We start from the raw sequence: 57541 nt of genomic DNA, 5'->3' as shown, positions 1-57541 counted from the left end.
CACTGACGTCCATAATAAATTGCGGGATTTGTACAGTCAGCGTCAAACACTGTTAGACCAGAAAAAAGAACCCGATGCTGATCAGGCTGTGCTCGATGGGTTGTTGCGTGAGAATGCGATGGCCATTGCTGAACGTCAGGCGCAGTTTAAAGGCACCTTCCAATTCGACTCCACCGCCACAGAGCCAGAACCTGAAACCGCAGCACCGGACGCTACCCCCGATGAATCTATTCTCAGGCTCGGTACCGACAACGCCCTGTACATGAACCCCACAAGCCCCGGTCAAACCGGTAGCACGTTTGCCGGCGCAGGGTTTGAGCAGCAGACACAAGCCCCGCCAATTTATCAGCCTGACGCACAGTTTTCAGAAGAAACCCTACCCCCCCTCGGTTTACCTCACCTGGCACAGCCTGAAGCGCCGACCCTGTACGCCGATAATCAGGGCAACGTGGGAACCGATGCCGGACAAATCCATACTGAGAGCGTCCGCCGTGAGCACAGCGCTTATCCCCGGTATACCGGCAATGAAGATCAAGACCGGCAAACCTACGCCGGGCGAATGACTGGCCTGAATAAAGTGTTGAGCGAGTTTAACTGGAAACCCAGCGATAAAGCCCGCCGTCGTCATTTCAATGCCGTGATCAAAGAGCGCCGTGAGCTGGAAAAGAGCGCTCGCCAACAGGCGATGACACAAAAGCAGTCGGCGTACACCCCGGTAAATATCGTCGATAAAATCAAGGCGATGAAGCAGGCATACCACGATGACCAGTTGGCGGCCTTTGACCGTGCCATGGCTGACATTCAGGCAGAAAACCAGCGTGAACGTGAGCGGATGCTCAGGGATGAGTACCCACTGAACGACCAGGGCCAGGACAGCCGGTTACAGAACCGTGAACTTTCCCAGCAAGAAGAAGTAACTCATCCCCAGTGGTTTAAACCCTTTGCCGAATCCGTCAACCTCCCCGACCCGGATCTGCTTGCTGAAGACATCATTGAGCGTAAAGCCTATGCCGAAGACAATGGCAAGGTACCCACGTATACGGTTAAACGACCTTTGGGTGGTGGGCGCTCACGCTTTGAAGTCTATAACCTGCAAGGCAAGAAAGTTGCCACCAGTATTCATTCACATAGGGCAAGTAAAGCGGCCATTAAAAAGAATGCCTTTGAAATCGCCAACTATATATTTGATGTTACCGCGAGCTGGCAAGCCCCCGCGCTGATTGATCCAGTCTCATCGAAGGACGCCGATACTTTGAGGGAAAGCGCCGATAATTCGCCCTCAAATCAGGGTGAGAAAATAGACCCTCACTCTTCAGACAACTTTTCAGACGAACCTTCAGACGCCCAAAAAGAAGCCGGAAACTACAAAAAAACGCACATCAAACTGCAAGGGCTGGATCTGAGTCTTGAAAACCTCAAAGGCTCCACCCGATCCGGTACTGACCCCCATGGCAAACCGTGGTCAGTGAAGATGCGGCATGACTACGGTTATATCAAAGGCACCGAAGGGGCCGACGGCGACCATGTGGATGTCTTTGTTGGTGATAACCCGGACAGTGAAAAAGTCTTTGTGGTGGATCAGGTCAACAAGGACGGCTCGTTTGATGAACACAAAGTCATGCTTGGTTTTGATGACCGCCAATCCGCCGTTGATGGCTATAAAGCCAACTACGAAAAAGGCTGGACGGTGGGTGACGTTACCGAGTTAAGCACAGATGCTTTCAAGCAGTGGCTAAAAGAAGGGAATACCCGCGAACCATTGGCCGGGCAAACGCTAGAGGCGCAGAAAAAAACAACGCCGGACACAGAAAACGCCGTTAAAAAAACCGACAAAAAAACCGACAGCCAACCGGCAAAGAAAAAGCAGCCCGACGCAAAGCAATCCTCCGAGAAGTTTGATGACTTTGGTGAACAGCTAGGCGGTGCCCGTAAGGATCAGTCCGGTCGTCGCTTACTGAGTCCTACTAAGAAAAAAGACACCGACAGCAAAGCCACCAAAAAGCCTGGTTATTACCGTCACTATGAGATCAGTGAAAGGATTACCGGAAAGGATAAAGGCAAATGGGTGTTAAGGCGTGACAGCTCTAAACGTAAAAGCCTATGGACATATGTCGGCATGTTCGATACGCGGGAAGAAGCGGAGCAGGTCATACCCGTTTATGAGATGTCCATTAAGCACCGTGTACGGGAAGAACCCAGAGACTCCGGCCAGTGGGAAGTGTATCGCCGGGTTACGGATCGTAAACGCTTCCCGGTCAAGAAAGGCTTTAGCAGCCGCGATGAAGCCATGCGCTGGATGATACAGAATGCCGATGAGGTGATCAGCTTCAAAACGGCCCTCGGTGATGAGATTCGCCCGAATCTGGAAGAGGTTGACCGTCGGGGGACAGCGCACCGAAAAGGCAACGTGAGGCCGGAAGACTTCCAGAACACCTTTGGCTTTTATGCCGGGCAGTTTGGTAACTGGAATACATCGAGTGATCGCCAGGCGGATTTGAATTATGCCTACGACGCATTGATGGATCTGGCGGAAGTGCTGGACGTTCCCCCACAAGCCCTATCCCTCAATGGTGAGCTGGCCATTGCCTTTGGTGCCCGTGGTCATGGGTTAAGTGGCGCGAAAGCCCATTACGAGCGCAACTTCGGCGTCATCAACCTGACCAAGATGAACGGCGCGGGTTCACTGGCCCACGAATGGATGCACGCGCTGGATCATTACCTTGGCCGACAGGATGGTAAGGCCAGTCCTGCCATTGAGAACCCGGGCAAAGAACCACGCTTTAATGCCAGAAAACAGCGTAACGATTATGTGTCCCACGGGTTTGGTTACAAGAGCGACGTCCGTGATGCCCTGCGTAAACAGTGGGACGCGTTAATGGATACCCTGACGCGCACCACGGAAGAGTATCTCGAAGACGGTCAGCAATTTAAAAAGACCCTGGCAAGCCGCAATCAGCAAGTGACCCAAACGCTTGCGGGTATCCGTGAACTACTGGCAGCGGATTACACTGACGCCAGCTACGTCTGGAAAAAGCGCCACAGAAAACCGGCCACCAAAGAGCAACTGGCCGAGTTCGACAAACTGGCAACGACCCTTGAGAAAGCTGTCACCGATAACGAGCGTATCCCTATTGATTGGGTTGAGCGCGCCAATGCCAAAAAGCCCGGATTCACCAACGATACCCTGAACGATATCTCGGTTCTGCTAAAGAAAGTTCGGGGCCGATCCGGCTGGAGCGAGAAAGGCAAACTGACCAAACTGGCCGACCGTATCAACTGGCGTAATGGCTCGCTGGATCTATACCTCTCTATCGAAAAAAAAGCGAAGCGTACCCGCAAGCGGCCAACGGATTTTGTCGGTGAAGCGCACTATCTGGATCAGGGGCGAACCGGTGACTACTGGGGTACCCGTCATGAGCTGTTAGCCAGGGCTTTTGAGTCCTACGTGTTTGACCAGATTCATGATAAAAACCTGGCCAGTGACTATCTGGCCTATGGTGTCACGAACGAACACTATCAGTTTTTAGGGGTTAAACCCTACCCTGAAGGCAACGAGCGTAAGCGCTTTAATGAAGCCTTCAGCAAGGTGTTTAAAACACTCAAACACCGCAAGACTGACAACGGCACGCAGCTTTATAGCCTGCGAACCACACCCGCCAAAGGCTTAAAACGTGGGCCATTGCGACTGAAGCTGGCACCGCTGGAGAAGAAACTGGGGGTACCCGTTACGGTGCTGCAAGCAGAAAGCCAGTTGCCGCGAGACGTGTATCAGGGCATCGTTAACGACAAGGCGCAAGGCCGGGTGCGGGGTGTGTTCAGCAATGGCCATGCCTTTATCGTGGCAGATAATCTGGACTCAACCGGGGAAGCCGTTAAAACGGTGCTGCATGAAGTGGTGGGCCATAAAGGGGTGCGTGCGGTATTAGGCAAACGCCTCGATAAAACCCTCGATCAGATATACCGGGATATGCCCGACAAGCTGATTGACGAACTACGCACGACGTACTCACGACAGCTTGAAAAAAAAGGCACGACAGAAGGCAACCGGATTGTCGCTGAGGAATATCTGGCCCATTTAGCGGAGTCTGATTCGCAAAATACGCTCCTCAAAAAAATCTATGCCCTGTTGCGTAATGCTTTGCGTCAGTTATTCCCACGCATTCAATGGCAACCCAACGACGTGGTGGAACTACTGGCCGCCTCCCGTAAAGCCCTCAAGCAAAGGAGTGGTAGTGGCGCCAACAAGAACACCCAACGCTACCATGATGGTAAGGTGGCAGACACGTTTTACTCGGCAGTGGAGCGCGGTGCCGCCGCGGTGAAATCAGACACCTTACCGGCCCAAAGCTGGCTCAATGCCATCAAAAAGCAGCCCAACGTCACCGACGAAGAAATTCAGTGGTTGGGACTCGATACCTGGCTAACCAGCAAGAAAGGCGAGAAGCTGGAAAAACAGGACGTGCTCGATTATATCCGGGCGAACCGGGTTGAGATTGTGGAAGTAAAATATGGCTCCCCCACAAAAGAAGAATATAACGATCAGGAAGATGTGTATCATGAACAATGGATTGATAGTGTCAGTGAACACTTTGGTTATGGGGAAATTGCTTCATCTGAGTGGCAGGAATTGGTTGGTAATCATCGGGGACTACTACAGGAGAGTAAACAGAAACGCCTTGAGAAAGACCTGCGAGAGGCGCTTAAAACAGGCAGGCATGAAGACCCGGACAGGTTTTTTGATGAGGATGGCAACATTATCGAAGAAGAGATCGAAGAGTATTCGTCAGAGCGAGCCATTGACCATATCAATGACATGTACGATGAAGAGATCTTTTATGAAATTCCTGATAAAGAAAGGCGTGATTTTGCTGAGAGAATGTATGATCGATATGGCCGAGATGGGTTTGAATTGGATTCTCCAACCCAGTATGACAGCTATAGTACCCCAGGCGGAGAGGACTACACTGAACTGTTACTGACTCTGCCTGAAAATGTCATGGCCGCCGATAGGACGGATTATTTTAGTAGCCATCACTGGGATGAGGGGAACGTACTGGCCCATGTGCGTTTCCAAACCTTCCATGACAAGGATAAAAATAAGGTTTTACTGGTTGATGAGGTGCAAAGTGACTGGCACCAAAAAGGCAGGGATAAGGGTTATGTTGACCCTGCGCATAAAAAGTCAATAGAAGCAGAAATTGAACAACTGGAGCAGCAGCAACGGGATATTGTTAAACAGTTATGGCCCGAGATTGAAAAGGACAGAATGGGTTTTTTAATGTCGCATGGCGAGAAAGGCTCTTTGTCCAGAGTATTACGGCCTTGGGTAGCAGGTGAGAATATACTCTCCTATGCAGCGGACTACATTTATAATAAACACCTTGCGATTAAAGAGGTGGCAAACAGCTATGGTATTGATACGCCGCTTAAATCAGTGGAAAATAAAATTGAAGAACTGATTATAGAGCTTCGTAGAACAGATCGTGTCCCCAACGCCCCCCTAAAAGACAACTGGCCAAACCTCGTCATGAAACGCATGATCCGCCACGCCGCCGAGAACGGGTTTGATCAGGTAGCGTGGACAACGGGGGAGCAGCAGGTTCTGCGCTACGGTTTGGGTCGAGAAATAATATCAGTCAAAGCCAAACCAAGGTTTGGTGTCGATCTCGATAATACTATGCGTCTGGATTTCTTTGATGTTGAGGTCAAAGATATCAACGGCCAAACCAGGCGATATGATCAGGATGCCGCATTACTGGAGGATATCGTGGGTAACAACCTGGGCAGGCAAATCAGGTCTCAAGCCAATACCATTAAAGAGCAGCTTGACGGTGAAATACAGAAATGGCGCGTACAACCTGACAAACAGAATGCAGATAAATACCTTGTCACTGACCCGGATGGCAACACGCATTATGACTCGAATGACGATGCTTTTAACTCACAGGACAGCGCTCATGAATTTATCGCCGATTATATAGGCAGTCACAGCAAAGAGACCGTCAATCTGGACAACCTTAATGAGGTGGTCGGCGGTGACGGCATGAATGCCTTCTACGACAACCGCCTTGTCAATTTTATGAAGAAGTACACCAAAAAGTGGGGTGGCAAGGTCGGCAAAATCGAGCTGGAAACCGGCGACGGCAATGAACGGTTCTGGTCGGTACCCGTCACGGAGAAGATGAAAGACTCAGTAATGAAAGACGGGCAGCCGAGGTTTTCATTGAAAGGGGATGGTGAGCAGCGAGGCTTCCAACAGCGTTTGCATAAGATGCTTCATTCAAGAAATGCCAGGGTTCATCACATCAAGGTAATGAACACTCCAAAAGCACTTGAATACTTGGGAGCAAAAAAGCAGCCACTGACCATAGCAAGGCGAATCATAACTAAATCAACGAAAGGTTCTCACTCTGTCTCAATGAGTGTCGTTGAGCAATTGCCAGAGTTGCTGAATGATCCTGAATTAATTTTCACAGGCAGTAAGGAGGGCAGTTACGCCGTGGTCGTTAAAGCTTGGGAAGGGGATAAACCTGTAATGGTCGCCGTGAATATCAGGGGTGGAAGCATTGACAGCATTCATGGCAGAACACCTGATCAGTACAAGCTTTTGTACAAGAATAATCAGCTTAGGTATTACAAAGATAACGAGAGCTTAGGTTTGATGGGGGAAAGTGAGTCGAGCCTCGACTATACGCTATATGCCCCGGTGCAATTCCAGGGAGGTGAGCGCCAGCCTAGAGACTCCAGGGTAAGACTAGTCAACGCTAAAACCCTTGTCAAAACATCTACTGGTCAGAGAGATAGTGATTCTGACAGCGATAACCGCTACTCCCTCAAACAGGACATCCCCAACGACGTGGAAAAGGTCATTAACGACATCCACGGTGGTACCCGCAAAAACCGCAAAGGTTGGGTAGAGCGGGTAAAAGACTGGCTGAAAGAACACCCTGATTTCAGCGCCAGAAAAGCCATAGCGCAAGATACCCTGGACAGCTATAAAGATAGGATAGCGCAGGGTACCCTGGATAGCTTCCATTCCATTGCCGTGATGGAGCGGGGCGAGAACGGCGGCAAGCTGATGGAAGCCGCCAGATCTGCCTGGAAAGCCGCCTTACGCACCACAAACCTTGTCGGGGTAATGACCGCCATTTTAGGCAAGGGGACGCCCAAGCTGGTTGATGGTTCTGTCACCCTTGCCAAGGGCAGCAAAGGCTTCCTTGAACTCTTTGAAGGCATCGCCCAACAAGGCGAGCTTGAACTGTGGGAAGTCTGGGCTGGTAGCAAGCGCGCCATGCGTCTATTGCGGGAAGGCCGTGAAAACCTGTACACCCCTGAGCGCATTAAAACCATTCAGACCTACGTGAAATCCATGCCCGGTATGGAAGCACGCTTTCAGAAAGTCTTTGATGACTATCAGCGATTCAACCGCCAGATCCTCGACTTTGCCCAGGATGCCGGGTTGATTGATGCTAAGACACGCAAACTCTGGGATAAAGGCGACTACATTCCTTTTCATCGTATCAATGAATTGGCTGAAAATGTCGGCGAGCAGATGAAGGTGTTTCGTAAGCGCGGGCTATCGGGGCAGAAATCGGGTATCAAAGAACTCAAAGGTGGCGTAGAAAGAATCAGCCCCATTGAAGCCATGTTCCGCAATACCCAGGCAATGGTGGATGCCAGCTTCAAAAATATCGCCATGCGGCGCATTGCTGATCTGGGTGTGGAAACCGGGGCCATGACCCTCACCAAAGGCGGTGTTCGCCTGACGGCAAGCGACGTAACAGCCAGGCTGAAAGAAATGGGCCTGAGTACCGACGAGCTTACGCCGGAGCAAATGAAGCGCTGGCAATCACTGCTTGGCAAGTTTACTGACCTGGGTGATGGTGTGGTGACTGTCTCGCGCGACGGAAAGACCGAAACCTATCAGGTCAACGACCCGTTGTTGCTGGCGTCCATTGTTGATCTTGGGCCACAAAACGCCACCTGGTTAATGAAATTGCTGTCTTTGCCCAAGCGTTTGTTGACCGCATCCGTTACGGCAGACCCCGCCTTTATGTTGCGTAACCTCATTCGTGACAGCTTATCCACCTGGATGGTGGTTCACCCTGAGATCAACGGCAAGGCATTGAAGGTCAACCCCATGACCGCTGCCCTTCGCACCCTGAATAAAAAGCTCGAAAACGATGACACCCGCTGGAACATTATGATGGCCGGGGGAGGGAGCAGTGAGTTTTACGACCTGACGCCCGATAATGTCAGAACCGAGTTAACCTCGGCGAATAAAAAAGGCTTGACCATTCATACGCCCGGTCAAGCCTGGCGGTGGTGGAAAACGTTTGGTGCCCGGTTTGAAAATGCCAACCGCTTCCATGTGTATGAACAGGTCATCAAGCAAGGGGGGTCGGTGGCAGAGGCCGCGCACCAGGCACAGGATGTACTCAATTTTTCCATGAGGGGCCAGTGGCAAGCAATGCGGTTACTGGTGTCGGCACTGCCGTTTTTTAATGCCCGGTTGCAGGGATTGTACAAGTTATGGCGCGGGGCAAAGGCCGGTGGTAAAAGTGGTTGGGCCGGTATCGCGCCGTCTTTCCTGTTACGCGGCAGTGCCTATGCGGCTGCCAGTGCCGCCCTTATTGCCCTGTACGACGATGACGAGCGATACAAAAAACTGCCTGAGCACGAAAAGGTGAACTACCATCACTTGTGGTTCGACGATCAGCATATTCGTATACCCAAACCCTTTGAAGTGGGAGCGATCTTTGGCACCGTGCCGGAAATCATCACGCAAACCGCCATGGGCAAAGAGGAGTTGAAGTGGGCGAAAAAGATGGCCGCCAATATCATGCTCCAGACCTTGGAATTTGACCCTGTACCCCAGGCATTTCGCCCCATGCTCGATGTGGCCACCAATAAAGACAGCTTTACGCAAGCGCCCATTGTCCCCATGGGGTTGCAATTCGTGAAGCCTGAAGCCCAGTTTGATCCCTGGTCATCGGAAACCGTTAAACAGATGACCCGAATGGTACCGGAGGGTGCCCCGGACTGGATGCGCTCACCGAAAAAACTGCAACACCTCTTGCAAGGGTATTTCGGCACCCTCGGCGCTTATGTTCTGTCTGCCACTGATCTAGTGACCCGCCAGGCTGTTGACGCGCCCGCGCGACCCGATAGACTTATCCAGGATATTCCTGTGGTTGGCTCGTTTGTCCGCGACGGTGAAGGCAGAACCCGCTACCGCAATGAAATGCAGGAAATGCAAAAAGAACTCAACGAACTGATGACGACCATTAACCGATACAAGAACAATGGTCGAACCAAAGACGCCAGGGCCATGATCCAGGAGAACAAACGTCGCCTGCAAGCCCGTCGGCAAATCAACCGCTATGGCGACCGTATCAGCAAACTGAACAAAAAGATTCGCCATATTATGGATAATCGCCTGATGAGCGCTACCACCAAGCGCCAGCGGATCGACGCCATTAGTCAGCAGATCAACCAGCTATCAGCAGAGGCCGTAGCAAAGTACGGGGATCGGTTTTAGCCACTGACTGAATGGGTGGTGACACGCGCCAGCACTTCTTTGTGGACAGTTTCAGCTTCTTCCCAAGAGCAGGCCCGTCTTACCAGGTCATCTTCACCGTTACGGAAAACGATGGTTTCAAACAAGTAAGGGCGGCCATCTGAGTCGGAGCCATAAGTGCTTATACCTAGAAAAACTGTACTGACATATAAGCTCTCATTAACTTGCGTACTGGCAACACGTCGAAGCTTAATATTCTGTTGGAATTCTGCCCACTTTACCATGTCAGCCACCGTGTCAGTATCGAATTTGACCGGTGTTTTATTATCCAGTATGTAAAACATAGGTCAGTATCTCCATAAATTGACTCAGGGTATTATGTCGGGCACATGACTAACGGTTGTATTTAAACACAGCTTTCCTACGATAAACTTCAACATGCTTACCTTCTTTTTCAAAATAAACAATCAGCATCATTTTTTGGTCATGATCTTTCTTCAGAGGCTTTCCGTCGCTGTGCTTAATCGGCGTTAGTAAAGAAAAAGGGGTTGCTGTTCCGTCGTCGAAAGTCGCTGTATACCCAGCGATTTTCTTTCTGCCAAAATCGTACAGCTTAGCGTTATAGGAAACTTCAACACTTTTAGCTTTTTTCATCTTTGACAAAAACTCTGGATAGGTTGGTATTTCCGGCACTAACAGACGACATGCGCCTGCAATAAATGAAAAATAGTTATAGCCTTTTTTGGCATTTTCTGTGTCGAAATAATCTGTATATTTTATTTCCATCCCGTTTTTGCTGTTTTTTATAAGAGGATCAGACCATATTGTATCCATATACTGCATACTGTACCCTGTTGTGTTAAATTTCACTAAGATGGAGCTGGTGATAATACACTGCCTGTCTGTGTTACACCAAGTCGCAGGTTCAGTTACTTGCTCTTGAGCACACTGTCAAACATGCCGTTTCGGTAGTCTTCACTCAACTTGATGACATTTTCAAAGTGATAGTCTTTTAATCTCTGATCAACACGCCCCGTGTGCGTGACTTTTAACGCTTCTAAATCGCTTCTACTGAAGCCGTCATATTCCCCATTTTCAAAAATAATCCCTATGCCGCATGGTTCATCATTATCTTCATCCAAACTATAACGCTCATAGACAGCGCCATAGCTCCCTGAATCAACATTCATGACAGATTCACCTATTTTTACAATACTGCCAACTTCAGGTAAGTTCTCCTGGTCATCTCACACAGGGTTACGCGCTCGTAACGTCGCCAGGCTTCCAGGTGCTCTGGATAGACTTTGCTTAATTTGCTTTGGTTTTGTGGATCGACTTTACGTATGAGACGAAATAGTTCACAGCTAAAGTTAGTCTCCTGGCGGAAGCTGTTAGGAATATCAATACTGAGGTAGTGTTTGATTTCGCTTTCGTTGAATACTTTTTTCATGATCTTATCTCTATCTGCCCGTTGGCGGTCAGTGCAGCACTGCTACATCATGCCAGTCACTGCCAAGCTATCCAACACCTTGACTCCATCTGGCATTCTATTTACCCTGAAATCTTCAACCTCGACTCTGCCTCAGTCTTTATACTGAGCACTCATCCATGTTACAGAGTCGGGGTTTCCTTCTTGCTATTGCTCACCAACGGTTATCGGCACATATCGCGCAGAATCTCCATTGCCCGTTCAGGTTCGACCTTATCTTCGTTGCGGGATTCTGGAATAAGGCCGGATGGTTGACCGTATCTGATACCGTTCACTGAGACAATTTCAGAAGGCAGTGTGAAATGGGGCTGCCCTTTGTCTGACAAAACTTTCATAAGCAATTCCTTGAGGCCCGGTGTTTTAATATCAGTTTCTTCAACTACATATAGCCCATCGAATCCTTTGACTGCTACAACATCGTCCTCTTCAATTTTTCTTTTGAAGGGGGGGCGCTCGGCAATAGCCTGCCAAGTTTCTAATTTTATCAGATGCTTGGCGATTTTTATTATTGGAGCAAGGTTAGTCTTTGGCCTGTCTAAATTAACAGTTTCAATACCCCAACCGGCAAAACTTCCCCAAAAAGTTGGTTTCTCAGAAAAAAAATCAGTAAAATCACCCTCGTCGAGTGTTATAAATTTTACTTCCTGCGGTATAGCATTCCACAGCTTTGGATCAATTATCATTCTACTTTCCTTGTTCAGCTCGCTCTTATACATCAATCTTCGGTAATTCTTTCAAGTGCTCCGCTACTTCTCGCAAATGATAATCCCTGAATTTTTCCCATTCCTTTTGAGCATCTTGTCTTGAGAAATCAGGTGAGTTACCAATTCTTAATCCTACTTTGAAAGCCCTTTCAACCGCATAGCCCAGAATTATTTCAGTCGCCGTTTTTGCTTTTGTCACTTGACTGAGTTCAAGAAATAATTGGTCGATTGCTTCTGTTACTATTTTTTCACCCTCTGGCTTTGAGCGCGTCATTATAATTCACCTTTGTCGTCTGTTCAGGAGCTGTTTGCTTAGATCTCAGTATCTGAAGCTGTTCATACAGACTTTCAAGTTGCCCCGGTGTCAGAACTATCTCACCATCTACCGGGCCATTGTCGAATGAGAGAATCAGGTTGTGCTCTTCATCAAAAGCACCCCACTCACGTGTCGATGGGTTTCAACGGTTCTCATCACTGCCTGCTGTGCTTTTGATGCTTTTTCCATCACCCGACCGTAGACGGCTTTTTTTTCTTCTTCGGAAGCGTTGCGGATGAACTCTGAAAAGGCGGTGTCCTTGCGTTCAGTCATCGTTACTCACCTGGTTCCATATGCAGTCCATTATTTGCTCTTTGACGTATTGTTGAACATAGCGACTTGAGCACCGGTATGGCCAAGGGCACTGTAGGGCAGCACCCATTTACTGTTGTTACTTTGCGCTGCGGCCAGGGACGCCTCGATGCGCTTCAGCTCTAACAGCTCTGGTGAAATGCCCTCGGCAATCGTGCGGTTCTGATCCCGTAACGTTCTCGCCTGCGTCATCTTGATCTTGTAATCTGCTTCCGCTAACTGCTGTTGACCGGCTTTTTTGGTTAGCTCAATTTGTACCTGGGCCTCCTCCTGAGCGATTTGCAACTCGCGCTCTTTTGCCAGCTCTGCCGCGCGGGTAATGGTGGCAGGGTATTTGATGTTGCCAAGAGCGACGTCCGTGATTTTAATAGGCAAAGCGCTCGCTGCTTTGGTAACAGACTGGTATATCTCCCCGGAAATTCGTGCGTAGTTCTTATGAACATCTTCGACGCTATACCGTGATAGCACTTCACGAGACTTGTTCCGCACAATCATTTTGCCGTAAGTCTGGTAAACCTTGTCGAGGGACACCAATCCTTTTGTGGGCACAATGTCATTAAACATGGCATTGAGTACCGGCTTGCTGGTGCTATCGACCCTTGCGCGAAAACGCACGTCAGCGGTCAATGTGAGTTTATCTTGCATAATGATAGTCAGTGGTTCTTTGTATGTTTTCGTCCCTGTTTCGATTAAAACCAGGCTTTCCCGTAAACCGACTCTCACACGAGATGGCGGGTAAATATCTGGCGAGTAGCCTGTCGTAGTTAACAGCTTGCCCACGTGAGCAGGTGGCACTTGTTCATGACCACAGCCCGTGAGTAACATTGCCAATAAAAGAGTCAGCGTGATTGTTATTGTTTTCATAGTATGTCCAGGTTTATGCGTTTTTCTTATCCGCACGCGGGGTAAGGTAGCCAGGCAATGGCTAAAAAGAGCAGGTAGACGATAATGCCAGCGAAAGCAGACACAAGGATTGCCTTAAAGGTTGCCTTAAAGGTTGCCTTAAAGGTTGCCTTCATTGCGACTGCTCTCCCAGATTCTCCTGCTTCACTGCTTCATTCTGCCGCCGGTTTGTTTCAGCGCTTTTGGCCAGTACTTCAGAGAATGACGACGACTTTACCGCTACTTTCTCAGGTAATTCCTGGTGTCGTTCAAATGTCGCGTTGTCTGCCTGTATCGTAGCGGTGTTATCCACAGTCAGGCGGAAAGGGTTGAAAAGCACTATGACAAACCCCAGCACCACGACCGCACCCAAGGTTTTATACATTTTCGCATTGAGCAGGAACCACATCAGTCCGATAAACCCAATGACGATCACAAGAACAGATAGTGACCACCAGACCAGCGTGACGCTCATCGGCTTTCCTCCAGCGCACTCAACACATCGCCAATACACACCGATAAGGTGAGCGCTTCTGTGGCCAGCAAGTTGTAGTACGATGAATCACCCCTATCGCCAGCCATACGTAGTAATTCCTTTTTCTCTTCCAACTGGTCTTGCCAGGTGTAAAGTAGTTTTTTTATCTCATCCGTCACCGCAAAATCCCCTTTTCCTGCATAATAATCACCGCTCTATCCTCCGCTGGATGTATCCAGTCTTCCGCTACGCTCTGGCAATCTATTGACCACCGTCGCTGAGTAGTTTCTGAGCTGTTTGCGCTCAGCAGACCCAATGGGTTCCGTTTTTGCCTTAATTCCCCGTGGCGCAAGTGCCACAACATCAGCAATCGCAACAGTACCGGGTTCTGTCGCAGTCGTTTAACCAGCCGGGTATCGGCCCTGATGGTCGAGCGCACATGCTGCCAGCTCTTCTGGATCTCTGTTGGGTTATCACTGTATCGAAGCAGCAAAACCCGGTAATCACCACTGGCCAGCTTGTCCCTGAGTAATCGGTGACGGGCACCATCGTCACCAATTCGTTCGTCTTTCGTGGGTTTCCATGGTGGGCGACTGACCCTCGCGTCCCCGTACCCTGTTTTAATGTCCCGCTGCCAGGCGGCGCTCTTGTACTGCGATTCAACAGCGCTGAATGTCCGCAACAATAAATATTCCGCGTAAGTCATAATGGCCCTCCATTGCCCACAAACTGGCTACGCCACTGCTCAACCTCTCTACGTGTTTGTTCAATCAATGCCTCTTCGGTGCCGTAACGGGCAACAAAAGCGGTGTAATTTTTATGCACGGCGTCACTGCCGTACAGGTGGTGATCCGGGCACAGGGGCATGGTGTCAAAATGGCTGGCACGCTGGCCTTTGCCAATGCCTTTGCGTTTATGGTGAACCTGAGCCGGTGTTGCCTTGAACAACGTATTTCTACAGCAAATACAACCCAACCGCGCAACAGCGTGCATGTAGTTTTTTTCTTCCTGTGTCGCCATTAACAAAAATTCAATATCTGGTTAACGGTGTCTTCAACGGCTTCACGACTCCACCCATTGCCGAACACTTGTCGCAGCAACACGTCAATGGTTTTTGAATACAGAGCCGCAAAGGTCTGTTCGTCCATCTGTGAAAACTTCATACTCTTTGCCCTCGCCCTGACGCTGCCATCGGGGTAGCCAATCACCTGGTAAAAACCGGCCTTGATGACGCACCACTTCCTGAACTCTTCCCGGTTCTTTTCCGGGGTGATAACGCCGTCACGGGTGTGTACGGATCGCGGTTCATAGTATTCATAAGCCAGATCGAGCAAGGCAAAATACTTGCGATGAAACCGATAGTTTCTGGCTTTACGAAACTCGCACCGGATCACGTCCCCGACTTTCAGCCCTTCAACAAAATCTGTTGTCCCGGCTTCTGCCGGAATGACCAACCCCGAGGGCGTTTTAACAAAAGCCAGTTCTGTCATAAGGCGTTAAGCGCTACCCAGCCAATCAATCCAACGTAAGCCATCCATAAGGCCGCTAGTGCCAAATTAAAAATTACCCCTCTCATACCATTCCTTTGAGTCGTTTACGGGCTTCAGCGCCACTCATGGCCGTATCAATGCCCTGAATGTCCATAATCTTCTTCAGCATGTCATCACCACCGCGCTCCAGATTGCTCGAATTGTCTTCAAGCAGCTTTTGCGGTGACAGATCGAGGCCGTTAAAAACATCCCGTGCCACTCGCCGGTACTCCTCGGCAAACTTTTGCTTTACCTGCCCGACGTTAAACTGATCGCAGTGGGCAATTTCGTACCAGCCAGTGGCCCGCCCTGCCACGCTCACCGACGGATGGCTCCATTCGTGCGACTGTGGGCTAGTACAGCGCAAATTGACCTCTTCCCAGGCATCAGAAATGGCTGGCCAACCCAGGTCTTCCGGTTGTACCTTGCAGTATTCCAGAAACCCCACCACGGACGGTGGCCAATCACTGCCAGACGCTTTCACCCGCACTATGCCAAGCTCGATCTGTTTTGGGCGCAAATCTTTCAGGGCGGTTAGCCACACGCTATTCCTGTCGGAAAACCCCCACTCCCGTGTCCACTTGCTCTGATACCACTGGATCATGGTCGTAAACAGCGCCGCTATGTGGCTCCGCTTCACCGTCTCCCGCGACTTTTGGTTGGAGGTAGCCGCCTTCGATGAGGTCGGCTTCGTTGGCTTTGAGGGCTTGCTGGTAGGGAGTAAGTGACTGACGTGCTTCATGGTTCACCGTCCACGGGTTTGTTATGTTGTCGGGGTTGTTGAGAAAGGTCGTGGCTTGCATCACGTACTGAGTCCCTGTTTTGTCGGTTTCGTTGCAAAACCGCCCATAGCGCATAACGGCCATGAGTAGTTGTTCAGCCGAAAATTCTTTTTGTCGAGTTTTATAACGTTTGAAAGCTGTCTTCCTGTTGCCCTGGCTACCCTCACGTTTGGGATATTGTTGCCACCACTTGTCAAAATTGTTGGAAATTTCTTCATCATCCGACGTGCGCCTGGCAGAGCGCACAAGAGTATTAACTCTCTTACTCTCTATCTCTCTTTCTCTCTTTCTCTCTAGGCGAGATTCTGACGATCTGCCCACGAACTTCCCACGAAGGGCGTTAATTTTGTCTTGAAAATCCTTGCAGCCCTTATAAACACTGGCTTTTTCGTACATAGTGTCTAGCAGCAAAGTAAGGTCTGGCACCTGCTCAGGGAGGGCTTCCAGGTCGTTTAATCGTGCGGTGAATTGTTCCGCATTTGTTGTGTCGTTGTGTCGAATAAACTGATTAATGCACACATAGTCGGAACCATCACAGACAGATATAAACTTGATCGTGGCCAGTTCGTGGAGTGTTCGTGAGACCGTCGCCTCATTCCATTTTAAGTCGCCGATGATATACGCCTTGGGCAAACGGAAGACGCCAAGCATGTTGCCATGGGGACAAGAAAGAAGATAAAGCGCCAGCAGCTTACCCTGGTCGGATAACTTCAAAATATCCTGGCTAATCCAGAACCGGCTTTCCACTTTGCCGAAGGGTTTCATTTGTCATCCTTGTTTTTTCTTTCGGAGGCGAGGCGGAATAACTTACCAATCTCAGCATCGTTGACTTTCAGGTCGGGGCGAAGGGTAAACAGGTCAATGCCGGTGTACTGAGAAACCTTGATGGCCAGATCGCCGCTGATACGGTGCTGTTCCAGCTCGATACAAGACATGGAGGGCTGGGATACCCCCAGAAACGCTGCTAGCTCAGCAATGTTTATACGGTGGACTTTTCTCCACTCTCGAATAATATGCATAGCCTAAAATCCTTAAACACTATTGAATAAATAGTTTTACCTATTTATACGCATATGTTGTCCCGATCCGCAACTCCTCTATGATATGATCCAAAAGAAAAGCCACTGTTACCGGAAGTAGCTGTTGTATGCCTGATTTTATTGACCGCATGACGGAGCTTATGAGGCTTCGGGGATTAGTGCCCAAGGATGTTTTCCAGGGAGTGAATGTTTCGCAACCCACATTCAGTGACTGGGTGACTCGAAAAACCAATGTCAGTGTTGCTAATCGCCTGAAGATCGCCAAATTCTTAAACACGTCTCTGGAGTACATGGAGACAGGAAGGCGTAGGCGTGAGTACCCCACGGCCTTAAAAGTTCAATCCATCGAGAACCTGACAGCGTTTGCTATTGCCCTAGATAAAGCACAAGTTAATCCTGGTCTGAAAACCCTAGCCGCTAATGCGAAAATGACTAAAGAAACGGCCATTGAGCAATTTAATGAGCTGGAAGACTCGCGCTTTGCCAATGTTGACGACCGCACGGCAACGTATGTATGGACACTGGATAACGACACCATGACAGCGCCTACGGGTGAGTCATGGCCTAATGGTGCTCAGATTGCTTTTCACCCGCATAAGAAACCCTTGCAGGGGCATTGCATCATGGTCATTATGGATGGTCGGCTATGTTTTCGCCGCTGGGTAGAAGTTGATGGCGTTCAGATCTTGACCTTGCTAAATCCTGCCTATTCACAAGGTACGGCTATCCACTACAACGGCAACATCTGGGATATTTGGGTTGGCACACCTATCGGCTATACCCAGTTCACAGCCCCGTAACCACTCCTTCTAAAGCGAACAAGTTATTTCATTGCTAGATCTTTTTGAAATAATTGCTTGCACTATTAAATAGCTTAACCTATATATTTTATATGCTAAAAATTAAATAGAAACTAACGTCATGAAAATAAAAAACTGCCCTGTATCCATGGACGAAGGACGACACGCGGCTGAAGCCTGGGATACCGCCGATTTTGAACATATCGCCGAAACCATTGAAAAAGAAGTGGAAGAACTGCTTGAGGCTATTTGTGAAGGCAAGACCATTGTTATAAATGGCAACGCTTTAACCCCTCTGGATCTGCTTAACGAACTGGATACAGACAATCAAACCCCGAAAGAATGGCTCACTACAGTCGTAGCGCTCGAAACACTTGAAGCAGAGTCGAACAACGGCACACCCTATAACCAGTTGAGAGACGCCCTGATTCAAATGGAATTTATCACCGATAAACACGCCGCGTAAAAACATGCGAACCATACGAGGTAGTAAACATGAGTATGAACATGACAAATATGGCTGAGGACGTTTCCCGCACCATCAGTGACTGGAAAGAAGAGGAAGCGCTCAAAATCACCTATCAGGAATTGCGTAAACTTGAGCGGGAAATAATGGGCTGGTTGACTTACTACATCGCCACCATGACCGAGGAAGAAAGGCAGGTTTTTGTTAACGACTGTAAGGAAATTGAGAAAGGGGCGCGCTCATGAGCATCATTTTGAAACCCGGCATTTACGATGACCTGTCTTCTGATGACTACCACAGCGCTAATGGGATTTCCTCAAGCACCCTTAAGGAAATGGCCCGTTCAGCAGCGCACTGCAAAGCCAAACGTGATGGTGATCGAATGGTAAGCACCGCAGCCACGAATATTGGCATTGTGTTGCATACAGCGGTACTGGAGCCTGAGCTGTTCGTGCGACAGTACGCAAAAAAGCCCACTGTCGCCGGTTTCCCCGATGCCCTGGTGTCGCTCGATGATTACAAAGCCTGTGCTAAAAAGCTGAAGCTGCCGGTTTCCGGGACTAAAGATGCCCTGAAGCAACGCATTCAAGAAGCAGATAGCAGCGTGCTGTTTTTCGATGATGTGATAGCCGAACAAACACAAAACAAAACCGTACTGAACGACGGCGACTGGGAACTGTGCGATGGCGTCGTCAAAGCTATCGGAATGCACGAGAAAGCCCGTAAAGCGTTATCAAACGGTGTGGCTGAGCGTTCTGTGGTCTGGGACGATCCCATTACCCAAGAGCTGTGCAAAGCAAGGTTCGACTACTACCGGGAAGACCTCGGCATTATCTTCGACCTGAAAACCTGCATTGATGCCCGGCAGTGGCAGGCTACCCGCGCCATTGAAAAATACAAGTATCACGTATCAGCGGCCATGTACCTCGAAGGCGCAAGGGCGAACGGGCTGAAAGCCAATGGCTTTGCCTGGCTGTTTGTTGAAAAAGAGGCTCCCTATGCCGTGGGCCTGTACATGGCCAGCGCCGCTATGGTGTCCAAAGGCGCTGAGCAATTCAGAACATGGCTAAACCAGTATCACGACTGTCAACAGTCCGGTATCTGGCCCTGCTATCCCAGCGAATTTACCACTATTGAGCTGCCAGAGTGGGCAGCCTGATTGAATAACAGAGGTGTTTATGCTGCCCATACTCCAAAAAAACCAACTCGCCATTGATAAAGCCCTCGATGGCGTCATGCACGTCAATAAGTTTCTACGCATTATCGCCACTGAGTTGCGTAAAAACCCCAGAATCCAAAGCTGCGAGCCAGCTACCGTTCTTGGGTCTGTTATTCAAGCGGCAACCCTGGGCCTGCAAGTGGGTGGCGTATTAGGGCATTGCTACCTGGTGCCTTTTTTCAACAAGCATACCGGGCGTCAGGAATGTCAATTCATGCTTGGCTACCGGGGCATGATCAAGCTCGCTCGTGAAAGTGGCGAGATAGCCAGCATCGAGGCGCGGGTGGTCTATGACAATGAAAAGTTTTCTGTGCAGTACGGCACCCAGTCCTATATCACCCACAGTCCCGCCATTGACGGCAGCGCGGGAAAAATACTGGGCGTCTATGGCATCGCGAAGATGACCAGTGGTGAGGATTACATTGAATGGTTGCATGTCAGCAAGATTGAAGGGTTTCGCACTCGCTCCAAATCGGGAAATGCTGGCCCCTGGCAGACTGATTATGAAGAGATGGCGAAAAAAACCGTCGTTCGCCGCATGTTCAAATTCCTTCCCCTTGGCGAGGTGGCGCAAAAAGCGGCCAAGCAGGACGAGCTGGAGGATTTGAATGTTGTTGAAGGCGAGGCCAGCGAAGTCGTGGATATTAAAACCGGCGAAGTGCTTGAAGCACAACCCACGCACATTATAACCAATGCCGACGATTTGAATAACGCCCTGTGAAACCCTTTGCTCCCGTAGCGGCAAGCTCAGGCAAAAGCTACGAACCCAACCTGACAATAAAAAGGAAAAAATTATGTCAACGGATGTAGGCGAATTTGTTGCCGACCTCGATGGCGGACTGGTGGAAGAGAAATTAAGCCGTATTCTTTCTGACGTCGCCGGGGCAGTCATTGATCACAACGCTGCCGGTGAAGTCATTCTCAAGCTGAACCTGAAGCGGCTGGCACAAAGCTACCAGGTCGTGGTCAACCACACCATTAAATACACCCGACCCACTTCACGGGGCAAGGTGACAGAGGATGAAAGCACCTCCACCCCCATGTATGTGGGTGAAGATGGCAAGCTGAGTTTTATGCAGGAAAACCAGCACGCGCTGCTTAATAAAAAAGGCCAGGTACAGGAGAACGTATAATGGATCGCTCCGCTATTGAAGCTATTGCTGACAAAAACACCCTGATTGAAATAAATGAACATCTTGTCCAATCCGGTATACCTGTCGCGATTTTGCCCGAAAACGCTCGTACCTATAAATATGAGGATTTGGATAGGTTTCGTTCCCGCTTCCGTGGCCTGATGAGCACATCAAGCATCAATGATTTTGGTACTTATGTGGAACTTCATAAAGAAGAACACTCTGCCTGTTTTATTGATATTAAAAATACAAAGGCTGCTGCTGTGCTCAACCTTGGCAACAAGAACATGCCCGGTCACTGTGATCACCGCTCAGAACTGACACTTAAAAAAACGAGCGGGTATGATGCCCTGATGGGATTCCATTGTTACAAGCACTCACAGAAGGAATTTACCGAGTGGCTTGAGGACTGGTCAGACAATATTAAGGTGTTAGACGGTGAAGAAAATCCGTTGGAGTTGAAAAAGGCCATTGGTGCCTTGCGACGTCTGACCATTGACGCCCATTCAGAACAGTCTCATACAGAAGAGAATTTCAAATCTTCCCGCTCCACCCTTGAAAGCGTCGAGGCTAAAAGTAAAGGCAACACGCTCCCCGCCTGGCTGGAATTTACTGTCCAGCCCTTTGCTGATTTTGAACAGCGAACAATACGGCTGAGAGTATCCGTGTTAACCGGCGGCTCAAAGCCCGTGCTGATCGCCAGCATTGTTGGGCTTGAAGTACTTAAGCAATCCCTGGCTGAAGAGTTTCAGCAGAAGGTGGAGGCAAAGCTCGACGGCATCATGCCTACGTATCTGGGCGTGTTCTCAGCCTGAATGACGGGGGGGTTGCCCCCCTTTTTTTAAAACTCAACTGGAGATTTGTATGAGAGGTATCAACAAAGCCATTATCGTTGGCACGCTAGGGGGCGACCCCGATGTGCGTTACACGCCAGACGGCAAGTGCATTAGTACTGTATCCATGGCGACTAATGAAAAGTGGAAGGATAAACAGGGCCAGCCCAAGGAAAAGACTGAATGGCACCGTGTTACCTTATTCGGCAAACTTGGCGAGCTGGCCAGGGACTATCTACGCAAAGGTTCAAAAGCCTATGTGGAGGGTAAGCTCACCACGCAAAAATGGCAAGACGACCACGGCAGCACGCATTACACCACGCAGATTTCAGTGAATGAGATAGGCGGTGTGCTCCAGTTGCTTGATCCGCCGCCTGCCAATAACCATCAACCCGCCGCTCAACCTGCGCAATCTGCACAATCTGCACAGAAGAGTCACCGCCAACAGCCTGCCCATACCCAGAACAGCTACCAGGCACAGTCTCAGGGCACCCAACGGCAGCCAGCTCAGCAGCAACCCCAGCAGCAAAAACAACAACAGGGGTTTGATGATGTTAATGATGAGATTCCGTTTTAGCTCAATGTGAGGAAGTAAAAAATGACACGTTCAGAGATTATTCTGGCCATTCTTGATAAAGCACAAAGCTACGAAGTGATAGCCGAGGAGTTGCCCAGGCACGATTTAACGCTCACCCCGGACGTTTTAGAAGCCCTTGATAACGCCTCTATTTACTCGTTCGGAAAAATTATTTTTGAACTCAACGGAAAGGTGGTGACGTTAATACCGTTGTTCAAGCGGAATCTGATTGAATTGTGCCACGAGATTGAACAAAAAGACGCTGGCAATACCTGGCAAACCTGGCAGTGACCCCATAACAAACTTTGACAAAGGTAGAACACGCATGAAAACACCCACGAAAACATTCGCTGTGACAATAAATCTTTCAGAATACAAGATTCCTGGTTTTGATGATGTGACCCCTGAAGCTATCAAGCAGGCTGAAAAAACCATTGGAGAACTGGCTCATGACCCAGTTCAACTGTTTCAAGCATTCGTCCTGCTTGCCACCCTGTTATCCGTAGAGACAAATTGCAGGGACGAAAATGGGAAACCCGATTTAAGCAAAAAAGACGAAGATCGACTTCGAGGTGCCATTTCCATGGTTATGGCTTCTGCTTTGACATGGTGTAATGAATCCGCAGAAAGTCAAGACGCTCATTAATTCCGTCTGAGTACCAAACCAGGATCACCACAATAATAAAAAGGATGTTAGTATGACCGCCTGCACCCAAACTCCGCCTGCCTTGCCCGTGATCGCTGGCGTTGAAATTACCACCGACGCTGAAGGGCGGTTTAATTTGTATGCGCTTCATTGTGCCTGGTGTCAGGCTAAAGGTATTACCCCTGCAATAGGGCGACACAACGCACCTTATCAATGGTTCAGGTCGCAACAAGCCAAAAATCTTATTGCTGAAATGAATAGCCAGACGGCAAATTCGCAGCCTGCTCTAAAGATAAACAATGGTGGCAAAAATCCCAGCGCTTTTGCCCACGAATTGCTGGCAGTATCTTACGCAAGCTGGATCAGCCCAGGATTCCAATTGCAGGTGACTCAGTGCTTTCTGGACTATAAAGCAGGCCGACTGCAACCCACGACACAGGAAGAACACCTGACCCTCGATGATAAGCTGAGAATCGCCGGTAGCTGTCTCGATCTGGCAACCCGCTACGGCTTTGAAGGCAATCAGGCACGCTTATCTGCGGATAGGGCATCACAATCACTTATTAATTTCTCGCCCCTCAAAGCCATGGGGCAAGAAAAGCTCATTGCTGAAAATAAAGAAAAGGCATTTATTCCTGCAGAATTAGGCAAAATGCGGAACCCAACCATTACAGCACAGGAGGTTAACCAACGATTGAAAAAGGCAGGCTTGCAAGAAAAGCTCGCTGGCGAATGGAATCCAACGGAAAAAGGGAAAGCATTTTGTGAGGTCGTCGATACCACACAGGCGCAAAGCTCAGGCCGACCTGTTAAGCAGATTCTGTGGTACCCGTCAGCGGCAGCGCACTGGAAGCAGGAGCCAGAACCTGAAACAGCCCCCACGCAGCAACCAGAACCGCAGTCTACACAGTCTATTTACACCCAGCGCAAGAAACCAATTAAACGCAAAAGCAGAGGTAGATGGGGTCTGTATGCCCTCGACAACTACTACTCCTTGCGTGAACTTGCCCAAACGCTCGGTATTCTATTTGGTGAAGTCACTAAAAAGCTCCTGGATAAGGGGATTATAGAAGTCAGCGCCCGATACAAAAGCAACAATAAATACATACTCACCAAGGAAGGTTGGAAAGTAGGTGCCATGTACGACCCTTCAGATCAAATGCTTTACACCGAACCTTGTGGAAAGGCATTGATCAGCAATGCAAGGGTAGTGTTTACCGACGACATAATAACATTTTTTTAAGCGCTGGTAGTCAATAAACAGGGCAGCCCGGCTGCCAGAGGGATCGAGTTGTGGATAAACAAACTATAAGAATTGGCGAAATTTGCTCTACTTACAGTATCTCCAGAACAACCTTATGGAAGTTACGACAGGAAAAAGAATTTCCTAAACCGATTGTGCCGCCTAATGGTGGCCAGTTATTCTTTGTTGAGGAAATTAACCAGTATTTTAAATCTATAAGAAAAGATGACGTTAAATAATACCTACCTTGGGCTTCTTATTTATCGTTAATAATAGGGGCGATCAGATCAAGCAGTTTTCTTTGCCCTTCCCTTCTCTTCTGGAAATAATCATCTACATTATAAGTGCCTTCGATACCCGGTATAGCATGGCCCAGGCATCGCTCCGCAACCCACGGCTCTACCCCTATTTTCGACAATAATGTTCTCGACGTTCTTCTTAAGTCATGAACAGTGAAATGTTGTATATGACTAGGGAAGCGCTTATTTTTAAACATGCTTGCGATAGCATGGTTTAAAGTGTTTGTACAAGCATGAGGACTGTTTTTGCTAGTCCTTCTGGTCGGAAACAAATATTCACTTGATCCAGCTCTATACCTCAACTCGTTAATCCACTCTTTTACTTCTGGTTCCAAAGGGATATAAACAGGTCTTTTTTTTGTGGTCTTTTCCATTTGCTTAATTCGCTCATTAGGCAAAATCCACTGGTCATTAACCATATCAAACTCTTCAATTTTCGCAATAATTAACTCCCCCTTTCTGACTGATAATGCTAACAGAAGAGCGCAATAAAGATAGTTATCTCTCGAAAAGTGCACTTGATTATCTCGCAAAGTTTTAAAGACTTCTGGCAACTCTTTTATAGATAATGCTCTAGCTCTTTTTTTTCCAATTCCTCCAGCATCTTTAACAGTAAAACTGCGAGCTGGGTTAGATTCTGCAACACCGAGTCTAATCCCATAATCAAAGATTTCTTTACAAAACTGTAAGGCTGTATTAGCCACTGACATTCGTCCAGGTACGGCAGCTTTCTCTATTAATGACTTTATATTTAGCGGGGTAACATTATTTATTGTTTTTAGACCTATCGCTGGAGATATATCGCGCCTATAAACACGTTCGTTAATAGTCCAAGTTTTTATGTTGTTCTTTTTATGAGCGATCCATTGATACGCCAGATCATCTACGGTACTTATATCATCTTCATCAGAGCACTGAGGGTCTACACCCTTTCTAGCATTTTTTTTAATGTCGTCAGCCTCTAATGAGGCATTCCGAAGGGTCACGTCAGGGTAGCCGCCAATCGTGATTTCTTTTCTTTTTCCATTTATCGTATATCTAACAACCCAAGTTACCGTTTGTTCTTTGCTGATTCTTAGATATAGATTATTTCCAACAGGATGCTTCCCTTCTTTCTTTGTTTTTATTATAGCTTTGATTTGCCTGTCATTTTTCATTAGCTACTCCTGATATGGTGACATTGATTAAAAGTATAGACTCAAGCTCTATCTATGTCACCATATCTGTCACCAAAATAGGTGAACAACCATCAACACACAAAAACACTTACATACCCATAACCCACCTAAACCTCTTGTAATTACTGTATTTTTTACAAATATGAACATGTGTAAACTTCACTGGATGTTCTGGACTTGTTCCCTGGCTTGTTCTATTAGCACTTTAATAGATACAGCGGTTTGCGTTAGCCCGGCATCAATGGATTTTGAGGAAAGCGTGTTAGCTTCGCGGTTCAGCTCTTGCATTAAAAAGTCCAAACGTCGGCCAACGGCATGACTGCTCCCGGAGAAGGTACGTTTAACTTCCCGTATATGGGTATCCAGACGATCGAGTTCTTCTTCCACATCCAGTTTCTGGGCAAGAATGACCATTTCCTGCTCCAGCCTGTCAGCATCAAGGGATTGTTTGACATCGTCGAGGCGGCTTAACAGTCTTTCCCGCTGAGTTTGCAAGATGGTTGGAAGTACTGAGCGTAGCGCCGATACTTGCTCGCTGATATTGTCCATACGAACCAAAATAAATCGTTCCAGCTCAATCCCTTCACGTCGGCGCATGGCGGTGAGCTGTTCTACCGCTGCTTTAAATGCGCTAAGCGCGCTGTTTTTTACGGGTTCAAGGTTGGTTTCTTCTGTAACCTGAACGCCAGGCCAGGACATAATATCCATAGGGTTAATTCCGGTACTGTCAGGAAACACCGTTTCTATCTGAACCAGGGCATCAGCCAGTTTGTCGAGCATGGTTGGGTTAAGGGTAATGGATTGTTCCGACTCTGCCATTTGAAGTTTCAGTCTGCATTCCACCTTTCCCCGTTTGAGGTTTTTTTTGATTGTCTCACGGATAGCCGGCTCAATATCTCGAACCTGCTCAGGCAACCGAAAATGGGGTTCAAGGTAACGGTGATTCACAGAGCGGACTTCCCATACCAGGCTTCCCCATCCTTCCTGTACTTCCGTACAGGAAAATCCTGTCATGCTCGATGTCATAAATAGCTTCCTTCCAGAAAATGTAACCAGACATTCTAACGGGTACGAGGTATAAAGCTACTGGCAAAAAAATAATTGTTCGTTTTCAGGGCTTTTGTTCATGGTTATACTCTGCGATTTATTATCACCGCTATTCAAGGTACCCTGATGCGTCCCAGTCGAAGAACCGCAGATCAACTGCGAGAAGTGTCTATCACCCGTAATTACACTAAACATGCTGAAGGCTCTGTACTCGTGGCGTTTGGTGATACCAAAGTTATTTGCACCGCCACGGTTGAGCGCAATGTGCCGCGCTTTTTGAAAGGCTCCGGGCAAGGCTGGGTGACGGCAGAATATGGCATGTTGCCTCGCTCCACCAATGACCGTATGGGGCGGGAGGCCGCACGGGGTAAACAGGGTGGCCGTACCCTGGAAATTCAACGTCTGATCGGTCGCTCCCTTCGAGCGGCTGTTGACCTCAAACAGCTGGGTGAAAACACGATTACGGTGGACTGTGATGTCATACAGGCTGACGGAGGCACGCGGACAGCCTCTATCACCGGTGCGTGTGTTGCGCTGGTGGATGCCATTGGTCATATGCAGCGACGCAAGATCATCAAAACAGACCCGTTAGCGCAAATGATCGCTTCTGTTTCTGTGGGGATTTACAAAGGCAGCCCGGTACTGGATCTGGATTATCCTGAAGACTCTTCTGCTGAAACAGATATGAACGTAGTCATGACGGAAAAAGGGGGGTTTATTGAAATTCAGGGTACTGCTGAAGGTGCACCGTTTAGCCAGAATGAAATGACAGCAATGTTAGCGCTGGCTCGCCAGGGAATTGAGGAATTAGTGGGCCTTCAGAAGCAGGCGTTGGCTGTTAACGACAAATAAAGAGAGTGTATAGATGAATTAGTCGGAATTGGTCGCGAGAAACCCGGCCCCGGCTTCTTCATCAGAGAATTAAAAGAATTAAGGGTTAAGGAGAGTTAAAGGACACCCACACAGGATTAATACGCGGGTTAAAGGGTTTAAAAGAAGGGGTTAAAGGACACCCACAAATTTATCCTCAAGAATTAAAGGGTGCCCATCAAGTATTTATTCAACGTTTCAAAACACTGCTTACTGAGGAACCTCGTCGCATCGGCTATGCCAAGGCCGCTCTCGAACAAAAGACAAAAAAAAATTCTTCAGTCTCAACGCTAAGGCGCATTGCCAAAAGACTTGATCTTACCTACAAAAAGGTACGTCGATCCTGTCAGCACAAGCGCAATGAAGAGCATTTTGAACGCTGCAAAGCCGCATTAGATGATGCTCAGGAAGCAGAGCGGCAGGGGTTGTCTCTTTTGGCACAGGAGATTCACGTTTAACCCGTCGCTTTTCTGAAATACCTTTAACGGCTATTTGTTGGTTTGACTGAATATTTTTATCAAGATTTTCTCCAAAAGCACTGCTGCTTTTAAGTACATGACCATTTGCTTTTCAAGTTGGCCTGCAGGCCTTGCAAGGCCTGCCAGCAAGAAAATATATGTTTTCATTTGGTCATGTACTTACTACCTTTTTTGTTGAAATAACTCATTAGCATTCTCGATAAACTATAAAAAAATTGACGACTATCATTTTTTTCTTTCTTCTCAATAAGTAAAAAAGCGTCATTAACCTGAGCGCTTTACTCAAACCTCTGCTGATGGAGTATCACATACTTCGCCCCAAAAACAGCGATAATTATCTGGATTCAGCCCTAATTTCCTGAGGTAGTCGATGGTTTTAACCTGAACTTCTTCCGCCGTATAATCCTTGCTGGCTTTGATATCTTCAGGCACAGGCTCCAGGGGGATTTCATCTTTTATGCACTGGTGAATGTAGTGAAACCAGGCTTGTAAAAATTGGTTAATCAGCTTTATTTCCTGTACCGTTTTTGGACAACGGAAAAAACGAAATTCCAGTGTTGACAATTGAGCGACTTTGCTTGCTCCGGTAATATGCAGTAATGACATGGCCATATACTTTTCCATAAAATCATTACTAACTGACCCAAACGCATGTTGTATGGTGGTCATATGAATAAACTGGCTATAAAAATGCGCAAATTGCTCAAGCCTGTCTATTTTTTCCGCATCGGTACCTCCTTTACGGCTTACCATATCAGAATCACTTTCTCTCATTTTTTTATTGTATTGGTCAATCAAAAAATTTAACCGTTTCACGGCAAAGGGTTTTACATCTGGATTATAATCAGCAAATGTTTTATACCATATAGCTTCATTTTTTTCCGTGATAAGTTTGCTATTCCCAAATGCTCTGAGTAAAAAAGGGTTTTTCTGGATCTCAACGTCCATCGCCAAAATTACACCCGTATCACCCAAGGTGGCACTTAACACATCCACATGTTTATGCCCGGAACTATCGGTAATCAACTCGTCTGCGCACATTGAGTCAACCACTTCAATGACTTTCTTCAAACAGATTTCCGCGTGTTGATCATCAGAATGATAAGGCGTGCAATTTATTTCAAACCAGCCTGCGTCATAACCCGGTTTCACAGTGAAGTCTTCAGTTAATCCATAGTCGCCTACACCAAAGTGTGTCATCCCCTTTTCTCTGGCCCGATATTTAAAAATAACAGCACAAGGCTCATCTCTTTTCGTATAATCACGTGCTTTTTTCTCATCAGTGTTATATTCAAGTTCTTCACCAAATTTAAGGTTTAATGGCTCCGGGGGCTCTCCCCCACAGCTTTTCTGAAAATTAACATCTACCGAACCAAGTGAGGAGGGTGTCATCAAAGAATCTGATGTTCCAGCGCTTGCTTCGAGCTTCATTCTTTTTAACGATTCAGACGGACTGTCAGTGGGTACAGGGCAACCATAAAACAGGGTATTGAGAATGGCATCACAACGCTCGAAAAAAATAACATCCATAACCTCTCGATTAAAACACTCCCTCATATTATTATTGTTCATGCGTAAACTACTGGTTAAAAAATTTTTATCTACAATACTCCTGATACCCTTATCAACACTGGCAATACTATCAATCATTTCCTGCCTGAATTTCACGGTAAAATTAAAGATAACGCCTAACTCAGAAAACAGACAACTTCCGGCAAGAAGGTTTTTAACAAATGGAAAGACATTTGCGATTAATTTCTGATACGTAAATTTATAGTCAATAAGAAAACAACGTACAATCCTTGGGGTAACATCATCAAGTACATTTTCTTTTTTGTTGAGATAATCAGTAAGCATTAGTGGTAGATTGTAGCGTAATTGATTGTTATCCTTTCTTTCTTCCTGCTCTGCCCGTTCGGTAAACATAGCATTCAGAAAAGACTTTATCTCTTCAACTCGCGCCTGGCTGATGGTTTTACCCACCACATATTTATCGAGACTGTTTTCAACAGTAAAACACCGGTCATTGACCAAGCCCTCTTGATACAGGATAAAATCAATAAAAATCCCTATCACTTTATTCCTTCGATCAGAAAGACTATTACCTGTTAAGATTTTTTTGTATCCCAATACACTTATAAGATGTTCAATAGTATTTCGACATTGTTCAGCTGCTTCCCGAGGGGTAAAGGTGTCACTCACTTTGCCCTGGACCTCATCTACAGCCTCACCATGGGCAACTTTTCCCTCGAGAACGGGCTGATTGGGCATCTGATGACTGCCACTTGGCATAACACAATCAGGCACTGATGTGGTTTCTTTAGTGACAGGGGATTCAGGTTTAACCCATCGCTTTTCTGAAAAACCTTTAACGGCTATTTGTTGCCCTGATTGAGTATTTTTATCAGGACCTTCTCCAAAAGAACGGCTTTTATATTGCTCGAAAGTATTTGTTGTGGCTCTGATTGTATCCATGGATTTCCCCTCAACAGCTATGTTCATAAGAAATACCAGACACAATACTTGAATAAACCTCATCTCGCGCACTACCTTATTTTTTGAGACAACCAATCAGCATTTTCGATAAACCTAAATTAATCAGTTGAAATCAGCACCTTTGTTAAAGTCCATACGAGCGTAGGTTTATAACCATTTTGCACACTCACCCAAAAGGGGTGTTATAAAAATGCGCAAGCCCAACTGTCACAAGGAATAGAAGGAGTTTACAAAATTCAACTGCGGAATTTAGGATAAACTATAACATAATCGACAGTGATAATTTTTTCCATTCCGTCCATTTGGTAAAAAAATCATTCTCAAAAGACAGTATTCCTTCAATCCGCCCTTAGCTGATGGTTTTACCCGCCACCTATTCAACCCGCAGGCTGTTAACAACAATAAAATACTGATCGCTAGTTAAACTTTATTTTTATAAAATAAAATCGATAAAAATCAAAGAATTAACCCAAGCCCACTCCCAGGAAGCGCCCTATCAAAAAATAACAACGATACCCGTCGAAAAGAGTAAAAAGCTCAAATCGTCAGCAAAATCAAAAAACCAGAAAGGGAAAGCACTGCAAGATTGCCAATATACATCAGTACTTATCCCTCACAAGATGGTTGACAGCAAGGCAAAGGGGGGCGTTTTTTGAAAACCTGTAACAGGATCACTTAAGGATGTTGCCAGTGGCAAACAAAGCCGGGGGAAGGTGCCGAGCAAATACACTCAGCACTCAATCGTTCTCAGAAACAATACAATCCACTCTTTTCTTGCCGGTCCGATTCAGGTATTGCTGAAAGGGTTTTGGCAACCGCCCCGCAGCAGACCCATACCAGAACACACTGTCGCCAGAGAGTGTAATATATTCATAAGTATGCATTTTTCGTGATGCACGTTTATCAGACTCAACGTGACGTTCATTGAGATCATCCAGCGATAAGCCATTTTCTTTTAGCGTATTTTGAATATTTCGAATCATGCTTTGCCGGGCTTTTCTTTCTTTTTGATCAATGACCCTTGCTTGTTTTTTTTCTTCCACAATTTTTTGCATACGTCGTATAATTTTTTCCATATCTTCAATATGGACATCATTAAATAACGCGCGCGTGCGAGTTTTACTGCTTAAACGGTGTAAAATTTCATCAAATATATTCATTGCCTATCCAAGATATTTTAGAAGCAGTCTTAAAAGTCATGTCTGCTGGATATTGAGAATGAACACTGAACAGTTACCGCCTGTGTTTTTCTTGATATCCAGGCACCTATTATTTATTGATTTTCAGAGGCCAGCTTTCAAAGAACCTGACAGCTTGTCTGTTCGACATTCACTCTTCAAGTAGACTGCTTTCCTTCAACAACAGTAATTTACAGGCTTATACTACTCAAACCCCAAAAAAAAATTCCCTGACTCAATGCTAGCCCGGATATTTCATAAACATGCTCTTGGCCTTGCTTGCTCCTTGCGGCTCTAAGGGAGTTTTGCCCAGTCGACCGTACTCCCCGGTACGGTGCTCCTTCGCAAAATCCCTTAGAGCCGCAAGGTTCTGCGCAATTCTCAGGGCAGTTTATGAAATATCCGGGCCAGGAGCCTGTCGGACTTAAGACAATTTCGGCCTAAAATCCAGAAAGTACGAGAGGGTACGAGAAAGTGCGGCCAGAATTTCCGATCAATTTGCTTAAATAGGTCAACTATTCGCACAAATTGGTCGAAAATTCTGACTCGCCCTACTGAATTTTATGCTCGAAAGCATAAGTCCGACAGGCTCCTAAGCACTTTGCTTTGTATGAACTATGTCATAGGTTCGAAATAGCCACTTCCACAGATTTAAATGCCTGCGCCTTGAAGCAATTATTAACAATTATTAAGAATGCTTTTAATATATTGAAAACAAATAGTTCAACAAGAAGAAACTCATTTCCTCCCGCCACATGCATAAAAAAATCATGGAAGATTGCTAGCCTTTCGACCAAAATTAGCAGGCTATTATCAAATCAGCAAGTTCCAGATGCTCTTTTAAGGGACTCGATGCCCAATAAGAGTCAATTGCTTGCGGTTATGATCAGTTACGCCTTGCCGATAATTGTGCTTATGAACTCCCTGACTTTATCTGGGAAAAGAGGGTATTGGACAGGCCAAAAGGTGCATATACAGGATGCTGAACCGATTATTCTTGCCCTCTATTTTTGCTCTGCTCATCTATGGGTTTTGGGTTAGCGCTGAATTCAAAGTAATTGCAGCGGGTGTTGCCGTTTTTCTAATGGGTATGGTCTACCTTGAAAAGGGGTTTAAACTGTATACGGGGGGGCTGCTTGAGAATATCCTGAAGAAAACAACAAGCACCCTTTTCAAAAGTGTCAGTTTTGGTCTTGCCACCACCTCTCTTTTGCAGTCAAGCTCTCTGGTTTCTGTCATTGTTATTTCTTTTTTAAGTGCCGGGCTTATTGGGCTTGAAACCGCTGTGGGCATTATCTTCGGCGCTAATTTAGGCAGTACGGCAGGTGCTTGGCTGCTAGCTGTCTTTGGTCTGAAAATTGATTTATCATCCTATGCCATGCCTATGCTGGTATTTGGTCTGCTGCTCAATACAAGGGCAGCTAAACCCCTTAAGGGAATGGGTTATATATTGATCGGGGTGGCCTTTCTTTTTCTTGGCATTCATTATATGAAAGAAGGTTTTGATAAGTTTCAAAGCAGCATTGATTTATCCGCGTTCCATATTGATGGCATTTACGGCATTTTGGTTTATACCTTTTTGGGGGCAGCCGCAACGGTCATCATGCAGTCCACTAATGCATTGATGGTACTGGTGTTTTCTGCCCTGGCTGTGGGGCAACTGGATTATGTGAATTCCCTGGCCATTGTTATTGGCTCAAACATTGGCACCACAGTGACCACCGTTATTGGAGCAATAGGAGCAAACGCGCAGGGTAAAAGGCTGGCAGCAGCACACCTGCTCTTTAATGTTGTCACTGCCATCGTTGGCGTTGTTGCCCTGAATCCGTTAATGGTAACAGTGGATGAAATAGCAACCCTCTTTGGTATTCATCCCCATGACTACACGCTGAAACTGGCAATTTTTCACAGCCTGTTCAACATTATTGGTATTGCGCTATTTATCCCTTTTATTAAGCTCCTGGTGAAATGGTTGAAGTCGCTGTTTAATGACTCATACAGCAAAGAGCCTTTGAATCTGGCTAAAATTGATGAATCCTCCATGGAACGCGCGATCTATTTGAATCCCGCTGTGCTCAGCTACCCTGATGCCGCTATGAGGGCGCTCACAAAAGAATCCGGGCGGCTCTATCGCAATACACTGGAGCTTATCTGTTATGGCATCTATTTTTCAGGTGAACAGCTGAGGAATACCGATAATCTGTCTGAGCTGGCAGAAAACTGGGAAAAAGAAGAACAACCCTGGTCCATCAAAGGGTTATATATTCGTCATATTAAAGGAATCTACGCAGACATTATCCACTTTGCCGGCGCCCTGGAGGGAAATCTGCCCAGGCAACAGGCTCAGGAGCTATTTGCCCTGAAGGTGGCCTGTCGCAATTTTGTTCAGGCCATCAAGCATGTCAAGCATATCTACAAGAATATGGGCAAGTATATTGAATCAGAAAATGATGAGATCAGGCACCAATACAACCAACTAAGGTTGTGTCTTGCCTCTGTATTAAAACTGGTGGATATTCTCGGGGTTCGCCGGAACTATAACCATATTCAGGAACATGCCGCTCAGCTGAAGCTTGAACTCCATGAGCAGGATCAGCAAACCTACAGCACGCTGAACAAGCTGATTCGCTCTGAGCAAGTGGACTCTTATATGGCCAGCTCACTACTTAATGACAGTGCCCATGTTCATGATGCCTGCACTAACCTGATCGATGGTGCCGTGATTATGATCACTCGGGATCGCGAAGAGTACAGAGAGTACGATCTTGCTGGTTTTACTCCCGCAGCTCAAAAGACATCCAGTTGATAGCCTGTTTTTTCAAGATAATAGCACTCTCTTTCAAAATCAGCCTTGGTCAGAGAATGCGCCTTGAGCCACCCCTTGGGAAACGAAAACGCTATATGCTTGTCGCCCACAACAAGTCGATAATCAATACTGCCTGCAGATACATTGCTGTGGTTGAGCAAAGATGCCAAACGTAATAGCACGATGAGTTTTATGAGTCGTTCAGCGTCAGACTCCAGACAGGCTGATATTGCTGCCATTGGGACAGAGCGACGGTGCCCTTCTATCAGCAGTGCCAGTTGTTTCTGTTGTGACTTGCTAAATCCCAGCAAATCAGAGTGCCTGATGATATAGGCGCCATGACAATTAAACCGGGTATGGGAAATATCCAGACCAATCGTACACAACCGCGCGGCCCACAGAACCAGAGGAAGATCCTGCTTGTCGCTCAGCTCCCAGGCCTGTTGGGCCTGCTTAAAGCAGTTAAGCGCATGGGCTTTGACATTGTCAGCATCTACGAGGTTCACCCTGTAACGGGTCATCAGTGCATTGACGGTTCTTTCTCTGACATTTTCGTGCTGGTCTCGTCCCATCATGTCGTAAAGCACGCCTTCTCGTAATGCGCCTTCTGAGTAGTGGAGATTGTCGATACCCAAAGCATCAAAGCTGGCCAGTAAAATAGCCAGACCCGCAGGCAAGATGCCCTGGCGCTCAGGGCGTAATCCGGGTATTCGCAAGCGTTCAAACTGACCAAAGGACAAGACGGTTTCTTTCAGCTTTTTCAGAGCGTCAACAGTAATAATGTCGGTCCCGTCAGTAGCGGCAAGTATTGAGCTGACAGCTTTAATGGAGCCTGATGAACCCAAGACATCGACCCAGCCATGTTGACGGTAGGGTTTCTCGATATTAAGCAGTTCAAGACGGGCCGCGCAATAAGCGCGGTGGAAACGCTCAGGAGTGATGGTGCCACCTTTAAAGAAACCTTCTGTGAAGCTAACACAGCCCATATGAAGGCTTTCCAGTAGTTTGGGCTCAAACTTTTCACCAATGATAAACTCGGTGCTACCACCACCAATATCAACCACCAGACGCTGATCATCATTGGCCTGGGTCTGGGCAACCCCCAAATAAATCAGGCGGGCTTCTTCCCGGCCAGCGATGATCTCTATGGGATAAGGCAATACCTCGCGGGCTTTCTCCAAAAAGGCTCGCGCATTTTTTGCTTTTCTAAGGGCGTTAGTACCCACAATGCGAACAGCCTTAAAGGTCTTACCATTGAGGTATTGAGAAAACTCGGCTAAGCAGTCCAGGCCACGCTCAATGGCATCATCCTGCAAAATACTCTCTTTGTTAAGGCCGGCACCGAGTTGCACTTTTTTTCCCAATCGGTCAAGGAGGCGTATCTCACCCTGGTCGGTCCGGGCCACAATCATGTGAAAGCTATTCGAACCCAGATCAATGGCAGCAACCAGCGCTGGCTCCCTGTCCCCATGATGAATCTCTTGTTCCATAGTTTATTTCTCTGAATTTTACCCTTCGGATGATAAGGAAAACTGCCTTCGAGCCTACCCCGCAACATTTACCATAACTAGCCCGGATATTTCATAAACATGCTCCTGGCCTTGCTTGCTCCTTGCGGCTCTAAGGGCAGTTTATGAAATATCCGGGCTAGGAGCCTGTCGGACTTAAGACAATTTCGGCCTAAAACCCAGAAAGTGCGAGAAAGTGCGAGAAAGTGCGGCCAGAATTTCCGATCAATTTGCTTAAACAGCTCAACTATTCGCACAAATAACCGTTTCCCTAATCACCGGGATTGCACCGTGTTTCTCCTCAGAAATATATCAGAAGGGTTGCTGTGTTTGTGACTTTAGGCATCCCTTTGCTATGATGCAGTTCTTTACCTAATAGATAGATGGCCAGGAGACCGTTCCATGAGTGAAATTATCACTGTGACAGACTCATCCTTCAAAGAGGAAGTTCTGAAAGCTGAATCCCCTGTATTGGTGGATTACTGGGCTGAATGGTGTGGTCCTTGCAAAATGATTGCGCCAGTACTGGATGAAATCGCGCAGGATTATGAAGGCAAACTGAAGATCTGCAAGCTTAATATTGATGAAAACACAGAAACGGCACCAAAGTATGGTGTTCGTGGTATTCCTACCCTGATGCTATTCAAAAACGGCAGCGTCGAAGCGACGAAAGTGGGTGCGCTTTCCAAATCACAACTGACCGCATTCCTGGATAGTAACCTTGCCTGAGAACACAACCGCAGGCGGAGTGATCTCTGCCTTTGCATTTTTGAGCGCAAGGTTATATGCTGCGCATGTTCGGCAAAGGATTGCACTGTCTGGCATAAGCGTTAAAATCTCTGCCGGATAAGGTTGTTTCCTGGCACTAGTCGGGAGATAGCGTGCACCGTTATGAATCTGAAAGCTGCATTTCGACCAGTTTCTCTTTCCCTGTTAAAAATAATCAGTACTTGCATTGACGTAAGACATAACCTTGATTATTTTCCAATAAAGGATATAGACTGTGAGTTAAAGGGCTGTCAGATCTCAAAGGCATTGTATATATAGTCGGGGTCTGACCAACATGGACAGCCGATATAAACAAACTCGCAGGCATCGACGCGCAGCTGTCCAGAAGCACTATAAAACCGTAAAAACTCTGACCTTCCTGCAACGACGACGTCCACAATTACCTTCTCAATAAGCGTTCGCACACTGTTATGCATCTTACCGAGCTGAAAAAAAAATCTGTTCCCGAACTCCTGAAGATCGCGAATGAAATGGGGCTGGAAAACCTCGCACGTTCCCGGAAGCAGGATGTTATCTTCACCATTTTGAAGCGCCATGCTCGCAGTGGTGAGGATATCTATGGTGACGGTGTACTGGAAATCCTACAGGACGGCTTTGGCTTCCTTCGCTCGTCAGACAGTTCTTATCTGGCAGGTCCTGATGATATTTACGTGTCTCCCAGCCAGATTCGGCGGTTTAACCTCCGTACAGGGGATACGATTTCCGGGAAAATACGTCCACCTAAAGAGGGTGAGCGTTACTTTGCCCTGCTGAAAGTTAGCGAAATTAACTTCGACCAGCCTGAAAATGCCCGTAACAAAATTCTTTTTGAAAATCTGACGCCCCTGTTCCCACAGAACCGTCTGATTATGGAAATGGGTAATGGGTCCACTGAAGATTTGACCGCACGAATTATTGACCTGGTTGCCCCCTTCGGAAAAGGGCAAAGAGGCTTGATTGTATCGCCACCAAAAGCGGGTAAAACATTAATGCTGCAAAATATTGCAGCCAACGTTGCCCGTAATAATCCAGAGTGTCACCTGATCGTACTGCTTATTGACGAGCGGCCAGAAGAAGTGACTGAAATGTCCCGCTCTGTCCGTGGAGAAGTTGTGGCATCAACCTTTGATGAACCGCCATCACGGCATGTACAGGTGGCAGAAATGGTTCTGGAAAAAGCTAAGCGACTGGTGGAGCATAAAAAAGATGTGGTGATTCTGCTGGACTCTATTACCCGCCTTGCCAGGGCCTATAACACGGTCATTCCATCTTCAGGCAAAGTGTTAACAGGTGGTGTGGATGCCCATGCCCTTGAGCGACCAAAGCGCTTCTTTGGTGCCGCACGCAATATTGAAGAAGGTGGCAGCCTGACGATTATGGCCACGGCTCTTGTGGATACCGGCTCTAAAATGGATGAGGTTATCTTTGAAGAGTTCAAAGGTACTGGTAATATGGAGCTGCACCTGGATCGCCGCTGTTCTGAAAAACGTGTATTTCCTGCTATCAACATTAATAAGTCTGGTACACGTCGTGAGGATCTGCTAACCACAGAGGAAGATCTGCAACGTATGTGGATTCTTCGCAAAATCCTGCACCCCATGGACGAGATTGCAGCGGTTGAGTTCCTGCTGGATCGTATGAAGCATACAAAAACAAATGATGAGTTTTTTCAATCCATGAAAAGGAAGTAATTATCCCGCTTTTATCTTACACGCTTAACAGCCACCTTCCCTTGTCACTGTATTAGTACTATCCATGAAGACAGGGAAGGCATGCATGTGAAGGTTACTGATTGTTTTCATCATGGCGCCTTCTCAGCCCAACCTCTTCATTTTTCGTAAGGCTGTGTGTCCGACCAGATTCATTCAGCCCCCTGGAGCATCATGAAATACCGGGATCTTCGAGATTTTATTCACCTGTTGGAGAAGCAAGGAGAGCTGAAGCGAATCACGGCGGAAATTGACCCGTATCTGGAAATGACAGAGATCAGTGACCGGACGCTTCGTAAAGAAGGACCAGCATTGCTGTTTGAAAACCCCAAAGGGTTTGATACGCCTGTACTCACCAATTTATTTGGTACGACCCGCCGGGTCGCCATGGGAATGGGGCAAAGTGATGTCAGTCAATTAAGAGAGGTGGGTGAGCTATTGGCTTTTCTTAAAGAGCCAGAACCACCAAAAGGCTTTCGTGACGCCATCTCCAAGCTGCCGTTGTTTAAAAAAGTCATGGTTATGGGGCCAAAAATTGTCAATTCAGCGCCCTGCCAAGAGGTCATGCTCGAAGGTGATGCGGTGGATTTGACAAAATTACCTATTCAAACCTGCTGGCCTGGGGATGTTGCCCCTTTAATTACCTGGCCGCTGGTGATTACCCGTGGTCCTGAGAAAGAGCGGCAAAATCTGGGCATTTACCGTCAGCAGTTGTTAGGCCCGAATAAACTGATCATGCGCTGGCTATCCCACCGCGGAGGGGCGCTGGATTTCAGGGACTGGCAAGCACGGCATCCGGGCAAACCCTTTCCTGTATCGGTTGCGCTCGGCGCTGACCCTGCCACCATTTTGGGGGCGGTGACACCCATACCTGACACGCTCTCAGAATACGCTTTTGCCGGATTACTGCGTGGGTCAAAAACAGAGTTAGCTAATTGCAAAACCAATGATTTGCAAGTCCCTGCCAGCGCTGAGTTTGTGCTTGAAGGCCATTTAATGCCAGGTGAAATGGCCGATGAAGGGCCTTACGGCGACCACACGGGTTATTACAATGAAGTAGAGCGCTTTCCCGTGTTTACAGTGAAATGCATAACACACAGAAAGAAGCCTATCTATCACAGTACGTATACAGGGCGTCCACCTGATGAGCCGGCTATTTTAGGTGTGGCATTTAATGAACTCTTTGTGCCTATCCTTAAAAAACAGTTCCCGGAAATTGTCGATTTTTATCTGCCACCAGAAGGCTGTTCATATCGCCTTGCTGTTATAACCATAAAAAAACAATACCCTGGTCATGCCAAGCGTATAATGTTGGGTGCCTGGTCATTTTTACGACAGTTTATGTATACAAAGTTTTTGATTGTCACCGATGATGATATTAATGCCAGAGACTGGAAAGACGTGATATGGGCCATGACTACCCGTATGGATCCGAAGAGGGATTCTGTCTTTATTGAAAACACTCCAATAGACTACCTTGATTTTGCGTCTCCTGTCGTAGGTCTAGGTTCAAAGGTGGGCTTTGATGCTACCAATAAATGGCAGAGTGAAACCAACAGGGAGTGGGGGAAAGGTATATCCATGTCGGATAACATCAAGCATCGTATTGATAACTTGTGGTCTGACCTAGGCATTGACTGACCCGCTAACGGCAAAAATCAGGTTGTCAGGCTACATGTGCCTAAGTATTATCCAAGCCCTTTAATGGAGTTCGCGAAGGGGGCATACCAGTGCAGACAGAGACTATGATAACCAAGCCATTCCAGGTAACCGATATACAACTGCTCGGAGCCAGTGTATACCGGGTTCAACTATCCACTCTGGAGGGGCATCTCCCTGCTTATGCGGCTGGTCAGTACCTGGAAATTGTTTTAGAAAAAAGGATTGCCAGTGCATTTTCTATTGCCTCTGCCCCCGTAATAAACCAGAAAAAGCTGGAGCTTCATATACAGAAACTGCCGGGCAAAAAAAACTCAGCGCAGTTATTTCAAGCCTTGGAAGAAGGGGTTGTTGAAGTAAGAATGCCTTCTGGTCGCTGCCATACAGGCGTGTTGCCTGATAAGCCACTTCTGCTGATAGCAGCAGGTACGGGCTTTGCTCAGATGAAATCGATCATTGAGCACTGTATCAATCAGAAGCACAAGCACCCCGTACACTTATATTGGGGAGTAAGAACTCCGGCGGATTTTTATCTTCCCAACCTGCCTGTTCAATGGTCTGGCAAAGGTATCAACTATCACCCTGTTGTTAGTGATCATCCAAGAGACAGGGAGTGGAGCGGTCGTTTTGGCCTGCTGTATGAAGCTGTTATTGCTGATAAAGCAGTGTTAAGAAATACGGAAGTTTATATCAGCGGTTCTCCAACGATGGTGTACGCAACTGTAGATTCCATGTTAGAAGAAGGCTTTGATATAGTGAACATAAATTCTGATGTATTTGAATATGCCCCTAGATAATAACCTGTCGTTTATACCGTAGTCTTATATGTAAAATGATGACTATTGACGTTCATTAGAAATAAAATAGCGTGGAAAACTTTGCATTGTTGTCTATATTTCATGCTTATGCGATATGCATAACTTCAAGTCACTAAAATCACGGAAACAGGCAAAAATGCAACCATCTGCTATCGAGTACCCAAAAGAGGGTGTAAAGACCAGTCGGGCAAGACAGAAAAACGTACGAATTATATTACAGGCCGCTGAAGATGAATTTGTATCCAGTGGTTATAGGGGAGCTTCTATAAGAGGCATTGCGAACAGAGCAGGCTTACCCAAAGCAAACGTGCATTATTACTTTAACAGTAAGAAGGATCTTTATAGCGCTGTGCTTAAGCATATTATGGGGCTGTGGGAAGTCGTATTTAGCGAGTTAAGTGTTGAGGATAATCCTGCTACAGCTTTTCGATCTTATATTCAGGCCAAAATGGCGTACTGTCAGGCACATTCTAATGCCTCTCAAATTTTTAGCAGTGAAATTCTTCATGGTGGAGAGTACTTTAAAGAGTATCTTCATTACCTGACTGACTGGATAAATGCAAAATCAACGGTTATTCATGCATGGATAAAACAGGGTAAGATGGAACCAGTTGAACCCATGCACTTATTACTGACCATCTGGGCGACTACTCAATATTATATTGACTTTCATCTTCAAGTGGCCGCTGTGTTAGGAAAAGATGAGGTTGAAGAAAAGGATCTTACTGCCGCAACCGAGAGCCTGATACAACTCATCATTAAAGGGTGCGGCATCAAAAGCAGTTAATGATGGCGTGTTAAAAATAGCAACACCATTGCTTTTTTATATCAATAGTCCCTGGCAAACCTGACTTAACCAGCCAAAGTGAGACAATGATCAGTTTGAAGGGTAGCTGCATTTCAGAAAATACCAAAAGCTCGTCATACCTTAAAGGCAGGAATCCTCTACGGCAGTGAGTTCCTACCTTCGCAGGTGAGGCTGATACAGTGTTTATTGCAACGACTCTGAGGTAATTTTATGCTGATCTGAGGTGAATAGTGGTTATACTTTACTGCGATCTTGTTAAGTATTTTAAAGCAACAACACATACTTTGCCTGTACCTCTGTCTCTCCTTTTCGGAAGTGGGGTACTGGGAGCCTGTCGGACTTAAGACAATTTCGGCCTAAAATCCAGAATTTCCGATCAATTTGCTTAAATAGGTCAACTATTCGCACAAATTGATCGAAAATTCTGACTCGCCCTACTGAATTTTATGCTCGAAAGCATAAGCCCGACAGGCTCCTGGCAAGCTCACCGTAGACAATGAATCAGAAGATCTTACGAGGGAGCAATGACAGAAACAACTCAACCGCACAAACCTTAAAAGCCGGACCATCCATCTGACACCAACCTTCAACCCGAATTCGGCAGTTGAACGCCGCTTCCTTCTTGAAGCATAGGGCTCCCAGCGAATTAAAAGCAATCAACCACTAAATTCAGTTTCATACTATCACCGTCTTCTACTTCCACTGCTCTGCTGTACCTGATAAACACTCGTCTTGTAAGCATAAAGACAGCTATTTATTTATAAGAAAAATTCACGGCAATTTTTGCTCCTTGAGAGAGTTCAATGCCTTTCACTAACGTGGGGTTCCAGTAGCTGGTAGAGCTTGTACAGTTCTTACCTATCTTTTTTTTATCGACATAGACTGTTTCGCAATAATTTTGTTTTGGGTCCCATTTTCCAGGATTTCCTCCAGCTGACAGTGTAAATGTGTATGTATTGCCACTTTCTGAAGACCAACCAACTGAGCCACTGGGTATTTGAGGGAGATTATTATTAAAATTATTCACAAGTACGTTTGTATTTACGACTCTCCCTTGTCCATCTTTTTGTATTTCAAATGTACCCTCAGCCTTTACATCTCGCTCTAACCGGGTTATACCGGTAGCTTTTACGGTTATTGGTGTTGTTATTCCTGAAGGCGGAGAAGGCTGGCTAAAACTAATGGTAGCTGCTGTCGCTGAAGCGGTGACAGCGATAGTCGCAAATAATAAATTAATCTGACTGTTCATTTGATACACCCTCTGTCCGTATCACTTGATGCAATATGATGCTCTGAATTCAAGTCAAACGCATAGTAAATAACCTTTTCATCCCTTCCGGTTAACGCCGGGAACGCTTCCCTAGCCCGGATATTTCATAAACATGCTCCTGGCCTTGCTTGCTCCTTGCGGCTCTAAGGGCAGTTTATGAAATATCCGGGCTAAAAGCCTTGGCCTGCTGGTTATTACCTGACAACATGCGGCCTTTTTCTCGATACCAATAAAGCCGCCACTGCACAGTCTTCTCACAAAGGAACTGAACTTTTGTATTCTCAAAGGGTAGTTCAGTTACTTGCGGTGGGATTAGTTTTTAAGTGGGCAATGATAGTCGTCCGGTAATAGCCAGCACATGCTTAATTTCTTTTACAATTTTGCCCATGATTACAGCTGATACCCATCGGCCAGTTATCCTTAGCTGAATAACCTTTCATGAGTACACCAGGGCAAAACACCAGGCAGGCATTAGCGTACATCACACTTTGCCAAATACGGAAGTTATTTTAAGACAGATCCATACGATCCGGTGGATGGTAGCTCAACTGATGAATTTCAGTTAGAGTGACTTCCCCCCAATCGACCTGGAATAAGGGAGAAATAAAATGGCCAAACCGTTAATTGTTGTTACAGGCGCCAGTTCCGGTATTGGTGCGGCTATTGCCCGCTCATTCAGCGCACAGGGACACCCCCTGCTGCTACTGGCAAGAAGACTGGACCAACTGGAGGCACTTGATCTACCTGAAACGCTGTGCAGAAAAGTGGATGTGACTGATCGTGCCGCCGTTCTGGATGCCGTGAAAGAAGCAGAGGCGAAATACGGGCCAACTGACTGTCTGGTTAACAACGCAGGTGTCATGCTACTGGGTCAAGCCGCTGAACAGAACCCGGATGAATGGGACCGTATGGTTGATGTGAATATAAAAGGTGTTCTCAATGGCATTCATGCTGTGGTGAAATCCATGCAAAAGCGCAAGGGTGGCACCATCATCAATATCAGCTCCGTGGCAGGAATTAAAGGTTTCCCGAACCATACTGCCTATTGTGGCACCAAGTTTGCCGTACATGGCTTGAGTGAAACACTGCGAGAAGAAGTGGCTGACGATAATGTTCGTGTAATTGTGATAGCCCCGGGTGCTGTTGAAACCGAACTACTGAGTCACACGGCTTCTGATGAAATAAAAGGGGTTTATGAAGACTGGAAAAAGAGTATTGGTGGCGCAATTACGTCTGAAGATATTGCCGCCTGCGTATCCTTTGCTTACCAAGTGCCACAAAATGTATGCGTACGGGAAGTCGTCGTAGCAGCAACTCGTCAGCAGCCCTGAGCCTGTCTATAAGCTTGGTATTGAGGAATGAAAGGCTTGTTTGACATGGGCTTAGCGCTACCGGGAAGGTAGCTATTCTTCAACCTGGAGATCTCCTGAAAGCGGGCTAAGCCTGTGATTTTTTATAATACGTCAAATGACGTATTATAAAAAATCAGCTGCAAACCTTTAACAGTAAGAATGTAAAAATAGCAGACCAAAATACTCAGGGTGTGGGCACTTTTTTTTGTTATAATAACTAATGGTCGTGCAAAAAAATTCTTGTTCATCTTAGCCCGGATATTTCATGAACTCCCATTAGAGCCGCAAGGAGCAAGCAAGGCCAGGAGCATGTTTATGAAATATCCGGGTTAATAAGCTGAACCAACAAAGGCTTCAACATACTGTCGATCATGCCACAAGCACAGCGCCTGCCTGGAAGTAGTCTTAAAAATCGAGCTACTAAAGCGATTTACGAGATAAAAAAACCAGTGTCGTTCATAAGTAAAAAAGCTTGTCTTTAAACCGTCATTCACTAAAAAACATGAAAAATAACAGCTTGATTTACGAGCATTAATGCCTATATACTATCGCATACATGGATAGAGGCAGTATTATTAAAAGCAAAAACAGTTGGCGTGTTGTCTAAACATTGTAGACAAACGGTTGTAATGCTAGTTTTTCTTCGTACAATTGCAACTCTCCCGCACTCACATAGAACTCTGGGTTTTTGCATGCCTTCGTCATGAGGGCATGCAAAAGCTATATTAGCTTATACAGTCAGGACGACAATCTGGTTAGCAGAAATATCTCTGCTACCAGTCTGTCTGTTAGTGAGAAGTGTGTAGAGAGGAATACACAACAAGCGTATGTTTAAGACTAGGCTCCGGGGGTTAAGCACACCATGCAGCTGAAGGTAGGGCTATATTCGGGCCATGACTATCTGCAAAAACCTGCTGTACACAAAGTGGTGTTGACCCAGTTTAGTGTGACGCTGGTTTTGATGCTTCTTTCACTACCCATTAGTTTTAATGCGGCCCTGTCTGCTCTGTTAGGTGGGCTTTGTTGCGCTATTCCCCATGCCTATCTGGTCTGGAGAGCGTTTCGCTTCAGAGGTGCCAGGGCAGCGAAGCAAATTGTAAGCTCTTTCTACCAGGGTGAGATCGGCAAGTTTATCTTAACAGTAGTGGCGTTTGTCCTGGTCTTTACCCTGAACAAGTCGGTTGAACCCTGGGCGCTCTTTGGCGCCTTTTTTATTACCCAATCGACCAACTGGTTGACGCCTCTGTTATTGGCGCAGCGGCAACGTAAACATAGTCATTAATGGATGGTGTACGGAACTAACCATGGCAAGTACTGCTTCTCAATATATTCAGCACCACCTGCAGAATTTGACCTTTGGTCAGCTACCAGCAGGTTACGAACGAGTTGACGCCTATGGTGAACATATAGGCACGCTCACAGAACCCACCTGGACGTTCGCGAAAACCGCGGCAGAAGCCAAAGACATGGGTTTCTGGGCCATTAACGTCGACAGTCTGTTCTGGTCGGTATTGCTTGGGTTGGTGTTTATTTTGCTGTTTCGCTACGTGGCCAAAAAAGCGACATCCGGTACGCCGGGTATGCTGCAAAATGTTATCGAAACCATTGTTGAGTTTGTGGACACCAGTGTCAAAGAATCTTTCCACGGTAAAAACCCGCTGATCGCCCCTCTGGCGCTGACGATCTTTGTCTGGGTATTTTTCATGAACCTGTTGGATCTGCTCCCTGTTGACTGGATTCCAGGGCTGGCAACACTGGCCGGTCTGCCATACATGAAGATCGTACCGTCCACTGACCCTAACATCACCATGAGCATGTCCCTGAGCGTGTTTGGTTTGATGATTTTCTTCTGGCTGAAAGTAAAAGGCCCCAGCGGTATGTTTGCCGATCTGGCCATGCACCCCTTTAACAGTAAGAACCCGGTTCTGAAAGCGATTCTGATTCCAGTCAACCTGCTACTGGAAACTGTTTCTTTGATTGCCAAACCCATCTCTCTGGGGTTACGACTGTTTGGTAACATGTATGCCGGTGAGTTGATCTTTATTCTTATCGCGATGATTGGGTTGGCACAGCTGCCACTACACTTTGGCTGGGCAGTTCTGCATATTCTTGTGATCACTCTACAGGCTTATATTTTCATGGTCCTGACCATTGTTTACATGAGCATGGTTCATGAAGATCACTAGGAGCTGAGCAGGCTCCTGTAGCCTTGTAACGTTTAATTTTTAAAAGATTTTAATTTCACAACATCACACGACACAATCGTCGGGAGGAAATATGGAACTGGTAGTTGGTCTGACTGTAATTAGTGTAGCAATCATGCTGGGGCTGGCAGCGCTGGCAACAGCTCTGGGCTTCAGTATGCTTGGCGGTAAATTCCTGGAAGGTGTTGCTCGTCAGCCTGAAACTGCGCCAATACTGCAAACCAAAATGTTCATTATCGCAGGACTGCTTGACGCGATTCCTATGATCACAGTAGGTATTGCTCTGTTCTTTACCTTCGCTAACCCTTTTGTGGCTCTGGTGGGCTAAAGCCGACGTTGATGCCCGGCCATGCCCGCACTGGGAACTACGGACACATTCAGCGTCCGTAGTAGCACTCAAATCAGGCACGAGCCAGCTCTTTCGAGTGAACGACATTAACCGAAGCAAGAGGTATTGACGTGAATATCAATGCAACTCTGATCGGTCAGACTATTGCCTTCGCATTCTTTGTGTGGTTCTGCATGAAGTATGTATGGCCACCGCTGATGCAGGTGCTGAACGATCGTCAGAAAAAAATTGCCGATGGCATTGCGGCGGCTAAAAGAGCCGAGCAGGATCTGGCACTGGCTCGCGATAAATCAACAGCGAAATTGCGTGAAGCCCGAGAACAGGCTCAGATAATTATTGATCAGGCAAACAAGCGCGCAACGCAGATTGTCGATGAAGCCAAACAACAGGCACGGGTTGAAGGCGATCGCCTGAAAGCCGCCGCTGAAGCTGAAATTGAGCGGGAAGCGAGCCTTGCCCGCCAGGCCCTGAGAAATCAGGTTGCTGCCTTGGCTGTTGTTGGCGCTGAAAGAATTCTGGGCGAGCAGGTAGACCAGGCGGCGAACAGCAAGCTGGTCGACGATCTGGCTGCTCAACTTTAAGGAGAGGTTTCATGGAATTGACCACATGTGCCCGTCCTTATGCGCGAGCCGCCTTTGAGCATGCCAGGGGGGCGGGACAACTGTCTCAGTGGTCCAAGATGCTTTCCTTGTGTGCCGGCGTTGTGCGCTTTGACAACGTTGTGAGTTTATTAAGCAATCCGTCGCTGACTGGAAAGAAACAGGCACAAACCTTCCTTGAGTTATGTCAGGGGAGTTTAAGCAATGATGTTGAAAACTTCATTCATGTTTTGTCCGAGAATAAACGGTTAGAACTGCTGCCAGTTATTGACACGCTGTTTAATGAATTAAAAGCAGAAGAAGAACGCTCGCAGGATGTGAGCGTCACCACAGCCTTTCCTTTGTCGTCTGAACAACGGGATACACTTGCGAAGAAAATCGAGGTTCGCCTTGGTCGCAGTGTTGCCCTCAATATCCAGATCGACAAAAGCCTGATTGGTGGCGTTATTATCAAGGCGGGTGATCTGGTCATAGATGGTAGCCTTCGTGCCCGGCTGACAAAGCTGGCCGATGCGATGGTTTCCTGAGTCACAAATAGCCATGAGTCCAAAATACAGCACTAACGTACGTTTCTTTATGAGTAAAACAGGCTGTTTTTGGGCGTAAATTCGGCAGGTAAGCTATGCAGCAACTGAATCCTTCTGAGATCAGCGACATTATCAAGAGCCGTATTGAGCAGCTTGATGTGTCCAGTGAAGCCCAAAATGAGGGCACCATCGTCAGTGTGACTGACGGTATCGTTCGTATCCACGGTCTGGCCGACGTTATGTACGGGGAAATGATCCAGTTCCCAGGCGGTGTATACGGAATGGCGTTGAACCTGGAGCAAGACTCTGTAGGCGCCGTAGTATTGGGTGATTACAGCCACCTGGCTGAAGGCCAGAAAGTCCAGTGCACAGGCCGAATCCTGGAAGTGCCAACCGGCCCTGAGCTGATGGGGCGTGTGGTAGACGCGCTGGGTAACCCCATTGATGGGCAAGGCCCGGTTAAAACCAAGCAAACATCACCTATTGAAAAGGTAGCACCGGGTGTTATTGCTCGTCAGTCTGTTGATGAGCCTGTTCAGACCGGTTATAAGTCTGTTGATGCCATGGTGCCTATCGGTCGTGGTCAGCGTGAGCTGATTATCGGTGACCGACAGACCGGTAAAACAGCGTTGGCTATTGATGCCATCATCAACCAGAAAGGTTCTGGCATTAAGTGTATTTACGTCGCTATTGGACAGAAACAGTCGTCTATTGCCAACGTAGTGCGCAAGCTGAAAGAGCATGACGCGATGGATCACACCATCATCGTAGCAGCCGGTGCCTCTGACCCTGCGGCAATGCAGTTCCTGGCACCGTTTGCCGGTTGTACCATGGGTGAATACTTCCGTGACCGTGGTGAAGATGCCCTGATCATCTATGATGACCTGACTAAACAAGCATGGGCATACCGCCAGATTTCTCTGCTGCTGCGTCGTCCACCGGGGCGTGAAGCGTACCCGGGTGACGTCTTCTATCTGCACTCCCGTCTGCTGGAGCGTGCCGCACGCGTTAACGCAGAGCATGTTGAAGCCCTGACCCAGGGTGAAGTGAAAGGTAAGACCGGTTCTCTGACCGCGCTGCCTATCATCGAGACCCAGGCGGGTGACGTCTCTGCGTTCGTACCCACCAACGTCATCTCTATTACTGACGGTCAGATCTTTCTGGAAACCGATCTGTTTAACGCCGGTATCCGTCCCGCGATGAACGCCGGTGTGTCTGTATCCCGTGTCGGTGGTGCGGCACAGACCAAAATCATCAAGAAGCTCGGCGGTGGTATTCGTCTGGCACTGGCTCAGTACCGTGAGCTGCAGGCGTTTGCCCAGTTTGCTTCTGACCTGGATGAGGCTACCCGTAAGCAGCTTGAGCATGGTCAGCGTGTGACCGAGCTGATGAAACAAAAGCAGTACGCGCCCATGTCCGTTGCTGAAATGGGGCTGGTGATTTTCGCTGCTGAGAAAGGTTTTCTCAATGATGTGGAACTCAAGAAAGTCAGTGCTTTTGAAGCCGCGCTGCTGAGCTTTGCCAACGCTGAATACAAAGAGCTGATGGCAACTGTCAATGAATCCGGCGACTACAACGGTGACATTGAAGCCGGCCTCAAGGAGCTGATTGAAAAATTCAAGGCCACCCAGAGCTGGTAATTTCAGTGGGCACATTGCAGTGAACGCATAGCACTTGTGCTTCACTGCAACGGCACACTGTCAATAAAAGCCGGCTATATGCAGGCTTGAGGGCAGAAAATGGCAGGCGCAAAAGAGATACGGACGCAGATATCGTCCATTAAGAGTACGCAGAAAATTACCAGCGCTATGGAAATGGTAGCGGCGAGTAAAATGCGTAAGGCTCAGGACCGGATGGAAACCAGCCGTCCTTATGCCGAGCGTATTCGCCAGGTAGTGGGACACGTCGCCCACGCCAATGCTGAGTACAAACATGCTTTTATGACACAGCGTGAGGTGAAGCGTGTTGGCTTCATTGTTGTGTCTACTGACCGTGGTTTATGTGGTGGTCTGAACACCAATCTGTTCAAGAAAACTGTGGACAGCATGTCGAGGTGGCGTGACAAAGGTATTGAGATTGAGCTCAGCCTGATTGGTAGCAAAGCGGTTTCATTTTTTAAAAGTTTTGGTGGTAACGTTGTCGGCGCCATGACCGCCATTGGTGATACGCCTGAAGTTGCTGACCTGATTGGCGGGATCAAAGTCATGCTGGACAAGTACGAAGCCGGTGAAATCGACCGGTTGTATGTTGTCTATAACCAATTTGTAAACACCATGACGCAAAAGCCAGATGTACAGCAATTGTTGCCACTGGTACCTGACGAAGACAAATCGTTGAGAAGACCCTGGGACTACCTCTACGAACCCGATGCCAAGCAACTGCTCGATGGCCTGTTGGTTCGTTATATCGAAACCCAGGTATATCAGGCTGTTGTTGAAAACAACGCCTGTGAGCAGGCCGCACGAATGGTTGCTATGAAAAGTGCCACCGATAATGCCGGCAACCTGATTGATGATCTTCAGTTGGTCTACAACAAGGCCCGTCAGGCTGCGATTACGCAGGAACTTTCTGAAATCGTCAGTGGTGCAGCGGCCGTTTAAGTCGGCTCTGGGCTTGGGCAGTGTCATGACGAACCGCAGGTTTGTGACACGCTCAACGCCAAAAAAACTAAGGGAGAGGATAGGCAAGGCTATGAGTAGCGGTCGTATTGTACAAATTATCGGCGCCGTCATCGACGTCGAATTCCCACGGGACAGCGTTCCCAAAGTATACGACGCATTGCGCGTTGAAGAAAAAAATCTGGTACTGGAAGTTCAGCAGCAGTTGGGTGATGGTATCGTGCGTGCCATTGCCATGGGTTCCACTGAAGGTGTCGCTCGTGGTCTGAAGGTTGATAATACTGGCCAGCCCATTCAGGTACCTGTGGGTACTAAGACTCTGGGTCGTATTATGGACGTTCTGGGTAACCCCATTGATGAACAAGGTCCAATCGGTGAACAGGAGCGCGCCTCTATCCACCGTAAGTCACCGAGCTATGCGGAGCAGTCTGCCAGTGACGAGCTGCTGGAAACAGGTATCAAGGTTATCGACCTGGTAGCACCTTTTGCGAAAGGTGGTAAGGTTGGTCTGTTTGGTGGTGCCGGTGTGGGTAAAACCGTTAATATGATGGAGCTGATCCGTAATATCGCCATCGAACACTCCGGCTTCTCCGTGTTTGCCGGTGTCGGCGAGCGGACCCGTGAAGGTAACGACTTTTACCACGAAATGTCCGAGTCCAACGTACTGGATAAGGTAGCGCTGGTTTATGGTCAAATGAACGAGCCACCAGGAAACCGTCTGCGTGTGGCACTAACGGGCCTGACCATCGCGGAGAAGTTCCGTGACGAAGGTCGTGACGTGCTGTTGTTCATTGACAACATCTACCGTTACACCCTGGCAGGTACCGAAGTATCCGCGCTGCTGGGCCGTATGCCTTCTGCGGTAGGTTATCAGCCAACACTGGCGGAAGAAATGGGCGTTCTGCAAGAACGCATTACCTCCACCAGGAAAGGCTCCATTACCTCTATCCAGGCCGTTTACGTGCCTGCTGATGACTTGACTGATCCGTCCCCGGCCACCACGTTCTCGCACCTGGACGCCACTGTGGTACTGAGCCGTGATATCGCTTCCAAAGGTATTTACCCGGCGATTGACCCGCTGGATTCCACCTCTCGTCAGCTCGACCCACTGGTTATCGGCCAGCAACATTATGACGTGGCCCGTGGTGTTCAAACGGTATTGCAGCGCTATAAAGAGCTAAAGGATATCATCGCGATTCTGGGTATGGACGAGCTGTCTGAAGAAGACAAGCAGACTGTAAACCGTGCGCGTAAGATTGAGCGCTTCCTGTCTCAACCTTTCTTCGTGGCCGAAGTCTTTACCGGCGCGCCTGGTAAGTACGTATCTTTGAAAGATACGATTCGTGGCTTCAAGGGTATTCTGGACGGTGAGTTTGACGGCTTGCCAGAGCAGGCTTTCTACATGGTTGGCTCCATTGAAGAGGCTGTGGAAAAAGCTAAAACCCTGTAATCATCCAAGGTCGGTTGCAGGGCGTTCAGTAGAAATACTTTGTCGTTTATACCGATGCCCTGCAAGCCACTGAACAGTGGATAAGGAGTCAACAACATTATGGCAATGACTGTACATTGTGACATCGTCAGTGCTGAGAAAGAGATTTTCAGCGGGCTGGTAGAGCTGGTGGTGGCTACCGGCAGTCTGGGTGACCTGGGTATTGCCTTTGGTCACGCGCCACTGCTGACAGAGCTGGTACCTGGCCCTATTCGCTTGATTCTTCAGGGGGGTACTGAGGAAGTGTATTACATTTCCGGTGGCTTTCTGGAGGTGCAACCCAATCAAATCAAGGTACTGGCCGATACTGCCCTTCGCGCGGAAGATATGAACGAAGCAGCAGCAAAAGAAGCCAAGAAAAAGGCTGAAGAAGCGCTGACCAATCAAAGCAGCGAGTTTAACTACTCCCGTGCGGCGATACAGCTGGCTGAAGCGGATGCACAGCTTAGAACGCTGCATGCGATACGTAAGAAATTCGGCAAATAAAAAAACGCGCTACGGCGCGTTTTTTCTACCTTTCTGTACAGCTATGAACATCATTATCAGCGTTTCATCCGTGAGTGGCTAAATCAATGGTGCCCGAATCATCAACTCGCAGTCAGGAATAGGAAAAATGAGGAAATATAGGGAAATATAAGAAATATAGGACACCCAAGGAAATATAGGAAATATAGGACACCCATACTTTTAACCCCACAAGAGCGAAGGATAAATTTATGGGTGTCTTTTAATTCGATGCTTTAATTCGATGATGGGTGTCCTTTAATTCGTTCCCCATTGAGTTACAGGAGACTCCTTTGTCTTTTGTAACTCGATAGGGAGGTGCAAAAGTCATTATTTCGTCGCTGCTCTTTAATAGATAGCAGGAGTCCATCATGAGCATTAAGTCTGTCTTAGGCGCTGGAAAGTTCATGGTAACCAAACCGGTTGTTTTTATTACTGGGGTCTTGACCTTATTCATCATGGCTAACGCTTATAGCCTGGATGAAAACCTTTATATTGATAATCTGATACCCTCCTCAGGTAACCCACATTACTCGAAAAGTGGCTATACACTTAAACCCAGTGGCCACGGGTACTGCATGTACGGCGTGTATAATCCAGGTTCATGCATTATCCTTTCTGGACCCAAGGAGTGTCATGTTGCCATACATTATGCTTCTTCACTCAAGCACGGGTGTGTATTTAAGCCCAGCTACCAGGATTTTAACATTATCAACAATGATACAGGCAAAATCGTCGCTTCGCTTCAATGGTACATATACGGCTGGAAGCCGTATATAAGAAGGCTCAAGGATTCTGAAAATATTATTGCAGATGTAACGGGTAAATCTCTTTGGTATTCGGTGAAAAACAAACTGAATATCTATTGTTACAGACGGTAAAATGCTATTTTTTCACAGGAAATATAGGGAAATATAGGACATCCATACTTTTAACCTTATAAGAGCCAAGGATGATAAATTTATGGGTGTCCTTTAATCCTTTTAATCCCTATATTTCCCAGGGGATCGCAAAGCCTGACTCGAATCAAAAGGCGATTTGGTGGAGATTGCTTGATTTGGCCATGTTTCAAACAGGTTTTGACCACTACAAGAACCTACTCCCAGAACAGTTTAGGGACTTTACGTTTTTTAGGTTCTGCTAATACATCTTCAAAGATCTTTGCTACGGGATAAAAATCGGGATTTTCAGTGCAAAATTTAATGACATCGTATAAAACCCTGTAATAAATACCATTAACTTTATCGCTAGTGCTCATGAGAAAACCCCATAAGCCAGCCATCTTTTCTACACTATTTTGACTAGAATCAGGAAATTCAGGCAGCTTTGATATTGAATAATATTCATTATGATCAGTTGCATATGAATCAACAGCAAGTTTAAACATTGCAACAAATTTATCAACTATTTCACTGCCAGAATAATAAAATGCACTTGCCCACTTATATCTTAATAACTCAGTTTTTTTATTATATCCTTCACTTAATATAGTATGTCCTTTTGTACTAAACATACTCGTCGAATAACGAGTTCCAAAAACATATTCGTTTTCTTGATTGAGAAAGTATGCAAGTTTTCTTTTTGTTTCTTCCAACTCACTTGTCTTGTATACAAGTTTTTGAACACAATATCTGTCAAGCTGTTTATTGATCAAAAAGTTAGGAGAATCAAGAAAAAGGTGCCCAGCAGCAGTTAAGTTGTTATGTTTAACCCTATCAAAAAATCTTTTTAATATGTTATCAGCCTTTACTTCATTGTTAAGACAATGTAATTTCTGTACAAGAAAAGAAGTAATAAACGCTGGTCTTTGTGAATTCAGCAAGTTAATTAATTTAATTTCTTCCGTTTCTTCTTTTTCTTCTGTTTCTTCCATTTCTTCCGTTTCTTCTGTTTCTTCCAAGATCGCGGCTACCACTTGTTCATAGTACCAGCTCGCCAAGGTGCCTGTCTGTGATTGATCTCTCCAAGGAAACGAATGAAACCATACAGTATCAGTATGTGTAGGAAGATCAAGGATAAAAAGAGCTTGCTCAATCGTTAAAAGTTGTTCTACATTTTCTTCAGATCGTAGTACATTATATTGTCCTACGGGAAATACGGTCCAGTTGCTAAAAAAGTGTTTAAGGTAGTTCTCTAAAGCATTTAAAATAAATAATATATTATTATGGGCAACTTCAACCATTTTCAAATACTCATTGTGTTGAGGATTTACATCAAAACTACCTCTACTAGATCTCAACATATTATCGGTTTTAAAGGATGCACAAAATTCATATGCTACATATAGCATTGCATAAAAGCGCATGTCAGGCATTATTTGGTCTGATTTTTTTGAAAGATTTCGGGTAAAACTGAAAAGAAAAGAATTTATGTTTGTTTTTTCTTGTTTCGTTTCATTTAACTCATTAATCAACCATACAGAAAAAAGAGGTACTATAGCTTCTGGCATTATTTCTGAGTTAACCCCTATGATATTTTGTAACCATGACAGCTTCTTTATTTTACTTATTGATGGTTCTTTTTTTACCTCTAGTTCTAATCGACTTATATTATCTTTTGTTTCTTTGGGAATATGCATGGTCGGCTTGAAGTGGACATTATGATGGGCTGCCGCATAAAATCTAACAAGGATTGGTAAAAGTATCTTTAATGTGTCAGGGTGAAGCCAGAAGCCAGTGGCTTTTTCTTCTGGGAATAGGAGAGTAAACATATCTTTATCAATATAACCATTATATACCTCCATTTGATTCATAAAAAAATTTTCGAGTATAGATTCTTTTGTAGGGCGTAGTATCTTTCTTTCGCTTTCATCTGGCAACATTGCGTTGACTGGCACACTAAACACGATGTAAACAAATGACAGAGCAACGACTATTGTTCGTAGGTTAGACATAAAGTACCACTAAAAATCACTACTAATCAGACCATCAATGCAGATAGTAAACTACTGATTTTAGGAGAAACACCATGCTGCATAACCAAGATGATACGTTTTTATGAATTGGCATTTAAATATAAAAAACTAAATCAGTGACACCACTTTAGACCTATCTCTATGAAATGCCAATATGCAGGGCCAGCAATTCCATAAAGTTTAATTAATCACTGATAACCCCCCGGCTATGCCGGGGAGACTCTCATAGGTTTAACCGTAGCGGCAATAACTACCCTTCAGTTTCTGACCAAGAAAATTGAACAAGGAAATATAGGGAAATATAGTGGGAAATATAGGACATCCATACTTTTAACCCTATAAGAGCCAAGGATAAATTTGTGGGTGTCCTTTAAACCCCCTTAAACCCCTCCTTTACCAATCAGGGTTGAGGTCGGTAACGGCCTCTTCTACTCGAACAAACACCGCCTTTGAAAATACTATTCCTCAAGCGTATCAAACATGGCCTTGAGTGCTGCTGCTTCTTTATTGGGTAAAACCTCAAATAAAAAGGCTGTGAAGCTACCAGCGCCTGTAGCCTTGTATTTTTTCCAAAAATCCTCAATATTAAACCATAAAAACGCACGTAATAATGTTTTATCAACTATAGCTCCAGATATAAATGAAGACCATCTTTCTTTCTTTATAATATGTTTTTCGTCTAAAAGTGTCTTCATAACAACCATGACAATCAAATCTAAATAGATGGTGTTTTTAATTTGTGTCTTAAAACTAAGATCAGAGGATGACACAAGATAAATTTCCCTCTTGCCATTTGTTTCACCACTGACTGCCTTATATAGCTCATAAAGAGGGGTATTCTTTGGAAATATAACTACTACCTTCTGTTTACCGAACCTATAGTCTTCAAAAAATACCTCAATCGTTGAAGCATCCAGACCCAATTTTTGTAAAGCTACCTGATAGGTGTTCTCTATATCTAATTTTAGTTGGTCAAAGTTTGGCTCAATAGAAAGTTTTAAAGGGCTAAGAATAGGTTTATCAATAGAAATTTTTATAGCGCTAGAAAAAGGGCCGTCAATAGAAAGTTTTATAAAATCAGGAGAAGGCTCAATCTCACATGAGGTGCCACCTGCTTCATCCGTATTGACTAAGAGAGTATTTTCAGACAGCAAGCTGTCAATATCCTCCTTCCTTTCTCCTTCAATAGAAAAGAAATCTATTATTGATGCTGGACTTACTCTATAACGGGTTCCCTCTCCCTCGTAAAAACCATATCTTTCGACCATGTCTGGAATTAACCTAGAAAAGTTTAGCTCTGTTTTTGTTGATACGTTAGTTACAAAATAATCTGAGTCTGCATAAGTTCCATCACCAAAAGGAGATCCCTGAGCTCCCCTAAAACTTTCCATGATTACTCTGTAAACTGTTCCATCTACATGCTCTATTTCTATATCTACCCCTTTACAATTAATAACCTTTACATCCCTTTTAAAAGGAGGGTATGCATTTTCTAATACAATATCTTTGCCAGTCTCATGAAGAGGATTATTTGAATATTCACGACAAATAGAAATAATTGCCTTTAGCACATTTGCCAGATCCTGATGAATTAACCTGGCCTCTGAAACCGTTTTTTTATCTAAATCTAAAACCGCTTGCAAAGATTCTGTTTGCCCTAAAAACCCTTCTATACTGATGCCGCCCGGCCTCATTGTTTCTTCCAGGTTTCTAAAAGAATATTGTGACGGTTCCCTTGGTGTTGTTGATATTGGTGCTGGTGTTGTTGGTGTTGGTGTTGGATTGCTCACTTAAAGCTCCAGTATCTGTAGTAGTTAAGATTTAACCTGACAATTACCGATTTTTTAGCGGCCTCTGTCAGATAAAATCTAGCCTATAAAATTTTTCCTTCCAGATTTTTCTCCAGCCACCGGATTTTCTTTCTGATTAATACAGTTCAAGCTCTTCCAACGGGGGTCACTGAATCCATAATATTCGCCCACAACCGCTCCCATCGGCCTCTTGTTTGAGTAAGAGCCCTCAAGGCTAATAGCAACAGACGACACAGGTACATCAAATTCAGGGAGGTCGTACCCGCTATCTTCATAGGTTTCAGCAAGCGCGCCAACATCATCCGATAACCGTTT

Annotated in this window: 58 protein-coding genes; 31 read left to right on the top strand and 27 right to left on the bottom strand. The window is 46.4% G+C overall.

Going from position 1 to position 57541, the window contains the following annotated elements; translation table 11 throughout:
* The first annotated feature begins 28 nt into the window (after positions 1–28).
* Positions 29–9541, top strand: a complete 9513-nt coding sequence (locus V4C51_RS04985; RefSeq protein WP_330925031.1) for an LPD38 domain-containing protein — start codon at positions 29–31, stop codon at positions 9539–9541.
* Here the strand turns inward: V4C51_RS04985 and V4C51_RS04980 are convergent.
* From V4C51_RS04980 to V4C51_RS04900, 17 genes are all read right to left on the bottom strand, one after another.
* Positions 9538–9864: a hypothetical protein gene (locus V4C51_RS04980; RefSeq protein ID WP_330925030.1), complete on the bottom strand. Its 327-nt coding sequence runs from the start codon at positions 9862–9864 to the stop codon at positions 9538–9540. The genes V4C51_RS04985 and V4C51_RS04980 overlap by 4 nt on opposite strands.
* 49 nt (positions 9865–9913) lie before the next feature.
* The gene (locus V4C51_RS04975; protein WP_330925029.1) at positions 9914–10363 is read right to left on the bottom strand and encodes a hypothetical protein; all 450 of its coding nucleotides are present in this window, start codon (positions 10361–10363) and stop codon (positions 9914–9916) included.
* An 86-nt stretch (positions 10364–10449) separates the two neighbouring features.
* Positions 10450–10710 carry a hypothetical protein gene (locus V4C51_RS04970; RefSeq protein WP_330925028.1) on the bottom strand — a complete coding sequence of 87 codons (261 nt, stop codon included), beginning with the start codon at positions 10708–10710 and terminating at the stop codon, positions 10450–10452.
* Between the two features lie 17 nt (positions 10711–10727).
* Complete coding sequence (locus tag V4C51_RS04965; RefSeq protein ID WP_330925027.1) at positions 10728–10970, bottom strand: hypothetical protein; 243 nt, start codon at positions 10968–10970, stop codon at positions 10728–10730.
* A gap of 203 nt (positions 10971–11173) precedes the next feature.
* A complete protein-coding gene (locus V4C51_RS04960; protein ID WP_330925026.1) occupies positions 11174–11692 on the bottom strand; it encodes a hypothetical protein in 519 nt (172 codons plus the stop codon).
* A gap of 25 nt (positions 11693–11717) precedes the next feature.
* Positions 11718–11987, bottom strand: a complete 270-nt coding sequence (locus V4C51_RS04955; RefSeq protein WP_330925025.1) for a hypothetical protein — start codon at positions 11985–11987, stop codon at positions 11718–11720.
* Between the two features lie 135 nt (positions 11988–12122).
* Positions 12123–12302 (bottom strand): hypothetical protein, encoded by a 180-nt coding sequence (locus tag V4C51_RS04950; protein ID WP_330925024.1) that lies wholly within the window; start codon positions 12300–12302, stop codon positions 12123–12125.
* Positions 12303–12332: 30 nt separating this feature from the next.
* Positions 12333–13205, bottom strand: coding sequence for an SPFH domain-containing protein (locus V4C51_RS04945; protein WP_330925023.1), 873 nt, complete (start codon positions 13203–13205; stop codon positions 12333–12335).
* Between the two features lie 26 nt (positions 13206–13231).
* Positions 13232–13360 (bottom strand): hypothetical protein, encoded by a 129-nt coding sequence (locus V4C51_RS04940; RefSeq protein WP_330925022.1) that lies wholly within the window; start codon positions 13358–13360, stop codon positions 13232–13234.
* The gene (locus tag V4C51_RS04935; RefSeq protein ID WP_330925021.1) at positions 13357–13698 is read right to left on the bottom strand and encodes a hypothetical protein; all 342 of its coding nucleotides are present in this window, start codon (positions 13696–13698) and stop codon (positions 13357–13359) included. Before V4C51_RS04935 ends, V4C51_RS04940 begins: the two co-directional genes overlap by 4 nt.
* A complete protein-coding gene (locus V4C51_RS04930) occupies positions 13695–13877 on the bottom strand; it encodes a hypothetical protein (protein ID WP_330925020.1) in 183 nt (60 codons plus the stop codon). Before V4C51_RS04930 ends, V4C51_RS04935 begins: the two co-directional genes overlap by 4 nt.
* A complete protein-coding gene (locus V4C51_RS04925) occupies positions 13874–14404 on the bottom strand; it encodes a hypothetical protein (protein ID WP_330925019.1) in 531 nt (176 codons plus the stop codon). Before V4C51_RS04925 ends, V4C51_RS04930 begins: the two co-directional genes overlap by 4 nt.
* Positions 14401–14718, bottom strand: coding sequence for a Ref family recombination enhancement nuclease (locus tag V4C51_RS04920; protein WP_330925018.1), 318 nt, complete (start codon positions 14716–14718; stop codon positions 14401–14403). The genes V4C51_RS04925 and V4C51_RS04920 overlap by 4 nt, the downstream gene beginning before the upstream one ends.
* Positions 14718–15188, bottom strand: coding sequence for a DUF1367 family protein (locus V4C51_RS04915; RefSeq protein ID WP_330925017.1), 471 nt, complete (start codon positions 15186–15188; stop codon positions 14718–14720). The genes V4C51_RS04920 and V4C51_RS04915 overlap by 1 nt, the downstream gene beginning before the upstream one ends.
* Before the next feature lie 82 nt (positions 15189–15270).
* Entirely contained in the window at positions 15271–15771 is a 501-nt protein-coding gene (locus V4C51_RS04910; RefSeq protein ID WP_330925016.1) for a replication protein P, read from the bottom strand.
* A gap of 1 nt (position 15772) precedes the next feature.
* Complete coding sequence (locus V4C51_RS04905; RefSeq protein ID WP_330925015.1) at positions 15773–16774, bottom strand: hypothetical protein; 1002 nt, start codon at positions 16772–16774, stop codon at positions 15773–15775.
* The gene (locus tag V4C51_RS04900; protein ID WP_330925014.1) at positions 16771–17028 is read right to left on the bottom strand and encodes a helix-turn-helix domain-containing protein; all 258 of its coding nucleotides are present in this window, start codon (positions 17026–17028) and stop codon (positions 16771–16773) included. Before V4C51_RS04900 ends, V4C51_RS04905 begins: the two co-directional genes overlap by 4 nt.
* Before the next feature lie 128 nt (positions 17029–17156).
* Here V4C51_RS04900 and V4C51_RS04895 point away from each other — a divergent pair, with 128 nt between their 5' ends.
* From V4C51_RS04895 to V4C51_RS04840, 12 genes are all read left to right on the top strand, one after another.
* Positions 17157–17849, top strand: a complete 693-nt coding sequence (locus tag V4C51_RS04895) for a helix-turn-helix domain-containing protein (protein WP_330925013.1) — start codon at positions 17157–17159, stop codon at positions 17847–17849.
* A 121-nt stretch (positions 17850–17970) separates the two neighbouring features.
* Positions 17971–18315 carry a hypothetical protein gene (locus tag V4C51_RS04890; protein WP_330925012.1) on the top strand — a complete coding sequence of 115 codons (345 nt, stop codon included), beginning with the start codon at positions 17971–17973 and terminating at the stop codon, positions 18313–18315.
* A 29-nt stretch (positions 18316–18344) separates the two neighbouring features.
* The gene (locus V4C51_RS04885; protein ID WP_330925011.1) at positions 18345–18560 is read left to right on the top strand and encodes a hypothetical protein; all 216 of its coding nucleotides are present in this window, start codon (positions 18345–18347) and stop codon (positions 18558–18560) included.
* Positions 18557–19474 (top strand): PD-(D/E)XK nuclease-like domain-containing protein, encoded by a 918-nt coding sequence (locus tag V4C51_RS04880; RefSeq protein WP_330925010.1) that lies wholly within the window; start codon positions 18557–18559, stop codon positions 19472–19474. Before V4C51_RS04885 ends, V4C51_RS04880 begins: the two co-directional genes overlap by 4 nt.
* Before the next feature lie 19 nt (positions 19475–19493).
* Positions 19494–20255 carry a recombinase RecT gene (locus V4C51_RS04875; RefSeq protein ID WP_330925009.1) on the top strand — a complete coding sequence of 254 codons (762 nt, stop codon included), beginning with the start codon at positions 19494–19496 and terminating at the stop codon, positions 20253–20255.
* A 73-nt stretch (positions 20256–20328) separates the two neighbouring features.
* Positions 20329–20667: a hypothetical protein gene (locus tag V4C51_RS04870; protein ID WP_330925008.1), complete on the top strand. Its 339-nt coding sequence runs from the start codon at positions 20329–20331 to the stop codon at positions 20665–20667.
* Positions 20667–21482 (top strand): DUF2303 family protein, encoded by an 816-nt coding sequence (locus V4C51_RS04865; RefSeq protein WP_330925007.1) that lies wholly within the window; start codon positions 20667–20669, stop codon positions 21480–21482. Before V4C51_RS04870 ends, V4C51_RS04865 begins: the two co-directional genes overlap by 1 nt.
* Positions 21483–21531: 49 nt before the next feature.
* A complete protein-coding gene (ssb, locus tag V4C51_RS04860; protein ID WP_330925006.1) occupies positions 21532–22077 on the top strand; it encodes a single-stranded DNA-binding protein in 546 nt (181 codons plus the stop codon).
* A 21-nt stretch (positions 22078–22098) separates the two neighbouring features.
* Complete coding sequence (locus V4C51_RS04855) at positions 22099–22368, top strand: hypothetical protein (protein ID WP_330925005.1); 270 nt, start codon at positions 22099–22101, stop codon at positions 22366–22368.
* Positions 22369–22402: 34 nt separating this feature from the next.
* On the top strand, positions 22403–22723 hold the full coding sequence (locus V4C51_RS04850; protein WP_330925004.1) for a hypothetical protein: 321 nt from the start codon (positions 22403–22405) through the stop codon (positions 22721–22723).
* 52 nt (positions 22724–22775) lie between these two features.
* Positions 22776–23966: a KilA-N domain-containing protein gene (locus V4C51_RS04845; RefSeq protein ID WP_330925003.1), complete on the top strand. Its 1191-nt coding sequence runs from the start codon at positions 22776–22778 to the stop codon at positions 23964–23966.
* A 50-nt stretch (positions 23967–24016) separates the two neighbouring features.
* On the top strand, positions 24017–24205 hold the full coding sequence (locus V4C51_RS04840) for a helix-turn-helix transcriptional regulator (protein WP_330925002.1): 189 nt from the start codon (positions 24017–24019) through the stop codon (positions 24203–24205).
* Between the two features lie 17 nt (positions 24206–24222).
* Here the strand turns inward: V4C51_RS04840 and V4C51_RS04835 are convergent, their stop codons facing one another.
* Together V4C51_RS04835 and V4C51_RS04830 are read right to left on the bottom strand one after the other, a co-directional pair.
* Positions 24223–25422 (bottom strand): tyrosine-type recombinase/integrase, encoded by a 1200-nt coding sequence (locus tag V4C51_RS04835; RefSeq protein ID WP_330925001.1) that lies wholly within the window; start codon positions 25420–25422, stop codon positions 24223–24225.
* 180 nt (positions 25423–25602) lie between these two features.
* Positions 25603–26469, bottom strand: coding sequence for a YicC/YloC family endoribonuclease (locus tag V4C51_RS04830; RefSeq protein ID WP_330925000.1), 867 nt, complete (start codon positions 26467–26469; stop codon positions 25603–25605).
* A gap of 147 nt (positions 26470–26616) precedes the next feature.
* Here V4C51_RS04830 and rph point away from each other — a divergent pair, with 147 nt between their 5' ends.
* On the top strand, positions 26617–27342 hold the full coding sequence (gene rph, locus V4C51_RS04825; RefSeq protein WP_330924999.1) for a ribonuclease PH: 726 nt from the start codon (positions 26617–26619) through the stop codon (positions 27340–27342).
* Positions 27343–27848: 506 nt separating this feature from the next.
* On the opposite strand, the gene V4C51_RS04820 is transcribed toward rph, so the two are convergent.
* The 3 genes from V4C51_RS04820 to V4C51_RS04810 form a co-directional block, all read right to left on the bottom strand.
* On the bottom strand, positions 27849–27986 hold the full coding sequence (locus V4C51_RS04820) for a hypothetical protein (RefSeq protein WP_330924998.1): 138 nt from the start codon (positions 27984–27986) through the stop codon (positions 27849–27851).
* Between the two features lie 135 nt (positions 27987–28121).
* Positions 28122–30314, bottom strand: coding sequence for a hypothetical protein (locus tag V4C51_RS04815; RefSeq protein ID WP_330924997.1), 2193 nt, complete (start codon positions 30312–30314; stop codon positions 28122–28124).
* 758 nt (positions 30315–31072) lie between these two features.
* A complete protein-coding gene (locus V4C51_RS04810; RefSeq protein ID WP_330924996.1) occupies positions 31073–31495 on the bottom strand; it encodes an H-NS family histone-like protein in 423 nt (140 codons plus the stop codon).
* A 997-nt stretch (positions 31496–32492) separates the two neighbouring features.
* Between V4C51_RS04810 and V4C51_RS04805 the strand changes: the two genes are divergently transcribed.
* Entirely contained in the window at positions 32493–34319 is a 1827-nt protein-coding gene (locus V4C51_RS04805) for a Na/Pi cotransporter family protein (protein ID WP_330924995.1), read from the top strand.
* On the opposite strand, the gene V4C51_RS04800 is transcribed toward V4C51_RS04805, so the two are convergent.
* The gene (locus V4C51_RS04800) at positions 34301–35809 is read right to left on the bottom strand and encodes a Ppx/GppA phosphatase family protein (protein ID WP_330924994.1); all 1509 of its coding nucleotides are present in this window, start codon (positions 35807–35809) and stop codon (positions 34301–34303) included. The two genes, V4C51_RS04805 and V4C51_RS04800, sit on opposite strands and share 19 nt — an antisense overlap.
* A gap of 420 nt (positions 35810–36229) precedes the next feature.
* Between V4C51_RS04800 and trxA the strand changes: the two genes are divergently transcribed.
* The 5 genes from trxA to V4C51_RS04775 all read left to right on the top strand — a co-directional run bounded on the left by trxA (position 36230) and on the right by V4C51_RS04775 (position 41568).
* Complete coding sequence (trxA, locus tag V4C51_RS04795) at positions 36230–36556, top strand: thioredoxin TrxA (protein WP_330924993.1); 327 nt, start codon at positions 36230–36232, stop codon at positions 36554–36556.
* A gap of 470 nt (positions 36557–37026) precedes the next feature.
* Positions 37027–38286, top strand: coding sequence for a transcription termination factor Rho (rho, locus tag V4C51_RS04790; protein WP_330924992.1), 1260 nt, complete (start codon positions 37027–37029; stop codon positions 38284–38286).
* A 192-nt stretch (positions 38287–38478) separates the two neighbouring features.
* Positions 38479–39945 (top strand): 4-hydroxy-3-polyprenylbenzoate decarboxylase, encoded by a 1467-nt coding sequence (gene ubiD / locus V4C51_RS04785; RefSeq protein ID WP_330924991.1) that lies wholly within the window; start codon positions 38479–38481, stop codon positions 39943–39945.
* A 104-nt stretch (positions 39946–40049) separates the two neighbouring features.
* The gene (locus V4C51_RS04780; RefSeq protein ID WP_330924990.1) at positions 40050–40760 is read left to right on the top strand and encodes a hypothetical protein; all 711 of its coding nucleotides are present in this window, start codon (positions 40050–40052) and stop codon (positions 40758–40760) included.
* Positions 40761–40917: 157 nt separating this feature from the next.
* Positions 40918–41568, top strand: a complete 651-nt coding sequence (locus V4C51_RS04775) for a TetR/AcrR family transcriptional regulator (RefSeq protein ID WP_330924989.1) — start codon at positions 40918–40920, stop codon at positions 41566–41568.
* Positions 41569–42343: 775 nt separating this feature from the next.
* Here V4C51_RS04775 and V4C51_RS04770 read toward each other — a convergent pair.
* Entirely contained in the window at positions 42344–42838 is a 495-nt protein-coding gene (locus tag V4C51_RS04770; protein WP_330924988.1) for a hypothetical protein, read from the bottom strand.
* Between the two features lie 629 nt (positions 42839–43467).
* On the opposite strand from V4C51_RS04770, the gene V4C51_RS04765 reads away from it, so the two are divergent.
* From V4C51_RS04765 to V4C51_RS04715, 11 genes are all read left to right on the top strand, one after another.
* Positions 43468–44190 carry an SDR family oxidoreductase gene (locus tag V4C51_RS04765; protein ID WP_330924987.1) on the top strand — a complete coding sequence of 241 codons (723 nt, stop codon included), beginning with the start codon at positions 43468–43470 and terminating at the stop codon, positions 44188–44190.
* A gap of 883 nt (positions 44191–45073) precedes the next feature.
* The gene (locus tag V4C51_RS04760; RefSeq protein WP_330924986.1) at positions 45074–45493 is read left to right on the top strand and encodes a F0F1 ATP synthase subunit I; all 420 of its coding nucleotides are present in this window, start codon (positions 45074–45076) and stop codon (positions 45491–45493) included.
* Between the two features lie 22 nt (positions 45494–45515).
* Positions 45516–46397 carry a F0F1 ATP synthase subunit A gene (atpB, locus tag V4C51_RS04755; protein ID WP_330924985.1) on the top strand — a complete coding sequence of 294 codons (882 nt, stop codon included), beginning with the start codon at positions 45516–45518 and terminating at the stop codon, positions 46395–46397.
* Between the two features lie 91 nt (positions 46398–46488).
* The gene (atpE, locus tag V4C51_RS04750) at positions 46489–46743 is read left to right on the top strand and encodes a F0F1 ATP synthase subunit C (protein ID WP_330924984.1); all 255 of its coding nucleotides are present in this window, start codon (positions 46489–46491) and stop codon (positions 46741–46743) included.
* A 131-nt stretch (positions 46744–46874) separates the two neighbouring features.
* Positions 46875–47345 (top strand): F0F1 ATP synthase subunit B, encoded by a 471-nt coding sequence (locus V4C51_RS04745; RefSeq protein WP_330924983.1) that lies wholly within the window; start codon positions 46875–46877, stop codon positions 47343–47345.
* 11 nt (positions 47346–47356) lie between these two features.
* Positions 47357–47890, top strand: a complete 534-nt coding sequence (locus V4C51_RS04740; protein ID WP_330924982.1) for a F0F1 ATP synthase subunit delta — start codon at positions 47357–47359, stop codon at positions 47888–47890.
* 95 nt (positions 47891–47985) lie between these two features.
* A complete protein-coding gene (gene atpA / locus V4C51_RS04735) occupies positions 47986–49530 on the top strand; it encodes a F0F1 ATP synthase subunit alpha (protein WP_330924981.1) in 1545 nt (514 codons plus the stop codon).
* Positions 49531–49629: 99 nt separating this feature from the next.
* Positions 49630–50490, top strand: a complete 861-nt coding sequence (atpG, locus tag V4C51_RS04730; RefSeq protein WP_330924980.1) for a F0F1 ATP synthase subunit gamma — start codon at positions 49630–49632, stop codon at positions 50488–50490.
* Between the two features lie 91 nt (positions 50491–50581).
* A complete protein-coding gene (gene atpD, locus V4C51_RS04725) occupies positions 50582–51958 on the top strand; it encodes a F0F1 ATP synthase subunit beta (protein WP_330925032.1) in 1377 nt (458 codons plus the stop codon).
* A 99-nt stretch (positions 51959–52057) separates the two neighbouring features.
* Positions 52058–52483, top strand: a complete 426-nt coding sequence (locus V4C51_RS04720) for a F0F1 ATP synthase subunit epsilon (protein ID WP_330924979.1) — start codon at positions 52058–52060, stop codon at positions 52481–52483.
* 389 nt (positions 52484–52872) lie between these two features.
* Entirely contained in the window at positions 52873–53382 is a 510-nt protein-coding gene (locus V4C51_RS04715; protein WP_330924978.1) for a hypothetical protein, read from the top strand.
* A gap of 215 nt (positions 53383–53597) precedes the next feature.
* Here the strand turns inward: V4C51_RS04715 and V4C51_RS04710 are convergent, their stop codons facing one another.
* The 3 genes from V4C51_RS04710 to V4C51_RS04700 form a co-directional block, all read right to left on the bottom strand.
* Entirely contained in the window at positions 53598–55394 is a 1797-nt protein-coding gene (locus V4C51_RS04710) for a hypothetical protein (protein ID WP_330924977.1), read from the bottom strand.
* Between the two features lie 479 nt (positions 55395–55873).
* On the bottom strand, positions 55874–57205 hold the full coding sequence (locus tag V4C51_RS04705; protein ID WP_330924976.1) for a hypothetical protein: 1332 nt from the start codon (positions 57203–57205) through the stop codon (positions 55874–55876).
* Positions 57206–57283: 78 nt separating this feature from the next.
* A partial coding sequence (locus V4C51_RS04700; RefSeq protein WP_330924975.1) for a hypothetical protein occupies positions 57284–57541 on the bottom strand: 258 nt, incomplete at its 5' end.

This window comes from Candidatus Sororendozoicomonas aggregata (assembly GCF_031528575.1).
In the GTDB taxonomy this organism is placed as follows: domain Bacteria; phylum Pseudomonadota; class Gammaproteobacteria; order Pseudomonadales; family Endozoicomonadaceae; genus Endonucleibacter; species Endonucleibacter aggregata.
The sequence above is the reverse complement of the archived record's forward strand: the minus strand, read 5'-3'. Positions and strand labels throughout refer to the sequence as shown.

Coding starts and splice junctions, on each gene's coding strand:
- V4C51_RS04980 (WP_330925030.1), bottom strand. CDS start 9,864: ATGTTTTACATACTGGATAATAAAACACCGGTCAAATTCGATACTGAC.
- V4C51_RS04975 (WP_330925029.1), bottom strand. CDS start 10,363: ATGCAGTATATGGATACAATATGGTCTGATCCTCTTATAAAAAACAGC.
- V4C51_RS04970 (WP_330925028.1), bottom strand. CDS start 10,710: ATGAATGTTGATTCAGGGAGCTATGGCGCTGTCTATGAGCGTTATAGT.
- V4C51_RS04965 (WP_330925027.1), bottom strand. CDS start 10,970: ATGAAAAAAGTATTCAACGAAAGCGAAATCAAACACTACCTCAGTATT.
- V4C51_RS04960 (WP_330925026.1), bottom strand. CDS start 11,692: ATGATAATTGATCCAAAGCTGTGGAATGCTATACCGCAGGAAGTAAAA.
- V4C51_RS04955 (WP_330925025.1), bottom strand. CDS start 11,987: ATGACGCGCTCAAAGCCAGAGGGTGAAAAAATAGTAACAGAAGCAATC.
- V4C51_RS04950 (WP_330925024.1), bottom strand. CDS start 12,302: ATGACTGAACGCAAGGACACCGCCTTTTCAGAGTTCATCCGCAACGCT.
- V4C51_RS04945 (WP_330925023.1), bottom strand. CDS start 13,205: ATGAAAACAATAACAATCACGCTGACTCTTTTATTGGCAATGTTACTC.
- V4C51_RS04940 (WP_330925022.1), bottom strand. CDS start 13,360: ATGAAGGCAACCTTTAAGGCAACCTTTAAGGCAACCTTTAAGGCAATC.
- V4C51_RS04935 (WP_330925021.1), bottom strand. CDS start 13,698: ATGAGCGTCACGCTGGTCTGGTGGTCACTATCTGTTCTTGTGATCGTC.
- V4C51_RS04925 (WP_330925019.1), bottom strand. CDS start 14,404: ATGACTTACGCGGAATATTTATTGTTGCGGACATTCAGCGCTGTTGAA.
- V4C51_RS04920 (WP_330925018.1), bottom strand. CDS start 14,718: ATGGCGACACAGGAAGAAAAAAACTACATGCACGCTGTTGCGCGGTTG.
- V4C51_RS04915 (WP_330925017.1), bottom strand. CDS start 15,188: ATGACAGAACTGGCTTTTGTTAAAACGCCCTCGGGGTTGGTCATTCCG.
- V4C51_RS04905 (WP_330925015.1), bottom strand. CDS start 16,774: ATGAAACCCTTCGGCAAAGTGGAAAGCCGGTTCTGGATTAGCCAGGAT.
- V4C51_RS04900 (WP_330925014.1), bottom strand. CDS start 17,028: ATGCATATTATTCGAGAGTGGAGAAAAGTCCACCGTATAAACATTGCT.
- V4C51_RS04895 (WP_330925013.1), top strand. CDS start 17,157: ATGCCTGATTTTATTGACCGCATGACGGAGCTTATGAGGCTTCGGGGA.
- V4C51_RS04890 (WP_330925012.1), top strand. CDS start 17,971: ATGAAAATAAAAAACTGCCCTGTATCCATGGACGAAGGACGACACGCG.
- V4C51_RS04885 (WP_330925011.1), top strand. CDS start 18,345: ATGAGTATGAACATGACAAATATGGCTGAGGACGTTTCCCGCACCATC.
- V4C51_RS04880 (WP_330925010.1), top strand. CDS start 18,557: ATGAGCATCATTTTGAAACCCGGCATTTACGATGACCTGTCTTCTGAT.
- V4C51_RS04875 (WP_330925009.1), top strand. CDS start 19,494: ATGCTGCCCATACTCCAAAAAAACCAACTCGCCATTGATAAAGCCCTC.
- V4C51_RS04870 (WP_330925008.1), top strand. CDS start 20,329: ATGTCAACGGATGTAGGCGAATTTGTTGCCGACCTCGATGGCGGACTG.
- V4C51_RS04865 (WP_330925007.1), top strand. CDS start 20,667: ATGGATCGCTCCGCTATTGAAGCTATTGCTGACAAAAACACCCTGATT.
- ssb (WP_330925006.1), top strand. CDS start 21,532: ATGAGAGGTATCAACAAAGCCATTATCGTTGGCACGCTAGGGGGCGAC.
- V4C51_RS04855 (WP_330925005.1), top strand. CDS start 22,099: ATGACACGTTCAGAGATTATTCTGGCCATTCTTGATAAAGCACAAAGC.
- V4C51_RS04850 (WP_330925004.1), top strand. CDS start 22,403: ATGAAAACACCCACGAAAACATTCGCTGTGACAATAAATCTTTCAGAA.
- V4C51_RS04845 (WP_330925003.1), top strand. CDS start 22,776: ATGACCGCCTGCACCCAAACTCCGCCTGCCTTGCCCGTGATCGCTGGC.
- V4C51_RS04835 (WP_330925001.1), bottom strand. CDS start 25,422: ATGAAAAATGACAGGCAAATCAAAGCTATAATAAAAACAAAGAAAGAA.
- V4C51_RS04830 (WP_330925000.1), bottom strand. CDS start 26,469: ATGACATCGAGCATGACAGGATTTTCCTGTACGGAAGTACAGGAAGGA.
- rph (WP_330924999.1), top strand. CDS start 26,617: ATGCGTCCCAGTCGAAGAACCGCAGATCAACTGCGAGAAGTGTCTATC.
- V4C51_RS04820 (WP_330924998.1), bottom strand. CDS start 27,986: ATGAAAACATATATTTTCTTGCTGGCAGGCCTTGCAAGGCCTGCAGGC.
- V4C51_RS04815 (WP_330924997.1), bottom strand. CDS start 30,314: ATGGATACAATCAGAGCCACAACAAATACTTTCGAGCAATATAAAAGC.
- V4C51_RS04810 (WP_330924996.1), bottom strand. CDS start 31,495: ATGAATATATTTGATGAAATTTTACACCGTTTAAGCAGTAAAACTCGC.
- V4C51_RS04805 (WP_330924995.1), top strand. CDS start 32,493: ATGCTGAACCGATTATTCTTGCCCTCTATTTTTGCTCTGCTCATCTAT.
- V4C51_RS04800 (WP_330924994.1), bottom strand. CDS start 35,809: ATGGAACAAGAGATTCATCATGGGGACAGGGAGCCAGCGCTGGTTGCT.
- trxA (WP_330924993.1), top strand. CDS start 36,230: ATGAGTGAAATTATCACTGTGACAGACTCATCCTTCAAAGAGGAAGTT.
- rho (WP_330924992.1), top strand. CDS start 37,027: ATGCATCTTACCGAGCTGAAAAAAAAATCTGTTCCCGAACTCCTGAAG.
- ubiD (WP_330924991.1), top strand. CDS start 38,479: ATGAAATACCGGGATCTTCGAGATTTTATTCACCTGTTGGAGAAGCAA.
- V4C51_RS04780 (WP_330924990.1), top strand. CDS start 40,050: ATGATAACCAAGCCATTCCAGGTAACCGATATACAACTGCTCGGAGCC.
- V4C51_RS04775 (WP_330924989.1), top strand. CDS start 40,918: ATGCAACCATCTGCTATCGAGTACCCAAAAGAGGGTGTAAAGACCAGT.
- V4C51_RS04770 (WP_330924988.1), bottom strand. CDS start 42,838: ATGAACAGTCAGATTAATTTATTATTTGCGACTATCGCTGTCACCGCT.
- V4C51_RS04765 (WP_330924987.1), top strand. CDS start 43,468: ATGGCCAAACCGTTAATTGTTGTTACAGGCGCCAGTTCCGGTATTGGT.
- V4C51_RS04760 (WP_330924986.1), top strand. CDS start 45,074: ATGCAGCTGAAGGTAGGGCTATATTCGGGCCATGACTATCTGCAAAAA.
- atpB (WP_330924985.1), top strand. CDS start 45,516: ATGGCAAGTACTGCTTCTCAATATATTCAGCACCACCTGCAGAATTTG.
- atpE (WP_330924984.1), top strand. CDS start 46,489: ATGGAACTGGTAGTTGGTCTGACTGTAATTAGTGTAGCAATCATGCTG.
- V4C51_RS04740 (WP_330924982.1), top strand. CDS start 47,357: ATGGAATTGACCACATGTGCCCGTCCTTATGCGCGAGCCGCCTTTGAG.
- atpA (WP_330924981.1), top strand. CDS start 47,986: ATGCAGCAACTGAATCCTTCTGAGATCAGCGACATTATCAAGAGCCGT.
- atpG (WP_330924980.1), top strand. CDS start 49,630: ATGGCAGGCGCAAAAGAGATACGGACGCAGATATCGTCCATTAAGAGT.
- atpD (WP_330925032.1), top strand. CDS start 50,582: ATGAGTAGCGGTCGTATTGTACAAATTATCGGCGCCGTCATCGACGTC.
- V4C51_RS04720 (WP_330924979.1), top strand. CDS start 52,058: ATGGCAATGACTGTACATTGTGACATCGTCAGTGCTGAGAAAGAGATT.
- V4C51_RS04715 (WP_330924978.1), top strand. CDS start 52,873: ATGAGCATTAAGTCTGTCTTAGGCGCTGGAAAGTTCATGGTAACCAAA.
- V4C51_RS04710 (WP_330924977.1), bottom strand. CDS start 55,394: ATGTCTAACCTACGAACAATAGTCGTTGCTCTGTCATTTGTTTACATC.